The organism is Candidatus Kuenenbacteria bacterium (genome assembly GCA_012797775.1).
Taxonomy (GTDB): Bacteria; Patescibacteriota; Patescibacteriia; order UBA2196; family GWA2-42-15; genus JAAZMX01.
In genome coordinates this window covers 1-44,019 of the sequence record JAAZOM010000009.1, presented here as the reverse complement: position 1 = coordinate 44,019, position 44,019 = coordinate 1, and the positions used below count along the sequence as shown (strand labels likewise).

The 44,019-nt window shown below is 40.2% G+C and carries 43 protein-coding genes and 1 tRNA gene; 6 read left to right on the top strand and 38 right to left on the bottom strand.

The annotated features are described in order from the left end of the window. From secA to ftsW, 5 genes are all read right to left on the bottom strand, one after another. A partial coding sequence (gene secA / locus GYA54_01345; protein NMC51357.1) for a preprotein translocase subunit SecA occupies positions 1-2,822 on the bottom strand: 2,822 nt, incomplete at its 3' end. 97 nt (positions 2,823-2,919) lie between these two features. Further along, on the bottom strand, positions 2,920-3,516 hold the full coding sequence (locus tag GYA54_01340) for an MFS transporter (protein NMC51356.1): 597 nt from the start codon (positions 3,514-3,516) through the stop codon (positions 2,920-2,922). 12 nt (positions 3,517-3,528) lie between these two features. Next, entirely contained in the window at positions 3,529-4,929 is a 1,401-nt protein-coding gene (murC, locus tag GYA54_01335; GenBank protein ID NMC51355.1) for a UDP-N-acetylmuramate--L-alanine ligase, read from the bottom strand. 15 nt (positions 4,930-4,944) lie between these two features. Then, the gene (locus GYA54_01330) at positions 4,945-6,012 is read right to left on the bottom strand and encodes a UDP-N-acetylglucosamine--N-acetylmuramyl-(pentapeptide) pyrophosphoryl-undecaprenol N-acetylglucosamine transferase (GenBank protein NMC51354.1); all 1,068 of its coding nucleotides are present in this window, start codon (positions 6,010-6,012) and stop codon (positions 4,945-4,947) included. Between the two features lie 5 nt (positions 6,013-6,017). Further along, positions 6,018-7,160, bottom strand: coding sequence for a putative lipid II flippase FtsW (gene ftsW, locus GYA54_01325; protein NMC51353.1), 1,143 nt, complete (start codon positions 7,158-7,160; stop codon positions 6,018-6,020). 113 nt (positions 7,161-7,273) lie between these two features. Here ftsW and GYA54_01320 point away from each other — a divergent pair, with 113 nt between their 5' ends. Next, positions 7,274-7,879: a methyltransferase domain-containing protein gene (locus GYA54_01320; protein ID NMC51352.1), complete on the top strand. Its 606-nt coding sequence runs from the start codon at positions 7,274-7,276 to the stop codon at positions 7,877-7,879. A 476-nt stretch (positions 7,880-8,355) separates the two neighbouring features. On the opposite strand, the gene GYA54_01315 is transcribed toward GYA54_01320, so the two are convergent. The 9 genes from GYA54_01315 to GYA54_01275 all read right to left on the bottom strand — a co-directional run bounded on the left by GYA54_01315 (position 8,356) and on the right by GYA54_01275 (position 14,677). Next, complete coding sequence (locus GYA54_01315; protein ID NMC51351.1) at positions 8,356-8,808, bottom strand: hypothetical protein; 453 nt, start codon at positions 8,806-8,808, stop codon at positions 8,356-8,358. A gap of 84 nt (positions 8,809-8,892) precedes the next feature. Further along, entirely contained in the window at positions 8,893-9,294 is a 402-nt protein-coding gene (locus GYA54_01310; protein ID NMC51350.1) for a hypothetical protein, read from the bottom strand. Between the two features lie 67 nt (positions 9,295-9,361). Continuing rightward, positions 9,362-9,730 (bottom strand): hypothetical protein, encoded by a 369-nt coding sequence (locus GYA54_01305; protein NMC51349.1) that lies wholly within the window; start codon positions 9,728-9,730, stop codon positions 9,362-9,364. Between the two features lie 6 nt (positions 9,731-9,736). After that, the gene (locus tag GYA54_01300) at positions 9,737-10,180 is read right to left on the bottom strand and encodes a hypothetical protein (protein ID NMC51348.1); all 444 of its coding nucleotides are present in this window, start codon (positions 10,178-10,180) and stop codon (positions 9,737-9,739) included. Further along, the gene (gene aspS / locus GYA54_01295; protein ID NMC51347.1) at positions 10,177-11,574 is read right to left on the bottom strand and encodes an aspartate--tRNA ligase; all 1,398 of its coding nucleotides are present in this window, start codon (positions 11,572-11,574) and stop codon (positions 10,177-10,179) included. Before aspS ends, GYA54_01300 begins: the two co-directional genes overlap by 4 nt. A 33-nt stretch (positions 11,575-11,607) precedes the next feature. Next, positions 11,608-11,979 carry a desulfoferrodoxin gene (locus tag GYA54_01290; protein NMC51346.1) on the bottom strand — a complete coding sequence of 124 codons (372 nt, stop codon included), beginning with the start codon at positions 11,977-11,979 and terminating at the stop codon, positions 11,608-11,610. A 23-nt stretch (positions 11,980-12,002) separates the two neighbouring features. Beyond that, entirely contained in the window at positions 12,003-12,515 is a 513-nt protein-coding gene (locus tag GYA54_01285; GenBank protein ID NMC51345.1) for a hypothetical protein, read from the bottom strand. A 69-nt stretch (positions 12,516-12,584) separates the two neighbouring features. Beyond that, positions 12,585-13,880: an asparagine--tRNA ligase gene (gene asnS / locus GYA54_01280; protein ID NMC51344.1), complete on the bottom strand. Its 1,296-nt coding sequence runs from the start codon at positions 13,878-13,880 to the stop codon at positions 12,585-12,587. 29 nt (positions 13,881-13,909) lie between these two features. Next, complete coding sequence (locus tag GYA54_01275) at positions 13,910-14,677, bottom strand: SIMPL domain-containing protein (GenBank protein NMC51343.1); 768 nt, start codon at positions 14,675-14,677, stop codon at positions 13,910-13,912. A gap of 404 nt (positions 14,678-15,081) precedes the next feature. Between GYA54_01275 and uvrB the strand changes: the two genes are divergently transcribed. Beyond that, positions 15,082-17,109 carry an excinuclease ABC subunit UvrB gene (gene uvrB, locus GYA54_01270; protein NMC51342.1) on the top strand — a complete coding sequence of 676 codons (2,028 nt, stop codon included), beginning with the start codon at positions 15,082-15,084 and terminating at the stop codon, positions 17,107-17,109. Positions 17,110-17,146: 37 nt separating this feature from the next. Here uvrB and GYA54_01265 read toward each other — a convergent pair whose 3' ends face one another. After that, complete coding sequence (locus GYA54_01265) at positions 17,147-18,550, bottom strand: amidophosphoribosyltransferase (protein ID NMC51341.1); 1,404 nt, start codon at positions 18,548-18,550, stop codon at positions 17,147-17,149. Positions 18,551-18,750: 200 nt separating this feature from the next. Between GYA54_01265 and GYA54_01260 the strand changes: the two genes are divergently transcribed. Together GYA54_01260 and GYA54_01255 are read left to right on the top strand one after the other, a co-directional pair. Further along, entirely contained in the window at positions 18,751-21,507 is a 2,757-nt protein-coding gene (locus GYA54_01260) for an ATP-binding cassette domain-containing protein (GenBank protein NMC51340.1), read from the top strand. A 13-nt stretch (positions 21,508-21,520) separates the two neighbouring features. Further along, positions 21,521-22,852, top strand: coding sequence for a GIY-YIG nuclease family protein (locus tag GYA54_01255; GenBank protein NMC51339.1), 1,332 nt, complete (start codon positions 21,521-21,523; stop codon positions 22,850-22,852). Between the two features lie 13 nt (positions 22,853-22,865). Here the strand turns inward: GYA54_01255 and GYA54_01250 are convergent, their stop codons facing one another. From GYA54_01250 to GYA54_01155, 20 genes are all read right to left on the bottom strand, one after another. Continuing rightward, positions 22,866-23,117 carry a hypothetical protein gene (locus GYA54_01250; protein ID NMC51338.1) on the bottom strand — a complete coding sequence of 84 codons (252 nt, stop codon included), beginning with the start codon at positions 23,115-23,117 and terminating at the stop codon, positions 22,866-22,868. 60 nt (positions 23,118-23,177) lie between these two features. Continuing rightward, entirely contained in the window at positions 23,178-24,896 is a 1,719-nt protein-coding gene (locus tag GYA54_01245) for a DUF2207 domain-containing protein (GenBank protein ID NMC51337.1), read from the bottom strand. Between the two features lie 5 nt (positions 24,897-24,901). Continuing rightward, positions 24,902-25,240 carry a phage holin family protein gene (locus GYA54_01240; GenBank protein NMC51336.1) on the bottom strand — a complete coding sequence of 113 codons (339 nt, stop codon included), beginning with the start codon at positions 25,238-25,240 and terminating at the stop codon, positions 24,902-24,904. Positions 25,241-25,335: 95 nt separating this feature from the next. Beyond that, positions 25,336-25,411 (bottom strand) — tRNA-Thr (locus GYA54_01235). A gap of 19 nt (positions 25,412-25,430) precedes the next feature. After that, the gene (locus GYA54_01230) at positions 25,431-26,321 is read right to left on the bottom strand and encodes a tetratricopeptide repeat protein (GenBank protein NMC51335.1); all 891 of its coding nucleotides are present in this window, start codon (positions 26,319-26,321) and stop codon (positions 25,431-25,433) included. A gap of 1 nt (position 26,322) precedes the next feature. Then, complete coding sequence (gene tpiA, locus GYA54_01225; GenBank protein ID NMC51334.1) at positions 26,323-27,081, bottom strand: triose-phosphate isomerase; 759 nt, start codon at positions 27,079-27,081, stop codon at positions 26,323-26,325. 10 nt (positions 27,082-27,091) lie between these two features. Beyond that, positions 27,092-27,568 (bottom strand): small multi-drug export protein, encoded by a 477-nt coding sequence (locus GYA54_01220; protein ID NMC51333.1) that lies wholly within the window; start codon positions 27,566-27,568, stop codon positions 27,092-27,094. Then, positions 27,568-28,440: a D-alanyl-D-alanine carboxypeptidase gene (locus GYA54_01215; GenBank protein NMC51332.1), complete on the bottom strand. Its 873-nt coding sequence runs from the start codon at positions 28,438-28,440 to the stop codon at positions 27,568-27,570. Before GYA54_01215 ends, GYA54_01220 begins: the two co-directional genes overlap by 1 nt. Before the next feature lies 1 nt (position 28,441). Then, positions 28,442-28,981: an SMC-Scp complex subunit ScpB gene (gene scpB / locus GYA54_01210; GenBank protein NMC51331.1), complete on the bottom strand. Its 540-nt coding sequence runs from the start codon at positions 28,979-28,981 to the stop codon at positions 28,442-28,444. Further along, entirely contained in the window at positions 28,978-29,685 is a 708-nt protein-coding gene (locus GYA54_01205; protein NMC51330.1) for a segregation/condensation protein A, read from the bottom strand. Before GYA54_01205 ends, scpB begins: the two co-directional genes overlap by 4 nt. 8 nt (positions 29,686-29,693) lie before the next feature. Then, positions 29,694-29,978, bottom strand: a complete 285-nt coding sequence (locus GYA54_01200; protein ID NMC51329.1) for a hypothetical protein — start codon at positions 29,976-29,978, stop codon at positions 29,694-29,696. A 5-nt stretch (positions 29,979-29,983) separates the two neighbouring features. Continuing rightward, the gene (locus tag GYA54_01195; GenBank protein NMC51328.1) at positions 29,984-30,586 is read right to left on the bottom strand and encodes a hypothetical protein; all 603 of its coding nucleotides are present in this window, start codon (positions 30,584-30,586) and stop codon (positions 29,984-29,986) included. 39 nt (positions 30,587-30,625) lie between these two features. Continuing rightward, positions 30,626-31,687: a DUF2330 domain-containing protein gene (locus tag GYA54_01190; protein NMC51327.1), complete on the bottom strand. Its 1,062-nt coding sequence runs from the start codon at positions 31,685-31,687 to the stop codon at positions 30,626-30,628. Between the two features lie 22 nt (positions 31,688-31,709). Then, positions 31,710-32,312 (bottom strand): hypothetical protein, encoded by a 603-nt coding sequence (locus tag GYA54_01185; GenBank protein ID NMC51326.1) that lies wholly within the window; start codon positions 32,310-32,312, stop codon positions 31,710-31,712. Between the two features lie 99 nt (positions 32,313-32,411). Then, the gene (locus GYA54_01180) at positions 32,412-32,732 is read right to left on the bottom strand and encodes a hypothetical protein (protein NMC51325.1); all 321 of its coding nucleotides are present in this window, start codon (positions 32,730-32,732) and stop codon (positions 32,412-32,414) included. Between the two features lie 152 nt (positions 32,733-32,884). Continuing rightward, positions 32,885-35,710: a T9SS type A sorting domain-containing protein gene (locus tag GYA54_01175; GenBank protein NMC51324.1), complete on the bottom strand. Its 2,826-nt coding sequence runs from the start codon at positions 35,708-35,710 to the stop codon at positions 32,885-32,887. A gap of 424 nt (positions 35,711-36,134) precedes the next feature. Beyond that, positions 36,135-36,746 (bottom strand): AAA family ATPase, encoded by a 612-nt coding sequence (locus GYA54_01170; protein NMC51323.1) that lies wholly within the window; start codon positions 36,744-36,746, stop codon positions 36,135-36,137. Positions 36,747-36,805: 59 nt separating this feature from the next. After that, entirely contained in the window at positions 36,806-37,219 is a 414-nt protein-coding gene (locus GYA54_01165) for an HIT family protein (protein ID NMC51322.1), read from the bottom strand. Between the two features lie 37 nt (positions 37,220-37,256). Further along, positions 37,257-38,600: a hypothetical protein gene (locus GYA54_01160; protein NMC51321.1), complete on the bottom strand. Its 1,344-nt coding sequence runs from the start codon at positions 38,598-38,600 to the stop codon at positions 37,257-37,259. A gap of 24 nt (positions 38,601-38,624) precedes the next feature. Then, positions 38,625-39,254 (bottom strand): hypothetical protein, encoded by a 630-nt coding sequence (locus tag GYA54_01155; protein NMC51320.1) that lies wholly within the window; start codon positions 39,252-39,254, stop codon positions 38,625-38,627. A 170-nt stretch (positions 39,255-39,424) separates the two neighbouring features. Between GYA54_01155 and GYA54_01150 the strand changes: the two genes are divergently transcribed. Continuing rightward, entirely contained in the window at positions 39,425-40,789 is a 1,365-nt protein-coding gene (locus GYA54_01150; GenBank protein NMC51319.1) for a hypothetical protein, read from the top strand. A gap of 7 nt (positions 40,790-40,796) precedes the next feature. After that, positions 40,797-41,600, top strand: coding sequence for an AmmeMemoRadiSam system protein B (gene amrB, locus GYA54_01145; protein NMC51318.1), 804 nt, complete (start codon positions 40,797-40,799; stop codon positions 41,598-41,600). 42 nt (positions 41,601-41,642) lie between these two features. Here amrB and GYA54_01140 read toward each other — a convergent pair whose 3' ends face one another. From GYA54_01140 to GYA54_01130, 3 genes are all read right to left on the bottom strand, one after another. Next, the gene (locus tag GYA54_01140; protein NMC51317.1) at positions 41,643-42,854 is read right to left on the bottom strand and encodes a hypothetical protein; all 1,212 of its coding nucleotides are present in this window, start codon (positions 42,852-42,854) and stop codon (positions 41,643-41,645) included. A gap of 106 nt (positions 42,855-42,960) precedes the next feature. Beyond that, the gene (locus GYA54_01135) at positions 42,961-43,101 is read right to left on the bottom strand and encodes a hypothetical protein (GenBank protein NMC51316.1); all 141 of its coding nucleotides are present in this window, start codon (positions 43,099-43,101) and stop codon (positions 42,961-42,963) included. A 168-nt stretch (positions 43,102-43,269) separates the two neighbouring features. Then, a partial coding sequence (locus GYA54_01130) for an alanine--tRNA ligase (GenBank protein ID NMC51315.1) occupies positions 43,270-44,019 on the bottom strand: 750 nt, incomplete at its 5' end.

Here is a 44,019-nt window from a genome sequence, read left to right as displayed (position 1 = left end):
TTATATTTTTTCCCACTCCCGCACGGGCATGGATCATTGCGTCCAATTTTTTCTTTTTTCTCCACCGGCGCTGATTGCAAATCACCCCCCGACAGTCCAGCCACTTTCATCGGTTTGGTAATATTTATTGGGTTTTTATCTGCTGATTGCTGATTACTGATTGCTGATTGCTGATTACTCTCTTTCTCTGCCCCCTGAAATTTTAAATTCTGTGTTCTGTTAATTGTGTTTTGGGTTTTTGTCTCCGGAGAGAGTCCGATCTTAAAAATCGAATACGCTACTTGCTTTTGAATATTATTCTGCAAGGCAATAAACATCTGATACGCCTCACGCTTGTATTCCACCAGAGGATCTTTCTGGCCATAACCCTGTAGTCCTATCCCGGTCCGTAAATGATCCATAGCATCAATGTGTTCTACCCAGAGCATATCAATCGCTCGGAGTAGCACCATCTTTTCCACTTGCAACATTGGTGTGGCTTCCATGCCTTCGCCAAATGATAACCTATTTATTCTCTCTTCCAGCTCATCATAGGCCCGACGCGCCAAATCGATCAAATAATTGATCAGGGTGTCCCTCGCCTTTACATCAGCTTTTTTGTCACCGGCTGTTTTCTGGATATCATCCATCTTCAATCTGACATTTATCGGCAAAGGTACAATCGTATCCACCACTTCATAAACCTCCTCAATATTCCACTCCTTTTCATCCTCTGACATAGTATGGAAAGAAACCACCTGTTCGATCTCCGCTTCCACCATTTCAAAAATCATCTCCCGCAATGCCCCAGGACCATCAATTACACCCCCTTCTTCTGCCTTTTGTCCATCAGCTGGTGGATTGCCTTTTTCCTTTAACGTCTCGTAAATCTCCAATATCCTATCGCGTTTCCGATAAATAACCTCACGGTGCTTGTTTATCACATCGTCATAATCTAGCAAGTGTTTGCGAATATCAAAATTGTGTCCCTCTACTTTTTTCTGAGCTGCTTCCAAAGATTTTGACACCATTGAATTTTCTATTGGCACATCATCTGGCAAGCCCAATCTCTCCATTATTGATTGGATTCGATTTGATCCAAAAATTCTCATCAGATCGTCCTCGAGAGACACATAAAACCTTGATTCTCCCGGATCGCCCTGACGACCACTGCGACCACGGAGCTGGTTATCAATACGCCTAGACTCATGCCTTTCTGTACCAATCACATACAATCCGCCCAAATTCTTTATTTCCTCTTTTTCTTCCAATGTCCCTTCTGCCCCGCCGAGCACGATGTCGACGCCACGACCGGCCATGTTGGTCGCCAAAGTTACCGCCCCTCTTTTCCCGGCTTCGGCGATAATTTGGGCTTCTCGCTCATGGTTTTTGGCATTCAAAATATTATGAGCAATCCCCTCTTGCTGCAATAAATAAGACAAAATTTCATTTTTATGAATAGAAATTGTACCCACCAAAATTGGTTGACCCTTCTCGTTTCTTTCTTTAATATCCTCAATCACTGCTCTAAATTTTGCCTCTTCGTTTTTATAAATCAAATCCTGTCTATCGCTCCTCGCTATCGGCTTGTTGGTCGGAATAACAATAACATCCAGATTATAAATCTTGGAAAATTCTTCTGCCTCGGTCGCAGCTGTACCGGTCATACCAGCCAACTTCTCATACATACGAAAATAATTCTGAAAAGTCACCGTCGCCATGGTGACTGACTCCTTCTTTATCTCTACTCCTTCCTTGGCTTCAATTGCCTGGTGCAACCCTTCGGAATAACGCCGGCCGTACATCATCCGGCCAGTAAACTCATCCACAATAATAATCTCCCCTTCTTTCACCACATAGTCACGATCGCGTTTAAATAAAGTATGTGCCCGAAGCGCCTGCTCAATATGATGCACCTCGCCAATACCACTCTCAGTATAAATATTTTCTACTCCCAGCCATTGTTCCATTTTCTTTATTCCCTCATCTGTCAAGCTGGCTGCCCGCATTTTTTCATCAATATTATAATCCTCGCCCTCTTTCAACTGAGGAATAAGCTGGGCAAACCGACGATATTTATCTGTTGCTTCTTCGGCTGGCGCTGAAATAATCAAAGGTGTTCGCGCCTCGTCAATCAAAATAGAATCAACCTCATCAATAATCGCGTAATAAAAACCGCGTTGAACCTTATCTTCTCTTGTCGGCGCCATATTGTCACGCAAGTAATCAAAACCAAATTCATTATTGGTACCATAAGTAATATCACACTCGTAAGCTTCTTTTCTGGAACAAGGTTTCAGGTGCTTCAACTTTGGATCATTCATCTCTGCATTATCAAAATCAAAATCATAGACAAAAGCCTGTTCATGAATAATCGCCCCGACCTTCAAGCCCAGAGCATCATACACTCCTCCGATCCAGCCTGTATCTCTTTTGGATAAATAATCATTAACTGTCACCACATGTACACCCCTGCCAGTCAAAGCATTGAGAGTCGCCGAGGGCGATACAGCATAAGAAGTTTTTCCTTCTCCAGTTTTCATTTCTGCTATCTTGCCGTCGTGTAAAGCATAAGCGCCGATCATCTGCACATCAAAATGGCCTGAACCCATCCGCCTTTTAGCCGCCTCTCTCGTTGCCGCAAAAACATCTGGCAATAAATCATTTAGCGCCTTGCCATTATTCGATTCTTTGCGCCAAGTTTCTGCCAAACCGCGGAGCTCATTATCGCTCATTTCTTCATATTTTTTCTCCAATTGGCGAATTTGTTCTACTAGTGGCGCCAAAATTTTTACGTATTTTGCATTAGGATCGCCAAAAATTTTAGTGATTAAAGACATAATTTATTGTTTAAAGTAATTTTATCTTAACATTTTGGCCCCCAAAAATCAAATAAAAAAGGCCTTATCGGCCCCTTGATAAATTTATGGTATTTTTAACCTATAATACCTTTCTCGGCAATATCATTATAAACAATCCGCACAAAAAAGATAAACCCGCCATAATAATAAAAATTGTTTCAAAACCATACTCTTTTACCAGCTCCCCCCCGAGCACTGCCGCTATCGCCGGCAGCAAATAACCCAAGCCGTCATAAACACTCCACTGCCAAGGCGCCTCAGCTTTTGTGGTGTGCTTGCCATAAACCGCATGAAAGGCTGGCCAATAAAAAGCCAAACCTATGCCAAGTAATGCCTGCGCCGCGTACAAAGCCAAAACCCCATCAGCCATAAAATAAATTAGATAAGCAAACCCGATAATAAACTGTGACCAGGCAATCCCCAGTTCTGTTTCTTTTATTTTATTTTCCCACTTACCAGTTACAAAAGAAAAGAGACCGGCTGCCAGAGAAAGCACTGCCCAAGCATTAGAAGCCACCGTCACGTCGCCACCCAATTCTTCTACAAAAAGTGCATAAATCGGACTAAACATCCCGAAAGCAAACGTAAATAAGCCACTCACAATGAGCATGATCCGAAGTGGGCCATTAAAAATGGTGCCCTTATGTTGCCTTTGATGATAGTAAACTTGATGCATGTCTTTATTTTATCAAATTTTTTTTAAATAAGAAAGAATCTCATCACCTATCTTATATGCCTCTCCTGCTCCCATAGTGAGAAGAATATCATTTCTTTTCAAATTTTTCTTTAAATGAGTAATAATTTTCTGGAACTCCCCCAAATATAAAGCCGGGTTTTCTCGCCTATATTTTTTATTAATCAAATCGACCAAATCACGGCTGGTAATTTTATAAATATTCTTTTCCCTTGCAGCGTAAATATCCGCCAAAATTAAATTGGGTGATAAATTCAGCGCCTCGGCAAAACCTTCCAAAAAATCATGTGTCCTCGAATACAAATGGGGCTGAAAAACAACCCACAAATTCTTGTTTTTGAATCTGTCTATGGCCGCCGACAAAGTCGCTCTTATCTCTGTTGGGTGGTGGCCATAATCATCATAAAATTCTATTTCCCTCGCCTTGCCTCGGAACTCAAATCTACGCCATACTCCAATAAAATTATTTAAAACCTTACTCACAATCTCTGGCTCGATCCCTATTTTTGCCGCTACTGCTATAGCCGCCAAAGCATTATAAACATTAAACTCACCCGGTATTCTTAATTGGAAAACCCTTCCATTATATTTCCTATTTTTTGATAACACCTGAAACCTCGTAATTCCTTTCCCTGTTTTTATCCCCGCCGCCTGAAAATCAGCCTTATTTCTTATTCCAAAAGTAATTACTTTGCCCTCTACCCCACTGGCCAATTCTCTGCAATTCCTATCATCAGAATTAACTATCAAGCTCCCTCCTTCTTTTGTCTGACTGGCAAACCGGCCAAAACTTTTCATCACCCCAGCCAAATTTTTAAAATAGTCCAGATGTTCTGGTTCGATATTTGTTATAACTGCCATATCGGGATGATAATTCAAAAAATTATCTTTGTACTCACAAGCTTCTGATAAAAAATAATCAGATCTGCCAAGCCGAAAGTTTCCCTGCCACTCCTTTAGCTTTGTGCCGACAAAAACTGTCGGATCAAGTTTCGCCTTTTCCATTATTAAAGCAACCATTGAGGCCGTGGTGCTTTTGCCATGCATACCAGAAACAGTAACCGTAAATTTTTCTTTTGATAAAATTCCCAGTAGCTCAAAAATAGTCAGGGTCTTTATGGCCAGCTTTTTGGCCCTTGCCAACTCTGGGTTGCTGCTATCAATTGCCTGTGTATATATTATTAAATCAAAGCCTTTGTCAATATTACTGGCCCTTTGCCCAATAAAAATCTTGGCCCCCAACCTCTCTAAATCAGAAGTGATCGGGTTTTTCTCCCGGTCAGAGCCACAGACGACCTTATCCTGCCCCAAAAAATATCGCGCCGCAGCTGACATCATTATGCCCCCAATGCCAATAAAATATACCTTATTTATTTTTTGTAAATCGATTTGCATAAAAAACATTAGTGGCTAACCAGCTAACTCCTCTATAATATCCGCCAACCTGCCCTCTGCACCCCATTTTATCGCCTGGTGGATATTATAACCCAACTCTTTTAATCTATTTTTATCATTTAATAATTCTTTTATCTTGCGGATTAAATCATCTCCGTCCGCTCCCTCCTGTTCCAATAATTCTATTGCCCCCTTTTTATAAAAATAACTAGCATTATAAACCTGATGAGATCGTGGTATTGGTATTATTATTGCCGGTTTGGATAAATAGCTTATTTCTGTTAATGTCGCCATACCCGCTCGAGAGACAATCAGATCGGCTGATAACAAAAAAGGGACAATGTTTACCAAAAATTCGTAACTGATATAATTTTCACTCTCAAAAAAATCTTTGGGTTTGTTTTTACCAGTCACATGTATCACCTGGCAAAACTCAACCAATTGCTTCAAACCATCATAAACCAAACTATTGACCATCAGAGAGCCCGTGCCACCAGTTGTGATGAGGACCAATGGTCTATCCTTATCCAGCCCTAATTTCTCAAATAAATAATCTCTCTTTGTCTTGTCGCCATTCTTGAGATTCATCCTGACTGGATTTCCAACAATCTCTGTTTTTCTTCTATTAAAATATTTTTCTGATTCCGGAAAACAAACGGTTATCTTTTTGGCGAATAAACTGCACAATTTATTGGCCAAGCCCAACTGCACATCCTGCTGGTGGATAATTGTCGGTATATTGAGTAGCCAGCCAGCCCACACCACCGGCACGGCCACAAATCCCCCAGCCGAAACAATAACTCGCGGCCTTATCTTTAATAATAAAATTATAGACTGGATAAAGCCAATTAAAATCCTAAAAATATCCAAAAAATTTTGCCAACTGAAATAACGCCTCAGCTTACCTGAATAAATTTTCTTGAATTCTATATTATAATGTCTCACCATTTTCTCTTCTGGGCCCTTTCTGGTACCAATCCAAAACAAGTCACTCCCCGGATTTTTGCTTTTCAATACTTCCGCTACAGCAATCAGTGGTGTTACTGAGCCCATAGTGCCTCCGCCGGTAAACAGTATTTTCATAAAAATTATTTCCAATTTTTTATATTCTTTGTCACGATGCCCTCCTGCGTCTGCCTTGATATGTTGACCACAATGCCAACCGCAGCCATGGTGACCATCATGGCTGTTCCTCCATAACTCACCAGAGGCAATGGCAAACCAGTCAAAGGCAGAATCCCAAGCATTGCCCCTACATTAACAAAAAATTGACCCAAAATCCAGACCGCCACACCCACTGCCACTAAATGGCCAAACAAATCATCGGTTTTTGAGGCTACCTTTATTATTCTCAAAAAAAGGGCCAAAAACAAAACAATAAAAATAGTAATAATTATAAAACCAAGCTCTTCGGCCATAATGGCAAAAATTGAATCTCCTGCCACCTCTGGCAAATATTGAAATTTTTGCTTTGACTGACCCAAGCCCAAACCCAAAAGCCCGCCAGAGCCAACAGCCAAGAGAGCTTGCTTTATATGGTATCCGACGCCCTGCGGATCGGCACTGGGGTCCAAAAATGCTGTCAATCTAGCCAGCCTATATGGAGCAATCTTTATTAAAGCAAAAAAACCAGCTACTGCACCTATTAATATCAAAAAAAGATGGGATATTTGAGCACCAGCCGCATAATAAACAACAATACTAGTAAAAATAATAATCGAAACTGTACCAATGTCTGGTTGCAAAATAACCAGCGTAGCTATCAAACCCAAATAAATCAAAAATTGCAAAAACCCATAAGCAAAATCTTTTACCTTTTCCCTTCTTCTTTCCAGCCAAGCGGATAAATACAACAAAAAAGTCAACTTTACTATTTCTGCCGGCTGAAGCGAAAAACCAAAAATATTAATCCATGATTTAGCGTTCGTGCCGGAAGTGGAGCCAATACCCGGTATAAAAACCAACCCCAAAAGCCCGATAGAAAACAAAAACAATAATGGTGCGATCCTCTTCCAAAAACGATAATCAATCCTGCTCATCACATAGAAAAAAAACGCACCCGGCAAAAAACCAAAAAGAAGCTGGTGCTTAACATACCAATAGCTATCCTGACCTTTGGTATAATAACCCAAAACAGAAGAAGCTGAGGACAACATTATCAACCCAAAAACAACTATTATCCAAAATAGTGTAATCAAAACATAATCTGGCTTGTGTGCCAACTTTTGCATACTTCAATTTTACCGCAAAAAGCCATCTCTGGCAAAACGTTATTGCTTCCCACAAAACAATAACACTTTCCCATTGTTTATATGTTTAAATGTTTATATGCTAAAATGCTAATATGAAAAAGACAAAACTCCTCAACCCAAAATCTGGCTATGACCTCTATGCCCCTTTCTATGACAAAAAGTTGGCTTATTTAGATTCTTTTGAACAATTTCACCTTTTGCCCAATCTGAAAGACATTAAAGGTAAAACGATTTTAGATGTCGGCGCTGGCACTGGCCGGCTAACCTTGAGACTGGCAGAAAAGGGCGCTGATGTTACCGCTATAGATATCTCGCCGGAGATTCTAAAAATATTAAAAAAGAAAAATAATAAAATTAAGACCATGGTCGCCGACGCAGAAAGTCTGCCTTTTCCGGACAACTCTTTTGATATTATTGTCGCCGCCTTTTTAATTGTTCATCTCAAAGACCCAAAATATTTTTTTACTGAGAGCTATCGCGTCCTCAAACCCGGCGGCATCTTGGCCATCACCAATATCAATCAAAAACGCCCACCCGAGCTGGAAACCGGAAAAGGTAAAATAATTATTGAATCTTACTACCATCGGCCAGAGCAAGTGCTAGAAGATTTGAAAAATAATCTTTTTACCATAACCAAAAACATCCTCATCAAAGACAAGGATGTTTGGATTAACCAAATTATTATTGCAGAAAAATAATTATGAACTTGCCTAGCCACTTATCGGCAAATATCCTCACTTCTATGCCCCTAAAACACTACCTCCATTTGGATTGGCCAACAATTTTTATTTTTATTTCCCTCTCCGTTCTCTTAGACCTAGATCATATTTTATTTTTTATATTCAAAGAAAAAAGCTTCGACCCCACCGTTTGGTTAAAAGTCGGCCGGCAAATGCGACAGACCATGACGCCGGGTCTTTATATCTTCCACTCCCCAGAATTTAATATTATCTTATTTATTTTAAGTTTCTTTAATAAAACAATTTTGGTCTTTTTATTGGCCTGTCTTATACACATAATGCTCGATTCGCTCGAGCATTATCGCTACCATAAAAATTTTTCCTGGTTCAAAAAATGGAGTATATTTTACAATATAAAATCTCTAATATAAAAACATCCTTGTCAAAGACAAGGATGTTTGGATTAATCAGATTATTGTTGCTGGGAAATAAAATTATTCAGTTCTTGTATTTTTTTCTTTTTGTTCATCAATATATTCTTTACGGGCACTCTCGCTCCATGAATTAATTAAACCTTCATCATTTGGATTAATATAACTTGCAAAATTAAATAATCTGCCTAACTTTGATTGAGGATGTGCTTTGTTCCACGCTTCTGCGTGATCTCGATATGCTTTTTCACCACTTGCTTCAGCCATTATTATTTCTGCTACCCCTGGTTTACGCATTATTTCTTCAGCCGCGCGATTCAACTCTTCCATCATTTCAATACTTTCTTGATTTGGTTGGCCATCAAGAGTTTCAGTATTGTCAATTTTTTCCAAAAGCTCAATTTGCTTTCTTCTAATTTCACTTAGCTGGCGCGCCAAATTATCAGGACTATTATTTTCTTCTGCCTCAATTACTCCAGTAGCTTTTTCTAATGTTGGGTTTTCATGTCTATTCATAATTTTTAAATTAATTATTAAGTATTTAATTTAAAGCCATAATAATTATATCAAATATAATCGATATTGTCAAAAACATCCTAGTCAAAAAACGTTGGGCGGCAGCTTCTCAATCGGCGGCTGGCCAATTAGGGCATCATTCTCCGCTCTTCTCAATTTTTCAGTTAAATCTGCGACGATAGACTCTATCTCTCTAATTTCATCATCCAATATTCCATCATGCTCGTTTAATTCGCGTGCCCGTTCCAACCATGCCTGCAATTGAGTCAAGCGATTATTAATTACTTCTGGGTCCTTTGGATAGTCAACGGAAAAACCGCCACTTCTACCCCCCTCAATAAATATCGTCCCCGCTGGATACCATTCCTTTTCACGCCTAAAATCATGATAGGCCTTACGAAGATCACGAGCAGTTGTAAATCTTTTGGGGTCATATTTCCCCAATTCAGCTTGCCCCATATCTGACTCCAGTGAATCTATTGCCATATCTTTTCTCTTTTTAATCCTGATGTCTGTAAATCAGGATTTTAATTATTAATAAATTCTAAAAACATTATTCATTGTTCATAATTCTCAATTCTGCCCTCACGTCATCCGGTATTGGTATCTCTGCTCCCGGCTTGGTTATTCCCGGGTACTTCCACGCCGAAATTATTACAATTTGCTTTCCATCTTCTTGGCCCTTGATTTTTGCTAATTGAGTTTTGTGTTTTTCTTGAAACATCATCCAAATCTCGTAAGGATGTTTTACTGACCCGGCTCTTTGCATCGCCGCGGTGGTGTTTTCCGCCACACCCTCCTCCACCCTTTTTGGATTACGCAAAACTCGAAGCACCCGATTCTCACTCAAGCCATAATAGCGCATCTTTTCTTTAACGTGCTCTGTCCAATAAATTTTATTTTTTACCAAAGTAATTTGCATAATCCCCTAGTGAAACCCACGCGCGTAATCGCCAAACTTCTTGCCATAATTATGATTCCAAATATCCACATTTATAAAACTATTATCATCCAATTTTATCTGCAAATACTGATGAGGTGATATATACCACACCAAAGAATATTTTAATTTAATATCATCATCACCAAACCAACCACTTTTCACCAACAAAATCCTGAATAAATAATTCATATTGTGGCAATGTAAAAATCCCGTCTTTTGCCAAAGCTTCTCCACATCTGTCTCAAAGGCCTCCCCAAAACGCCAATAGGTCCTAAATCTATAACCTCGATATCTCTGAATCATTGTTTCATACGCCCGCCGCAAACATTCTTCCTTACCAATTACACCCCTCAATTCCTCAATAACACTTTCCATTTCTTCCGGCAACTTTTCCGGCATTGGTCTTTTATTAAAAAAATTTGGTATCATTTCTTTATTTGTATGCCCAATTCACTTAACTGTTTTCCACTTACCTCGCTTGGGCCGTCCATCAGAGGATCACGATTGTCGGCCGTCTTCGGGAAAGCAATTACTTCACGAATATTTGGTTCGCCCGCCAAAAGCATTACCAATCGATCAAAACCCCAGGCAATCCCACCGTGGGGCGGCGTACCGTATTTGAAAGATTGGAGCATGTGCCCAAACTGCGATTCGATTTCCTTGTTGTTATAGCCCATAATTTCAAAAGTTTTTTTCAAAACCTCTGGCCTATGCGCCCGAATACTACCCCCACCGATTTCATAACCATTCATTACCACGTCATATTGCGTTGTTAATATCTCGCCAACATTTTCGCCGCTCATCATATCATCCAAATATTCTGGCTTGGGCATAGAAAACGGATTATGCGTAAATGTCCACCCCCCGTCGTCAGTCTTCTCAAAAAACGGAAAATCAATGATCCAGCACAGGGCTAACAAATTTGGATCATTTTTATCTTGACGCAAATCTGGCCTGTCTGTGCCATATTTTTCCATCGCTTCTTTATAGCTCAATCTCGGAAAAGGAATTTCCTGAATTTTCTTTTCTGGCGCCGCTTTCTTTATTACTTCGATCAGCGCGGCCTCATTTATTGCCATCACGTCTTCTCTTTCTACAAAAGACATCTCCATATCCAGCTGGGTAAATTCTGGCTGACGATCGCCACGCGAATCTTCATCTCGAAAACATCTGGCCAGCTGAAAATATTTTTCTAACCCCGATACCATCAATAACTGCTTATACTGTTGGGGGCTCTGGGGTAAAGCAAAAAACTTACCGGGATAATGACGCGAGGGTATCAAGAAATCCCTTGCCCCTTCTGGTGTAGATTTTGAAACATAGGGAGTTTCTATCTCCAAAAAATCTTGGCCATAAAAAAATTCTCTTATTGCTTTAGCTATTTTGTGCCTCAAATCAATATTCTTTTTCATCCTCTCGTGCCGCAGATCCAGATAGCGATATTTGAGACGCAATTCTTCATTGGCCTGCCGCTCTTCATTATCAATTTCAAAAGGCGGCGTCTCTGCTGCCGATAAAATTAAAATTTTCTTGGCCAAAATTTCTACCATGCCAGTTGGTGAATTTTGATTAATCTGTTTCTCCCCGCGGGCCTGCACCACACCTTCGATTTCCAAAACAAACTCCGGCCGGACTTCATTCAGGGCATTTTGCGACGCCTCATCTAATTCTGCCGGCACGCACACCACCTGCACTACTCCCCACCTATCGCGCACATCCAAAAACACAATCTTGCCCATATTGCGGCGATTATTCACCCAACCATTGAGTTTTATTTTTTCATTGATTTTATTTACTGTGTCTTTAGAAATGTTTCTATTCATATAATTATCAATCTATTAATTTAAAATTTCCCGTTATGCCCTCCACAGTCCATGCAAATTACAATACTCTCGCGCTGACACATTTTCTGCCTCAACCATAAACACTACTTCTGGCGCTTGACCCGGATTCAAATATTCTCGATATGCTTTTTCGCCAACAATTAATTCAATCCACTGAATATAATGCCCTTCTTCCATCGGATGAGCGACCGAGCCCACTTTTACCTTATACCCGCCATCAATTTTTTCAATCACTGGCACGTGTTTTTCCATGCCCTGATCGGCAGTTTTCTCTGCTAAAAGCTCCATCGGCTGTCCGCAACACACCAAAGGTCCACCACCCACATGAATTAATTCTACTATATTACCACAGACATTACATTTATAAACGCTATTTTTTTGCATAAAATTTATTAATTTCTACCAAATTATTTATAATAAGACTTTATTTGAAACAAAACATAACAACCAACGACCAGACTAAATAACCCACCGAAGATGCTGCCGTAAAAAATGTTTCCTACAAATGAAAGAACTATCTCATAAAAAGTCAAATTCCAACCGCTTTTTGCTCTTTTGAACAAACCCGGCAAAGCCATAACGCCCAAAACCAAAGTAACCAAAGTTATAATATTATAAATCCCCCAACCGGCATGATAAAAATAAGAACCAGCATAAAATGTAAAAATGGAACCGAGACCAATCACTGCCAAGGCCAAAGGAATAATCGTTAACAAAAAAATCGCATTCAGCCAAGGCATTATTTTGACGATCCCCTCTCTGATCTTGACTGGAATCTGGAAAGGCGCCTTGGTCACAAGATAATATTCTAGGGTTTCCATCAAGCCCTTGGGCGGAGCTTGGGTCGGGCCACTGGCATTATCACCGACCGGCGGCATAGGAGCTGGCGGCACTTGGTTGTTTGGATTTTGGTTATCCATATTTTTTCAATTAATTTCTAAATTAAAAAATTGGCCATAATTCATTATTTATTATTCGCAACTCGCCGTCTACGGAGTAATCCGATTTATCATCCTCGGGAAAGGAATCGTCTCTCTAATGTGCTGCAGTCCGCAAACCCAAGCCACAATGCGCTCCAGACCAAAACCAAACCCACTATGTGGCACACTGCCAAATTTTCTAAGATCCACATACCATTGAAAAGCTTCCATAGGCAAATTGTGTTCTTTGATTCTTTTAATTAATTCTTCATAATCATCTTCCCTCTGACTGCCACCAATAATTTCCCCATAACCTTCTGGCGCGAGTAAATCTGCATTTAAACAATATTTTGGATTTTGTGGATCGCGTTTCATATAAAAGGCTTTGACTTCCGCCGGATATTTTTCCACGAAAATCGGCTTATCATATTGCTTGGTCAAAATGGTTTCATCATCAGCCCCGAGATCATCCATCTCGCCAATGTCACTCCCCAATTCACGTAATTTTTTTACTGCCTCCGCATGGGTAATGCGATAAAATGGCGATTTCACATTTTCCAGTGGCGTCAAATCTCTTTCCAAAATTTTTAATTCCAGCTTGTTCTCCATCAAAATTTTTTGAACCATAAAACTAATTAACTCTTCCTGAATTTTTAAATTTTCTTCATGTTCCACAAAGGCCGCTTCGGCATCCATCATCCAGAATTCTGTCAAATGCCTTCTAGTTTTGGATTTTTCCGCCCGAAACACTGGCCCAAAATCAAAAACTCGCCCCAAAGATCCAATGGCCGCTTCCAAATATAATTGACCTGACTGGGATAAATAAGCCTTACCCAAATCAAAATAATCCACGCCAAAAAGCGTGGTCGTGCCTTCGCAGGCTGAGGGTGTTAAAATCGGCGAATCAAATTTTATAAAATTATGCTCATTCATCCATTCGTAGCAGCCGCGAATCAGGGTATCTCTCACTCTTTGAATCGCCCATTGATGAGAAGACCGCAGCCACAAATGCCGGTTGTCCAACAAAAATTCCGGCCCATGTTCTTTTTTGGCAATCGGGTATTCTTCCACTGGAATTTGATAAATCTTGAAGTCCTTCACTTGCAATTCAAACTCTCCAACATGTTTTGGATGTTCTGTTACTATGCCGATCAATTCAATAGACGTTTCTAAAACAATTTTCTGCGCTTCATTCCATTTCTCCTCGCTCACATCCGCCTTATTCAAAATTCCCTGTACAAAGCCGGTGCCATCGCGCAACTGCAAAAACATTATTGACCCCGAAGAGCGAAAATTATAAATCCAGCCACGCAATGTGACTTCCTGGTCTTTATGCTGTGCCAACTCTTTAATAAAAATATTCATAATTCATTCTTCATAATCCTTAATTCTGGCTATTTCACCTCCCACACCACCGTCGCTTCCACCACCACCTCATTTTGTCCGGTCTGTATCTCCGGTGCTGGTATAGACATAGCACCACCACCGCCCAAACCATAGGCCATGTCTTTAGAATAATTAACATATGGCTGATTATAAACCTGACTCTCATAAACATTGATAATCTTACCGAGTTTAATACCCGTTGCCCCGACGATACTCTCTGCTTTTTCTTTGGCTTTCTTTATAGCTTCCTCCCTTGCCTGATTACGCAACTCAAACTCGTCATCAATAGTAAAAGAGACATTACCCACCTGATTGGCGCCCTTCTCTGCGGTCTTGGCGATAGCATCACCGATCTTATCCAAATCACGAATCTTTATCTCTACATTTTGATAAACTTCATAACCCCGCAGTGTTTGTCCTGACTTTTCTGTCCAATCATAAACCGGATTCAAACTATAATTGGTAGTCTTGATATCCTTCTCTTCAATCGCCAAATCCTTTAAAACCTTTATAATCTCATTCATCTTGGTCGTATTTTCCTTTACTGCCAAAGCTGCCGTCTGTTTAGCTTCGGTTTTGAGCCCCACAGTCAGGTTGGCAATATCTGGTTTGGCAAAAACGCGACCGGTAGCCGAAACTGAAAATTGGTTATTAAAATCATTGCGGCGCAGAGCCAGAACCACCGAAACTATCACGATAGCTGTCACGCATAGTACCACCAAAACTTTGTACCACCACATTGTTTTGTGGCTATGATCTTGATTTGATATTTCCATATATACCTTTTTTATCCAGCACATTAAAAAACGGCTGAATTTTAATTAATTAGTTCGCTTATTTATATCTTAAGTATATGTTTTTTGGGGATTTTAGTCAAAAACCTCTCCCCAGCCCAACTATCAATTACACTTTTGAGTCAACGTTAAATATTTGAATAAGGCCGCATTATAAAAAGGCAGATTAAATTCAAGCAAAGACAAGCGACCGTCCGCTCAACTGTTTGAATCCCGCCTTGGGTTCGGCGGGATGAGTTTTGGGCGGACAGCTTGGCGCAGCGCCGAATTTACTGCCTTTTTATTAAGCGGCAATTTTTCTTTCCGTCCACTTTCTTTTTTAAAAAAGAAAGTGGACATTATTACTCTTGAAAAAATAAACTCTTAAGGTTATACTTATAGGGCTTATGAAATTTAAACTTCAATCAAAATTTGAACCTTCGGGCGACCAGCCGCAAGCGATTAAAAAATTAGTCGCCGGTCTTGAGCGTGGCCTCAAAAAACAAACACTTTTGGGCGTCACTGGCTCGGGCAAGACTTTTACCGTAGCCAATGTGATTGAAAAAGTCCAATTGCCCACTTTGGTTATCTCTCACAATAAAACTCTGGCTGCCCAGCTTTGCCAAGAATTTCGCGAATTCTTTCCAAATAACGCTGTTGAATATTTTGTCAGTTATTATGATTATTATCAGCCTGAAGCTTATTTGCCCCACACCGATACCTATATTGAAAAAGAAGCTCAGATCAATGAAGAAATAGACCGCCTGCGCCATGCCTGCACTCAAGCCCTTTTAACCCGCCAAGATGTTATTATCGTGGCTTCCGTCTCGGCCATTTATGGTCTGGGTTCGCCCGAAGAATACGAAAGCATTGTTTTACACCTCGAACAAAGTCAAAACCTAGACCGTGAAAAATTGGTAAAACAATTAATCACTATGCAATTTGAACGCACCAACTCTGACTTGCGCCGCGGCCAATTTCGCCTGCGTGGCCAGACCCTAGAAGTCATGCCAGTCAATGAAGAAATTATTTATCGTTTTGTTATTAATAATAAAATTGAAATAATCGAAGCCATAGATTCTATTAGTAGAAAAATAAAAAATGAATTAAAAGATGTCTGGATTTTTCCAGCCAAACATTATGTGGCCAACCCAGAAGCGCGCGAAAGCGCCTTTAAGTCGATCAACGCCGAACTCAAAGAACGTCTCCAATATTTTATTAAAAAAAATAAAATTTTGGAATACGAGAGACTAAAACGCCGCACTCGTTATGACCTGGAAATGATAAAAAACATCGGCTATTGCAATGGTATTGAAAATTATTCCCGCCATTTTGAAAATCGCCAAGAAGGCGAACCGCCTTTTACTTTACTGGATTACTTCCAAAATTGCTCCAAAAAATTCCTGACTGTTATCGATGAGTCGCACGTCACCCTGCCACAAATCCGCGGTATGTATAATGGCGACAAATCCCGCAAAGATGTCCTAATAGAACATGGTTTTAGATTGCCATCAGCTCGTGACAATCGTCCACTCAAAGCCTATGAATTTGCCCAAAAAATCAATCAAATAATTTATATGTCTGCCACTCCAGCTGAAGATGAAATCCGCGAAAGCGAGCAAATTGTCGAACAAATTGTTCGCCCCACTGGTCTCGTAGATCCAGAAGTTATTATTCGGCCGATTGTCTCTTCAACTAAAAATAAATCTCAAATCGAAGACCTCCTCATCCGCATTGATGACCGCATCAAAAAACACGAGCGTGCCCTAGTCACCACCCTGACCAAGCGCATGGCCGAGGATCTGACTGAATATCTGGAAAGAAAAAAAATAAAAGTAAAATATTTACATAGTGATGTAGAAACTCTGGAAAGAATCCAAACCATCACCGAACTGCGCCAAGGAAAGATAGATGTGATCGTCGGGGTCAATCTACTGCGCGAAGGTTTAGATATCCCCGAAGTTTCTCTCGTGGCCATCCTTGATGCTGACAAAGAAGGATTTCTGCGCAACGAAACCTCCTTAATTCAAACAATTGGTCGGGCAGCTAGAAACATTAATGGCCAGGTTATTCTTTACGCTGACAACATCACCAACTCTATCAAAGAAGCCCTTAAAGAAACTGATCGCCGCAGAAAAATCCAGTTAAAATATAATAAAAAATATAGCATTACTCCAAAAACCATTGAAAAAAATATTAAAAATATTTTAGAAGAATTTGGAATTACTGCCAAAGGCAACTCTCACACTGCTAAAAAAATAAAATCTCATTCCAAAACCGAGGCCATTCTTTCCTTAGATCTCAAGGGCGACAAACGCCCCATCGCTGAAATTATTAAAGACAAAGAGCAACAGATGAAGATGGCTGCCAAAAGTTTGGAATTCGAGCTGGCGGCCATCTTACGCGATGAAATTAGGGAATTAAAAAAACAATAATAAAACCGGTAGTTCTCCACGCTACCGGCTTTTGTTTTTAATTTAAAGGTATTTTGTAATTGCCGTCAAAACAGGCAAAACAAAAATTCTTTGGGTCTGCACCGAAGTCAATTAAAACTTGTTTCAGCCCGTCCAAAGAAAGATAATATAGTTCATCAGCGTCAATCTCTTCCCTTATTTGATCCACTGATTTACTAGCTGCTATTAATTCTCCCTTGGTGGGCATATCAATCCCGTAATAACAGGGAAATTTTATCTTGGGACTCACAATCCCCACGATAATCCTCAAGATTTTTCTCCCAGCCTTGCGGATCATCTTTATTAATTCCTTCATCGTTGTGCTCCGGACCAAACTATCATCCACAACCATGATGAGAGAATAAAGACGGACAACAGCCTTTACTATTGTATATTTTATTCTGGCAGCCAAACTCCTATTCTTTTGGCCAGGCGTAATAAAAGTTCTTGGTATTTTTGCATCACGTAGAATTAAACGATCCTGTTTTATTCCGCTAGCATGCGCGTAACCAATTGCTCCTTCCACACCAGAATCAGGCACGCCATCAATCACTTCGGGGTGAACCCGGCACTCTTCAAAAAGCATCCTACCAATGGCCTTGCGGAACAAAGCCACTTGTACCCCAAAAATTTTGCTGTCCGGCCGACCAAAGTAAATTAATTCAAAAACACATTGCTGGCAACGTTGATTGCAATGTTTTTTTGAAAAAACTCGATGCAAAATCAAATTGCATTCCATGTCAACTTCAAGTATTGTTCCCGGCTCCAGCTCTTTTATCCGCTTTGCCCCTATTTTCTCCAAAGCACAATTTTCTGAAGCATAAACAAGGGTGTCTTGCCCTATCCAGCCATAATGTATTGGCCTATTACTAAAAGGATCACGAAACAAAAAAAGTTTATCCCTTATTAATAGACTCGCCGAATAAGTGGCATTAATATGCCGCATAAAATATTTTATGCCATCAAGCAAACGATGCAAGCGCCTGTTGGACGCCTCGAATATATATTTCAAAATATACTCCGTATCGCTACCACTTTCGAAGATACTTCCGTTTTTTTCCATCAGCTGCTTTTTAGCCGCCAAATTGGGGGTATTGCCATTAATCGCCAAAGCAACTTTTCCGCTACTAATGTGTAGCCAAAAAGGATGAGCATTTAATAAACTGCTCCCCCCTTCTGTTGAATAACGATTATGACCAATAATCGCTTTTGGGCTATCTATCTCGATCTTTCTTAAAAGAAATCTTGTAAAAAACCCACTAACCTCGCCCATCCCTTTTTCTGCCCACATCCTAACCCCATTAGTATAAGCCACCCCTGTGCTCTCGTGGCCCCTTGACTGCAATATACCCAGCATTTTTACCACCAAACTTATGAGGTTCTTTTTGGGCTTCCTGGCAACCGCGCCTGCGATAGTACACATATATGACCTCCTTCTTCCTATTTTTTAATTGATTGTATTTTTGTTATTTTTTTATCCTCTAGAAAACCTTATTTTACCACCCTCAAAAATCCCGTCAAATTGACATCTTCTCCTTTTGATTTTATAATTAACTCCAATTAAACCTTTCATCTACCCCCTGTATATCCAATCCAGGGTGGTATTTGCGTATTATCAAACTTATGCAAGAAAAAATAATAATCAAGGGCGCCCGCGAACATAATCTCAAAAATATTTCTCTGGAGCTCCCGCGCAACAAAATGATTGTTTTCACTGGTCTCTCTGGCTCTGGCAAATCCAGTCTGGCTTTTGATACCATTTTTGCTGAAGGTCAGCGCCGCTATATTGAATCACTCTCTGCCTATGCCCGTCAATTTTTGGGCGGTATGCAAAAACCAGATGTCGATGAAATCGACGGCCTCTCGCCAGCCATTTCTATTGACCAAAAAGCACATAGCGCCAATCCCCGCTCCACTGTCGCCACTATCACCGAAATCTATGATTATCTGCGCGTCCTTTATGCCCGCATTGGCGAACCACATTGCCCGCTTTGCCACACCAAGCTTTCCAAAATGACTGCCGATGAAATGGCTGTCCAAATCCACAAGCACCTTAAAAGTCTCCCCCTTACTAAGGGGGAGCACTCCGTGAAGCGGAGGGAGGGGGTATCATCAAAAACCCAAATGGATAATGAAATTCTTATTCTCTCCCCTGTTGTCCGCGGCCGCAAAGGCGAATATTATCAGATGCTTTATGATTTTTACAATTCTGGCTTTCTGGAAGTCCGAGTTGACGGCAAAATAAAATCTCTGCGTAACCGGATTATTTTACAAAAAAATTTCAAACACACCATTGAGGTCATCGTGGATCGTATTCCACTTATCAATACCCAAAACACAATTAACAAAACTCAGAAAGATAAAAATAATCCTAATTACACATTACCCGTTACACATTACTCGTTACAAAAAGATGAATTTCACCGTCGTCTAAACGAAGCCATTGAAACTGCCATAGATTTATCCAATGGTCTATGCACTGTAATTTATCCAGATACTAATGAACAAATATTTAGTACTGAATTTTCTTGTCCCAAGGATGGCTATTCATTCCCCGAAATTGAACCGCGCCTTTTTTCTTTCAACTCTCCTTATGGTTATTGCGAATATTGCACCGGGCTCGGCACTGACGGACTTTTTTCCGAAACTCCTTGTCCCAAATGCCACGGCAAAAGATTGAATAATAATGCCCTCGCTGTCAAAATCAACAATAAAAATATTTGGGATTTTACCAATGAAACCATCGGCGAAGCCTATAAATTATTGGATAAAATTGAAGAAAAAATATCTGATCGTGAAAAAGAAATCGCTGGCGTGGTTTTAAATGAAATTCGCAATCGCCTGCAATTTATGCTGGATGTCGGCTTGCACTATATTAGTTTGAATAGAAAAGCCGGCACGCTTTCTGGCGGTGAAGCCCAGAGAATCCGGCTAGCCTCGCAAGTTGGCACTCGGCTGGTTGGCGCGCTTTATGTTTTGGATGAACCAACCATTGGTTTACATCAACGCGATAATGAAAAACTCGTCAATACCCTCCGAAACCTGGCTGATATTGGCAACACCATTATAGTTGTTGAGCACGATGAAGATACTATTCTCATGAGTGATTGGATTGTGGATATTGGCCCCGGTGCTGGCGTCAACGGTGGCGAAATTATTTTTTCCGGCCCCACGGTTGATATTTTAAAATCAATAAATAAAAAATCCAATCGCGAGTTACAATCTACGAGTTACGAGTTACCAGATGTCAAAATTATTGGTGACCCCAAAAAATCTCTTACCGGCCAATACCTCCGCCGCGAACTGACTATCCCCTTGTCAGCCAAACGCCGCAAAGTCGACCCTGCTACGCCCAAAATAAAAATCACTGGCGCCAGTGAAAATAATTTAAAAAATATCAATGTGGAAATTCCGCTCCGTCGCTTTGTTTGTCTCACTGGTGTTTCTGGCTCTGGTAAATCCACCCTCATGGATTCAATTATTTACCGCACTATCAGCAATCATCTCAATCATACCAAATATCATGTCGGTAAACATAAATCAGTTTCCGGCACCGAGTATATTGATAAAATTATTGAAATCGACCAAAGCCCCATCGGCCGCACTCCTCGCTCTAATCCTGCAACTTATACCAAGGCTTTTGATGAAATCAGAAATCTTTTTGCCATGACGCCGGAAGCTCGGATGAAAGGCTATGGTCCAGGCCGTTTTAGCTTTAATGTGCCAAGTATCCCGCCACGGGAAGGTTCAAACCGCTCTATCGGCGGTCGGTGTGAAAAATGTGAAGGTCGGGGGACCCTTCAAATTGAAATGCATTTTTTGCCCAGTGTGGAAATCATTTGCGACGCCTGCCGTGGCCAAAGGTTTAATAAGGAAACTTTGGCGATTCATTATAAAAATAAAAATATCTCTGATATTCTCAATATGACTATTGCCGAAGCAGAAAAATTTTTCAAAGATATTCCTTTTATTTATGATAAGCTAAAAGTCTTGAACGAAGTCGGCCTAGACTATCTGACGCTTGGCCAATCAGCCACCACGCTTTCCGGCGGTGAAGCCCAAAGAATAAAACTTTCTCGCGAGCTGGCCAAAAGAAATACTACTAAAACTTTATATTTGCTAGACGAACCTACCACCGGCTTGCATTATGATGACGTTAGAAAATTAATCGCTGTTTTGCAGCGCCTAGTTGATCAGGGCAATACTGTACTTGTAATTGAACACAACCTTGACGTCATCAAATGCGCTGATTGGATTGTTGATCTCGGTCCCGAAGGCGGCGACCTTGGCGGCGAACTAGTCTTTGCCGGCACCCCCGAACAAGTCGCCCAATATAAATTTTCCTACACCGGCGAGTATTTACGAAAAATTTTAAAATAATAAATAATATATAATGTTAATTCTTCAATCCCAACTCAAATCTCTCCCCGCCTCTCCCGGTATCTACCTCTTTTATAATTTCAATAATGAGCTGATTTATGTTGGTAAGGCCACTTCTTTAAAAAACAGGGTGAGAAGCTACTTCGCCGGCAAACAAAAAAATTCTCGACCCATAGAATCCATGATTGAAGAAGTAAAAAAAATTAAAACCCTTAAAACAGATTCGGTTTTAGAAGCTATCATTTTAGAAGGTCAATATATCAAAAAATATCGGCCCAAATATAATATTGATTGGAAAGACGACAAAAGTTGGAATTATTTATATTTAACTAATGAAAAATTTCCCAAACTAAAAACCATTAGACAACATGAAATTGTATCAAATTTATCCCGAGCGAGAAACGCCAGTGACGAGTCGAGGGATCCCGTTTTGAAAAACACTAGCCACAGGATCTTTCACTCCGCTCAAGATAAACTTATAAAAAAGAAAAAACTCTTTGGGCCATTCCCAAGTTTAAACACCCGTGAAACTCTCAAGCTTTTACACAAACTATTCTATATTTCCCGATGCGCACCCAACCAACCCAAACCCTGTTTTGATTACCAGCTCGGCCAATGCCTTGGAGTTTGCACTGGCGAAATGACTCCGCAAGTATATAAACAAAAAGTTATTAAACCCCTAATCGAATTTTTAAAAGGCAACAAAAAAAGATTACTCTCTAATCTTAAAAAACAAATGCTTTTATCTTCTAAGCAGCAAAATTTTGAAGAAGCCGCTCGCCTCCGCAACCAGATTAAATCCCTTCAACATATCCAAGATGTGACACTATTAAACAAAGATTTATTCAATAATTTCCACCAACCTACCGCCCCACCAACCTACCGCCCTAGCCGAATTGAAGCTTATGACATTTCTAATCTCGGCTCCACTGGCAAGGTCGGTAGCATGGTTGTCTTTAATAATAATGGCCCAGTTAAATCGGAATACCGCAAATTTAAAATTAAAACCGTGTCCGGCCAAAGCGATGTTGATTGTCTCAAAGAAATTATTGAGCGAAGATTAAAAAACAGCTGGCCCATACCAGACTTAATCATTGTCGATGGTGGCGTGCCTCAAAGAAATGCTGTTTTAAAAATCTTAAATCTTAAATCTATATTCTTAACTCTTGGCGTTATTGGTATTGCCAAAGGCCCAACCCGCAAAAAAAACGAATTTATTTTTGATAAAGACAATCAAAAAATCGCTGACTTTATTCAAGCCAACGAAAATTTGCTTATCCGCGCCCGCGACGAAGCCCACCGCTTTGCTATTTCTTATCAAAAAAATTTGAGGAAAATTAATTAAAATTAAAATACCTTTATGGCTCGGCTGGCATATGCGTTTTTATATAAATAACTCCCGCCTCTATTATTTCGTCATTAATAAAGCCTCTATCAACCAAATCTTCTATAAACCCCCTCAACTCTGCAGCATTTTCCTCTAAAAAACCAGCAATTTCTTGATGTTCTAACACTCCTCGCCGTTCAGCGGCTTGCAATATACAAACCTGTAAATTTCTAAATCTGGCTCTTTCCATTTCCTCTTGTGTGATCTCTACTTTTTCTAACATATGTAAATTCAAAAAATTATTTTTTCAAAATACATCATAGATAATACTTTATAAATTTTCCTACCAACTACCCCCTCCGCCGCCGCCAAAGCCGCCACCAGAAAATCCACCACCGCCCAAACCAGACCTACCACCCGCCGCCGCTGACCCAACAGCGGTTTTACTAAAAGAATTATTAAATGACCCCATCGAATCAGCCAAGGCCAAAGCTGTATAATTTCCGGCCCATGTCCCCACATACCAATCTGGCTGCGGCAAGTCTATCCCCTCAAACACTTTTGCCCACTCCTTCTCTACTCCAAAAATAATCGCCCAAGGCAAATACTCGGCAAATTTTTCCGGATGAGCTGAGGGTGAAAAATGAAAACTCACTCTATCTTTTTCAGTTACTGATAAAAACAATTTAAATCCTTCGAGCTTTTCTTTCATCAAAACCCCCTCTTTGGTTCTTTTGGGCATCATACCAGAAAAAACAAGAAACAACACCCCAGAAATCACCAGTGACCCAATCGCTATTCCACCGCCAAAATCCAAAACTATTCCTCCCAAAAAATATAACAACCCCAAAAATAACCAACCGATAGCAACAAAAGTTGCTCTTTGTTTCTCCGGATCCTTTGTAAACCAAGCTTTACTCCGCACGGCCTCATAAATTTCCTTCTTTACCTCTTTGGCTTTTTTCGCAAAAGTCACATCGCTACGCAATTTTGAAATAATCACTTCATTTTGCAAAAAAGAATCATACACACTATATTCAAAATTACGCTCGCCATCCCACTCTTTAATCTTGGTAATTTTCCAATCTTTGCCAGTTTTAATCCCCAAGAAATCTTTTTTTATCTCCTCAATTCTCAAATATCCCTTCCTTGCCAGATCAATAATTGTTGCTGTCAAATCTTTGGTCTGGTATTTCTCATCATAAACCACTCCGGCTTCTCCCGGCAAAATTCCGACTGGCGGCTCATATTCAGCGATGATTGTCCCCCTGCCTGCAGGATCTTTACCATATTTTTTCCAATACCAAAATAAAAAAATCAAAACTAAAATCGGCATTAACACAACCCCATTATCTTTGAGCCTCTTGATAACCTTATCCAAAAATCCTGGTTCTTTGGTAAATCCCTTTGGCCAACCGACCACAACTGTCAGCCCTTCACGTGAGTACAATGACCCGCTCTTAAACCCGACACCATTACCACCAAAAGCAAAATGACAATTACTACTATCTTGGACACCCAATCCACCAGCGTAACAAACCGCTGTTATTTCCTGGGAACTAGTATTCAAAAAATTCAATTTTACTACCACTTCAGTATTAATAATATTCATCGGCCAATCATTGCCTGTCGCATTCCAATACAGCTCATCGTGGTCCGCAAAATAATTTATCGCGCCCTTGACTCTATATCTTATGGTATAAATCTTTTGCCCAGTCACATAAATGTCCACGTCACCAATTTTTATTTTTAACTTTCCACCACTCTTACTGGTTTCAAAATTTATCGCTCCGCCCGTCTCATCGGTCACTGATATGCTATCTATCTCTAGTTTATAATTTCCACCACGCGCCTGATATTTATAAGGGATATCGCGATAAATACCATGTCTTTGTTCTGTGCCAAAATTATAATCAATTCTTTCCTCCACCAATATAGTACTGTCGGCGTTGACGACAATATTCACTTTATAATTATCAATCTGCTCTGCCCAAACGATTTTTGGCAAAACAAACAAAATTCCCAGCGCTAAAAACAAAATTACTAATTTTATTTGCTTCATAAAATTTATTCTTTAACTACTGAATTTAGAATAGCGTTGATAATCGTCAAAATAATACTAAATAGCATCGCCCGCCACAAACCGACAATCTCAAACCCGGGTACCAATTTACCCACCAAAAGTACCATCAGCGCATTTATCACCAAAGTGAAAAGACCAAGAGTCAAAATATTAATAGGCAAAGTCAAAATAATAAATATTGGCTTTATTATGGCATTAACCAATCCCAAAACCACGGCCGCAAAAAACGCCGACCAGAATCCTTCCAGCCTCACCCCCGGTATCACATAAGCGGCAATTGTCACCGCCACGGTATTTATCAACCAATTTATAATAATTTTCATATTTTTATAATCTTAGTTTATAATTTAATCATACCAAAAAACTACAAATTATAAAATCGCCCCGATCTACATCGGGGCGATTTAAAAATATTTACTGGAGCCGTCTCGCGGATTTGAACCGCGGACCTACTCCTTACCATGGAGTTGCTCTACCAACTGAGCTAAGACGGCGGATAATGTATTTTATTGACTAAAGAATATCGATCTTATCTTTATAACTCTGAATTTTTAATAAATCTGCGCTCACACCAAGTAACGTGTTAAAAGCTTTAAGCGCCAATGGTTTATTTTTGTTTATTATAGCCGTCTCAATCAAATAGTCAAGCGCCGACTCGTTCTTGGGTTCCAGCTCCACCGCTCTCTCAAAATACTCTTCAGCAATATCCGGGTAGCCTGTCTTCTTATAACTCAAACCCAACTTCAAAAAAACCCACAACTCCTCATGACCATTCTTTAAAATATATTGGGTTAATTTTTTCAAGTCTTCCCAGCTCTTAACACTCTCCAGAACATCACCAAGTTCTTTTTGCGCCGGTAAAAAACTTGGGTCTATTCTCATTATGTGTCGATAGGTTTCCTCGGCCGACTGCCATTCTTTTCTAGCTGTATAAATATCACCCAAAGCCATAAAAACACCCACATTCTTTGGATCATCCTTTAAAATATCAATATATTTTTCCTCAGCCTCGTCCCATTTCCTCTTTTTCATCAAAACTTCGGCTTCAGCCAATTTGTCTTTTGCCAAAATACCAGTTTTTATCTCCCTTTTTATCACCCCGGTTTCTTTTTCTTTTTTAAACAATTTTACTTTCTTAAAATTAACAAAAAAAACAAAGATTCGCTTCATTTTAGAAACAGCGCTTTTAAAAAAATTCAACACTGACCCAAAAATCTTTCTCACGAAAGAAGAAAGTTTTTTCTGTAATTTAATCTCCAAAAGCCTTTTCTTGACTTCTGTTTGTCTTTCTTGGGGTATTTCTTCTACGGCAATCAATTTTAATTTACGCACTTTGTTGCCAACTAAATAAAAAATAACCGCCAAACAAAAAATAATTATGAAAACTAAAATAAAATAAACCATATTATTTTACCTCGTTCACAATAGCCAAAAATTTTTCCGCTGTCAAACTGTTATTACCCACTATCACCCCCGTAGAAATATTACCCATAATAAAATCTCGCACATTTTCTTCATCAACACTGCCGCCATAAATAACCTCAAATTTGTCGACGACATCCGCGCCCAGCTCCACCGCCGTATGCACAATAATCTGAACGATGTGCTGAAAAACGCCATGTTCTACCGCCTGCCCACTGCCTATCACCCACACCGGCTCATAGGCAATAATAACTTTTTGATCCTTTTCAAATTTTATATCCTCTAAGGCTTTTGTCACTTGATTTATTATCACCACCTCGGTTTTCTTCTCTTGATATTCTTCAAATGTCTCGCCCACACAGACTATTGGGGTTAGACCATTTTTGAGAGCCGCCCCCACTTTTCTGTTGACATCGTCATCGGTTTCACCCAATTTTCTCATTTCTGAATGTCCAACTATGGTATATTCGCAACCCAACTCCCTGGCAACGGCGGGCGATACCTGCCCCGTATAAGATCCAAAGTCATGATAAAAAATATTTTGTGCCCCCAGTTTTATGTCTGTTCCCCTAAAAACCCTGCCCACCTCTGCCAGATCTGTGGCTGCCGGGCAAACAACCAGCTCCAGCCCCTCTTCGCCTTTATATCTCTTTTTTATCTCTTTTGCTACCTCCATACTCGCCTCATGGCCAAGTTTCATCTTCCAATTGGCTATTAAATATATCTTTTTATGTGCTTCCATATTATTAAATTTAGCTGACAAATAAAATTTTAAAAAACTCCGACCCGCCAACAACCACCGCCCCAACTATTGCTCCGGCCAGGCACACGCCCATAAAAATAAAAAAAATGCTCTCCCAATATCTAAAACCAAACAACCAAGCAACCAGGGCCCCACTCCAGGCCCCCGTCATTGGGAAAGGTATTGCCACGAATATCATAAGGGCTAACTTGCCCCATTTCTCATAATCACCCTTAAAATTTTTTCTAGTCCTTTCAAACAGCCAACCAAAAAAACGCTTGGCCCAAACAAATTTCTTCATTAAATATTCTGCCAAATAACGATAAAATAAAAGCAAAAAAAACACCGGCACCATATTGCCCAAAACAGAAATTATATAAGCACCAAACAAACTCATTTTAAAACCTAGGAGCGCCAATGGCAAAGCCGCCCTTAGCTCTCCGAGAGGGGTCATAGCTGTCAAAAAAACTGTTAATTCTTGAGGCATTATTGTTTTTTCCACTCCCAATTGTCAAAAACCCATTGGGATAAAAATTTATTTTGTTGGAATCTTTCTTCTTCAGAACCAGCTCCCAAAATTACCACTATAATGTTCTTGCCACTCTCTTTGTTGTGGACCAAATTAGCCAAACAATATCCGGCTTCTTCTGTATACCCAGTTTTGCCACCCCAAATATCTAAATAGCTTTTGAGCAGCTTGTTGGTATTTTTTATTGTATATTTCGACCCTTCCACTGAAAAAAATGTATAGCTTGTCGTAGTCAAGGCTTCTTTTATATCATCCTCCTTGATGGCGCTTTGGATCAACTTCGCCACATCCATCGCCGTCGCCCTGTCATGTTCGTCAATCCCGGTTGGCTCCACGAAATTGGCATTCATCATGCCAATTTCTTTGGCCTTACTATTCATTCTCTTTATAAAATCATCATAGCTCAAATCAGTCACTCTGGCCAGTTCATAGGCTGCACTATTAACCGAGGCGACCAATGCCACATTAAACAAATCTCTTAGTTTCAGTTTTTCACCCGGAGACACCACCACCTTCCCACCACTTTCTTTATCATCTTTTGTTATTACTACCTCCCTGTCCCACTCCAAATTATTTTCCAAAAAAACCAAAGCTGTCATTAGTTTGGTTATACTCGCTATTGGCCTCGGCTCGAAACCATTCTTTTGATATAAAACCTTGCCCGACTCTGCGTCCATCACAAGCGCGCTCCCGGCTTCAATCACCGGACCAAAGCTACCATTATCTATCCTCCTCGGGTATGTCTCCTTTTGGTCGACAATATTAGCTATTTCTGTCAGCGGCACTACCAACTGACTGGCTATCAATATACTTACTAAAAAATTAAACATACTAATTAATATTACCTCGCATTACCTCCTCTATTGTTTCTGATTTTGATAATTCCTCATAGTCTGGCAACTCACCCTGTTCCATTATACCAAGGTGTCTCATAAAATCTACCGTTATTCTATATTTATTATTGTCTATTATTTTATCCTCCTCTACCTCTACCAACCCTTTTATCATCAAATTCCTCAAGATTAAAGTACAATTAACCCCGCGTATCTGCTCCAGCTCCATCTTTGTGATCGGCCCTCGATAAGCTATCACCGTCAACGCTTCCAACTGCGGTCTGGTGAGCTCCCCCTCTATGTCTTCCTTGACCAAACCCTCTATCAGCTTTCTATTTTCTGGGTTGCTAACCATCTGCACCTCTTTGCCGGTAACCAAAACATTAATGCCACTTTCTTTGTGATTATATTTATTTTTCAAATTTTCCAATACCACCTCGATCTCCTCGACCGACCGTTCGCATATTTTGGCCAAATCCTTTATTCCAATTGGCTTATTTAAAACAAATAAAATTGACTCTACTTTTGAACTAATCATAAAACAATATTATTTATATTTTTTATTTTTATCTCTCCAAAAACCTCGGCCTGCTCTATCTCGAGATTTTTTTGCTTATTGAGCTCCAATATCCCCAAAAAACTCACAATAATTTCTGTCTTGTCTTTGGCTTTTTCTATCAGCTCGTGCCAATGTATAAAATCTCTCTGTTTTAATAATTGCCTGATTTCTTCTATTTTTTCTTTTATTGAGATCACTCGCTCCAAAGATTTTTTTGGTAAGCGCGCCAAAGCACTGAGCTCACCCACTATTGTCTTCATTGTCTGATGTAATTTGTTTTTGTTAAGTTGTTTTGGCGGCACAAATTTTGCCCCAGCCGGCCTGATATATTCTGGTCGCCCAAAGGCAAACCTTTTTTGGGCCACCAATTTTTCTATTTCCTTGCTTGCCTCCAAATACTTCTTATACATCTTGAGCTGCCTCTCCAGATCGTACAAAGAACCGTCTTCGTCTTGAAATATTTCTGGCAATAAAGCCCTTGATTTTATCAACAAAAGTTTGGCGGCAATCAACAAAAAATCAGCCAACAAATCCGGCTGCTTTTCCGGCAAAGATTCAATGTACCCAATATACTGATCCGCTACTTGAGCCAAAGAAACTGTCGTAATATCCAATTCCTCACTCTCTATTAAGTGTAGCAACAAATCAAGCGGGCCCTCAAAGTTGTCCACCTTTATTTGCATAAATAAAACTATTTTTGTTCCTCGCTATAATCAATCTCCAGCCTAATCCCACCTATCCGACCTGCTAAAACATTATAAATTAAACCAAAAATCAAACCCACCAAAAATCCCACCACATAAACCAACAACGGCAAGATAATAAAAAAAAGCTGCTGAAAGTCAAACCTGCCATATCTATACAAGGCCATGGTCAACAAACCAACGACCATGGGAATCAACGCTGGCAAAAAGAAAAATACCCCAGAATATCTAGCTAGCGTCCAAATATCTATCTTTTTTATCTCGTAATGCATAAATATTAATTTTCGTTATTAATATTACTCTTCTTCTGTAAAAAAACAGCTAATGATGTCAAAACTACAGCTATAAATACTAAAATAATATAAACCGCTGAATTTTTATATTGATCAATCACATAACCTGCCGTTTCACCAATCAGGTGCAGCAAAAACCAAATAGCCCCCACCATATAACCCCAGACTACGACTTTCAAATAAGAACCGCGGTTCCTTATATTCACCCAATAATAAACCAAAAAAAACAAAAGGAAAATTGGCAAAACAAAAGCGGCGTGAATCAAAATTTTATATAACTTATACTGGCCAGACTGGCTACCATAATAATAAACCCTCGCACCAGAGAGAGAAGATTTTTCCATTACCAAACCAGCGCTCATGCCCCCACCCATATAACCCGATGTATAGTCATAATTGTTATAAACCACATTATCTTTCACTAATGGGTTGGCGGCTCTATTTAGATCGAACATTATCCTTTCCCCCAAAAGAATAATAACAACCGCCAAAATCATCGTTAAAACTACTGCCAGAAAAGAAACCCTGTGCTTTTTGGGCGTGCTCTCGGGCGTTGACGTCTGCCCTTGAGGTAAAACATTAGGCATATATTTTATAATTAATTATTTTATAATTTTCATTTTTTATTATTCCTTCCTTCTACCCTGAATAAATAACAAAATCAACAAAACCAAAAAAATAAAACCACCCACAGAAGCAACAATAATAAAACCAGCATATTTATTAATTTGCTCCTCTGGGGCATTTACTGTTTTGTTATCGTCTGCCTGACGAAAATACAAATCGCTGGTCATCTCCGCTCTGCCCATTGAACGATATAATTTTGTTAAAAAATACTTATTATTTTCTGTTTTTAGCCATGGGCTACCTTGGTCATTATAAGCCAATTTTTCTATTGTCTCTTTTTTTATATACCCGGCATAATCAATATTAAAACCTGGCAATGTCTGTTTATTGTCGGCGATTACATAGAGCAACACCCCGACATTCCTATTATAATAATACCCATAGGGATTATTCTGACCGTCAATCGCATAATCAACTATTGAAGAAATTCTCATTGGGTAAACAATCTTATCGGTTTTAAATTGAAATTTTAGAGGCGTAGCATGTCCGGTTCTCAATTGCCCCTTTAGAGCCTCTGACCAATATTCATCATTAATTTTCACGGCTGTAAAATACCAACCATTTTTTATATAATCTTCTAAAATATACCTACCGGACTCAGGGTAATTATAACCATTATCATTCAACCACCGGCTCAAAGATGTCGCCTCGTTTGCCTCGAGAACAGTCACATCATAATAATCTATCTTTTTTGTTTCTATCACCCTGACGTCCTCTTCTATCGCCTGCGTCACCCCATAACCAACATCCATCGTGTTCCGCTGGACACCTTTATAAACGTTCGTCAGCTCCGCCAAAGACGTGAACAATTCGTCTGAACCCTTACTAACCTTTGGTTGACTCGGGGTTGGAATTATCCAGGCAAAACTCTTGGCATCTCCCTGAAACGACGTTGAAACTACCAATGTCTCTTGGCCACCCTCATAAAATATTACTGCCTTTTGATCAGTCTCCCAAGCATGATAATTTGGCTCTGGTATGATCATGCCATCGGCCCTCACTCCTACCAACGGCAAAAAAAAGGCTAGAAGTAAAAACAAAACACTTGTCTTCTTTATCATATTTTTGCAATAAATTTCTATTTTATTTCTTCTTGTTTTTTTTGATATTTTTCTTCGCCTTCTTTGGCACAGCAAACACCCCTGACATTGCTTTTTCCATTTTTACAAAACTACCGACTGGCATCTTCACGCTCTCCGTAAAGCTCCCCGCCGCAAAAATCGCTTTTTCCTTTTTAGCAAAACCTTTATCAACAAACACCGGCAATTTATAAAACGAGCCAAAAGCCGACATTGCTCCAGCCGGAACTTTAAATTTGTCCTTCATGTCTTTTTCTTTGGGCAAATCAACTTTGGCCACCTTATTATAAATATCCACCACCGGCTTTTTGCCCTTCTCGGGCTTCTTCATTCTTAGCTCTTTATTCAATTTCACTGCCCAGTCGCTCACCACTTTAGCCAGCTTTTTCAAATCAATATTTTTATCGGCTCCCACCACCGCCAAGGCATAAGGTTTTTTCCCATCTTCAAAGGGCTTATTAAACTTTATGAGCAAACTTTTGGCGATCTCCCCCAGCTTCACATGCATTGTCGCCGCCACATCATAAGCCGTATAAACCACCCTGTGCTCCATCAATTCATACTTAATCTTGTTGTCATCCAAGTATTTGATCAACTTTTTGTTCATAGCAATAAATAATTTAATTTGTAATTTATTTTGGATTTTGCCCGCCTCGGCTCGCCATCGGCGAGACGAGAATTTTAGATTTTGAATTTACCTACCACCCTACTTCCCTACTTTCCTACCCGCCTTCAGTGGTATTCTCATCTGCTCCCCTAATAGCTTTTTCGCCACCCTCCTGCCCACGCTAGTTATTTTGATTTCTTTGATAAATTGCTTCTCACTCGTGATCTCTCCAAACCCCACCACCAAATCTCTTTTTATCAACCGCTCTATACTTTGAGTAATAATTTTCACCATTAATTCTTTTTTGGGCGGCATTTTCGCTCGACTATAAAAATTAGCCAAACTGCCCCGAAAAATCCTGCCATTTTTGGCATTTAAACATTCTAAAAGTATGTATTTCTGCAAACCAGATAATTGCATAATTTCACCCTTTCTCCCCCTTTTTCGCTATTTTATTATATCATAATAGCCTCCAAAGAACAAAAATCACCAAAATAAAAGCCCTCGAAGTTTTTCACCTCGAGGGCTGGACTGGCCAAGTCCTATTTTATGGCCTTTGTTTTTCCTTTGTTTTATTTGAGTAGCATCATCCGTTTCACGTCGGAGAACTCGCCGGCGACGATGCGGGCAAAATATACGCCGCTTGGCATGCCCGCGGCATCCCATCTGACGTTATGCCATCCCGCCGCCTGATTTCCATCCACCAGCCGCGCCACTTGCTGACCGGAGATATCGAATATCGCCAGCGTCACGTGTACATCCTGCGACAACTGATAACGCAACGAAGTGACTGGATTAAACGGATTGGGATAGTTTTGTTCCAGTTGAAATTCGGCTGGGGCCGCTGCGATTTCCAACTCGTCTTCTCCAGTGGTCCTGGCATAAGAAGGCACCTGTCCAAAAACCACACCAAATTCCACGAGCTGGCGCCAGTTGCCGCTGGTATATTGCGGCGTATTAAGCACCAGCTTCACATAGCGCACGTTCATAGGGGCAACATTAAAATTGCGCAATGCGCCACCCCACTCACGTGTTTGCCTCAGCAGCCGAGTGTAATTAACACCATCCAAGCTGCCGTAAATATCAAACTTGGCAGCTTGTCTCTCGTTACTGAGACCGGGTCCAGCCGTTTGCATATAAATGCCGGTAATACCCCGGGGTTTACCATCGGCAAAACTGAAGGTGGCCCAAGCCGGTCCAGCGGGATTATTGGCCGGCCCCTTGGCAGTAACCGTTCCATCCCAGCCGTCATGATCCAAATCAACGGCATTGTTCCAATCCTCACCAGGAAAAGCTGGCGTACCTTGTTCAAAAACAAGACGTTCTGGTGCCCCCGCAAAAGTGATTGGATTGGCAGCAAATTGTGCCGCGCCGACCAACTCAAACACCCAATCGGTATACCATTCCGGGAAATTGGGGATGATATTGACATGACCCTCGGCATCCATGCCAGGGGTCTTCAAATCAAACCGAATAGAGCGGGTATATTTGGGCTGGCCATTAATGGCAAAAACCTGACCCTGCGGTGCAAACAACTCAAATACCACAGGCCGTGTAGGAAGGGTTTTGTTATCCCAGCAAAGTAAGCTGTTTTCCAACAGATTGCCCTTGCCACCCCAACGATAATACCAGTAGTCGAAAGAATGGCATTGCCCAGTGACATAATCGCCATTCCCTTTACCCACATATTTGGCCGTGACCGATCCGTCCGAGTTGAAGGTAAGCAGATGATCGCCGTCCCCCCCGAGAATCACCGGAATGTAGACGTTCATAGTCACTCCGGCCACGGGCTGGCCATCCTTCTGCACAATGATCATCACATTGAAATCGTCCGGATCGCACTCGGTAAACTCTTTCGAGTTATACACATAATGCTTGCTGTTCAACGGCGTGATCTGGCCAAGGCCGCCGGTGTTTACCCAACCGAAAGGCGGGTTTTCCTCAACCACATTAATGCTCGAAGCAAGAATGTATTTGAGCTTATTACGAAGATTGCCTTGAGTATCACGCCAGGCGAGCACGCCACCAATTTTTGCATAAACCAGTTTGTCGATATCGCTCGTGGCCACTACCCGAAAATTTTCCAATACATCGGGCGGCACACCCTCCTGTCCGTTGTAAAGCCAGACTTTAAAAAGCTCCAGCTCTTTTTCAGGCGGACATTCTTTGATCAGAAAAGAGTGCGTGGCCTCGCCGCTCTGACCGTCGCTGGTGCGAAAATAGTTTTTGAAGCTATAATCGCCCGGCTCGCTGTAGGTGACGGTGGAATCAACATTGAAAACTTTGGGCAGTTGATCAGTATAACAAACCTGGCCCAAAAATTTCTCCGGCTGGCCGTCCCAGCGATGATACACCAGGATACAGCCGTTTTGCATGACTGGCGCGGGCAGATTATATTCCTCTTCAAAACGAACAGACTGTCCCTCACCGTAATATGCCACGTCCACCTTTTTCAGTTTGGTCATACCGGGCTGATAAGTAAAATTGTAAGCAAAATTACCAGTCCATGTCTGACCGCAGGCAAGGGTCATGCCAGCAAAAGATTTCTGGCCCAAAAGCTGCCAGATGCCTTTTACTTTGGCGAACAGACTGTCTTTGACGACACTGAATGCCATGGGCGGGTACTGGCCGTCGCATTCATACGTCACGACAACCAGCCCACTGACGCTGTAATTCAACACGCTTTGTCCAGCCGTGGTATCGATCGACACCTTGCCTTTGGCTTGATAAGTACCAGGACAACCGCCATCCTGATTGCCGGTTTTAAAACCAGTCCAGGCAAGCGTTTTTTGTCCAAGGAAAATATCATCCTTGATGCCCACTTTGAACTCACCAGTCGGGGGTGGGCAATCAATAAGCAGTGGGATCGCGCGATCTTTGACAGCCGAAGTTTGTTGGCCGTCGTGGATCACTTGTATGTGGACATTAAGGTCTGGGTAATAGCCGGGCTCGAGATGAACCGAGGCCTCCCAACCCGTAGCCACCTGGCCACTTTGGCTCAAACCGACCCAGGCAAAATCTGGCACGACACCGTCATCACCATAATTGCCGTCAACCAGTTTGGTACTGTTGCCCAGTTTTATGAAAGCATCGTCGGGCAAGACCAGGGCCTGCACGTCCGGCACAACCAGCACCAAGGCATACAGGGTTTTGGTCTGGCAGTCGTAACGCAGGTAGAGTTTGGACTCCACTGGTTTATCGGGCTTGGCTGCCCGATACATGTCGGCAAAAAAATCGTTGGTCAGGTTCCATTCACTGGCATTGCCGTCAACATTGGCCACTCCATAGGTTGGCTCATTGCCTGCGAAAACATTGGCCAAAAAGACGGCCAACATAAACATCAAAAACATCGCTTTCTTCATTTTCAATACCTCCACATAAACTTTCTTCTTACACATGTGAATTAAGGCCCTTCCCAAGGGCCGACTGGTTAAAGGGGACGATTTTCTTTTCCTTTTACCTCCTTCTATTTTGTTATGTAATTTTTAAAGGGGTATTCTTCTACTCCAGACCCCCACAACTGCAGAAAATTTCGTTTAACCAAAAATCTCCGGCGATTGCAGGGGCTGGAATATTTTTTTGTTTTTGGAATTTTTTACTTGCATTTTTGGGTCCTATTATTATAACTCCATTTGCCCAAAAATACCAGCAAAAAATCCCATTATAAGAGTCTATACCTTAACATATTTAAATATATCTGTCAATGCTAATTAATAAATTATCTCTATTTTGGCCAAAAATAAAAACGGGGGCGCAACCCGCTATTTATAATATTATTAAAAAATAGGCCAGTCTTTATTAAAAACCAGCCTATTTTATGATTTAAACACTGAGTCTTTTATCAATTATTCTTTTTGCCTCCATAAATCTTTGCTCCGGGTTACCCACTAATCGATGATACTTTATATTTAGCTCCCGCATTATTTTTATTATAATCCTGTCAATCTCCCTCTGGAATGCCGGGTCAAGTGACCGGAAGCCGTCATCAGCAATGGGGAACTCACCACTTGGCAGATAAAATACCAAATCATAATTAATGTGTTCTTTCAATAAATCCACTGCTCGGAGAAAAGCCTTGTTTTTGCGAAATAGATATCTGGCGTATGCCAATATATCAATCAAGCATTTATCAGATACCCAAGGCTCTGGGGTTAAAAGTTCCATTTCCAGTTGTTTGGCAATAATCCACCACTCAGTCGCAAGCGATGTATTTTCGTTTATATCGAATCCCCTCACCACCGCTTGCATTGGAGATTCTGGCAAATATCTCCATTTTATCCTACCAGACAAAAACATTGATAGGGTCGTCTTGCCAGTTCCATGAGCACCAGTTACACAAACCTTCATCTTGCTATCCTCCTTTAAATAATTATAAATACCTCTTGTTAATGTTGTTTTTCCTGTTCCATGAGAACCTATAACTACTATCTTCATAAATTTAGTTTTTATCATTTTATAGCGAAAGAATATTATTGTCAACTCAATTATCTCTTTTAATTTATTTCACTTTTAATTTTTTCCGCCAAAATCTGGCTCTCACCTGGACCATAAATCTTATCGCTGCCCCACAATTTATAACCATCATTCAGATATCTAGGTATCACATGAATATGGGCATGAAATACAGATTGTCCAGCAGCCAAACCATTATTTATACCGATATTTATACCCTCAGCGTTCGTGATAATTTTTATTGCCTTAGCCACCTTTTTCACGACTGCCATCATTTTTCCGGCTAATTCCTCTGGTGTCTCCAACAAATTTTCATAATGTTCTTTGGGCACCGCCAAAGCATGGCCCTTATTTATCGGACTAATATCTAAAAAAACCAAAACCAAGTCATCTTCATATATTTTATCAGATGGTATCTCACCTTTGATAATTTTACAAAAAATACATTCTGGCATAATTTTAAATGCTTAAATATTTATATGTTTAAATGTCCTAATACTGAAATATTGTATCAGGTTTTCTTATATCCTTCAACTCACCTTTTATTACTTTTTCGATGTTAAATGTCCCATATTTCGGCGCCTCGAAAAATCCCTGCATTGCCGCCTCTGCCAACCAACCAGAATTCAACCAATCAAACAACCACTCGTTAGCATAATTTATATTTTCCTGATCCATGGCCGCCCCAATGCCAACCAACCACTTGCGATTAAAAACTTCCTGACTACCCAGCGGCTCTGTAATAATTATCGGCAAACCCAAAGCTACATAAAAAGACAACTCCGATGGCTTGGTCCACAAGATATCTGTTGTCCGTAGAATTTCATTAAACCTCATCAAATAGTCCTCTTTTGTCTCTTCATATAAAATAAAAACATTTTTATTCAAAATTTCTACCAAACCAAATTCATTTATTTTCTCCATAAAATATTCATAAATATCCTTGTGCGTCCCAGCTATCAAATTTATACGTACTTCTCCCCGGCCCAAATTGTGTTTCATGCTCTTCAATAATTTTGCGCCCATTTCTCTTTGGGCTCCGGCACCACCTACCGCAAAAGTGATAGTCAGCGGGTGCATCGACTTTTCCGGCACCCTAAATTCACCAAGACATTCTTCTATCGTCTTTTTATATTTATTTATATAAAAATTTTTTGGGTCGAGATTTCTGAGTCTATTGGCTAGATCTTGCTTTAAAATATCCAATTTTTCCTCGCCGGTATTTTCTTTTGGCAGAGGAAAACCGGTAAAATAAATATTTTCTGTTTTCACACCATACAATTGCAGGCGCTCATATACTCTTCTGGTTGGAGCAAAATACTTTATTTTGCTAGTGGCCGGATTTGGTGCCGCCCAAGCCCGAGATACATCCGCATCGCACACTACCAAATAAATATCATTGCGATAATTAAATTCTTCCGCCATATAAGCTACTGTAAAAAAGGTGGTCAAAAGTGGCAATTCTTCCCGGTCCAGCTTGTCTATCAAATCCTTGCCCCACTGCTTGCTCCGGATTATTGCCATATTTGTTTTGAGTTGCCAGCTCGGACGGCACTCTTTCTTTCTCGGATAAAAATCATTGATCTTCTGCATTTGGTCCATCCCCCAAAACAAGGCGTCACCGATTATAGGAATATGTTTGGCCCTGGAGATAAATTCATATGGCTTACGACCCTGATTCCAAACCTCTAGATCTTTTTCCGGTATACCCGTATAATTATTGGCCAAAATCATCTCTTCGTGCCGATCCAAAAACCTCAAAGGAAAAGCCGCCCTTTGGTGTCCATAGCCCATATCCACTGTCACCAAACATACTTTTTTTATTACGCTTTTCATATTTTTATATTTAAAAATTTAAAATTACAAATTATCTTTAAGGTTTCTAACCTGCACATCTGAATCAAGAATAAATTCTTTTGGTGCCCTGTCCGGTATAGCATTGATCTTCAAGTGAACATGTATCAACTTCAAGACCATTGGATCAGCTGGCGTGACTAAAGGATTATTTTCTGAATCGTTTGGGTAGTCACCATTGTAATATGTAAAAACTGGCTCATCTTCACCATTCCTTACATAACGCGACAAAATAGTTGAAACCTCATTTTGTGGTAAATATTGCAGAGGTGTACCCGAGCCCTCAGTCACAGCTTTGATAAAATCAGAGCCATTTAGATAATATCTGACTCTCTCTACTGAAATATCTCGGTCATAATCGCTAAAAAATATCAACTCAAACTCATCAGCTTTTTCTATCGGATAAGCCCCAGTATCAGCCGGCATTGCTTCGCGTATTTCTTTGACCATTGTCTCCACCCCTCTCTGCGCCTCACTGATAGAAGTCGCCTGCTCAAAAGCAAAACTCTGAAAAAAATAGCTCTGCTTTACGAAAACCCAAACCAAAACATTGATCAATAAAAAAATCCCTAGAGATACCAAAATCTCCATCAGCGTCAGTCCAGACTGATTTGGCAATATCTTTTCTCTGGTCATTAATATTATTATAACATAAATATTATAAATAACGATAATATAAAAAGTTAAAAATCGCCGTTATTTAATTCTTTATTTAATAAATGCGTAGTTTCTGCTAGTTGTCGTTTATCGTTGCCAAAAACCATTAATTAATGTTATAATAACCCTACCAATTCAAAAAAATTTTTATGGTAAAAATAAAAAAATTAACCCCTATTTTTAGTTTACTTTATTTTTTAGTTAGCTCATTTTATCCCGTCTTTTGTGCTTCTGCACAATTCAATCCCCAATTCATTATTTCCGATCAAGAGCTGACAAACTATGAAAGCATGCGCATGGACCAAATCCAAGAATTTCTAGAGGTTAAAAATAGTCCACTGGCTAAATATATCGACCCAAATATCAAAGTAACCGCCGCTCAAATCATCTATGACACCGCCCGTCTCCACAAAATAAGCCCTCGCTATATCCTGACTCTCTTACAAAAAGAACAAAGCCTTGTCACTGATCAAAATCCCTCTACAGACCAATATGATTGGGCCACTGGCTATGGCATCTGCGATAGCTGCAGCAAAGGTGATCCTGGCGTCCAAAAATACAAAGGGTTTTTCAGCCAAGTTGACTGGGGCGCTGGTGGTACCCGTTTTTATTATGACAACCCGGACAAATTTAAATTTCAGGTTGGAGAAACATACACCATAGACAACACCAAGGTCACCATCAAAAATGATGCTACTCGCGCCCTCTACACCTATACTCCCCACTTACACGGCAACGAACTTTTATCAGAACTCTGGGAAAAATGGTTTGCCGTCAGCTATATGGACGGTGCTCTGCTGCAAAACAGCGAAGACGGCGGCATCTGGCTCATAAAAGACGGCGAGAAACACCCCTTCCATTCAAAATCTGCTTTTTTGAGCCGCTATTCTTCTTTTAAAAAAGTCATCCCGGTCAAACCAAATGAATTGGACAAATATCCAGTCGGCAGCCCCATCGAACACCCAAATTATTCTCTACTACAAATCCCCACCGGCGGTATCTATCTTTTAGATGATGATACCCTTCGTCCTATAGATTCCAGGGAAACATTTAAACTCCTAGGCTTCAATCCGGAAGAAATAATCCAAGTTGGCAACAAAGATATTTTCCCCTATAAATTTGGCGACCCTGTCACCAAAAAAGATCTCCACCCCACCGGCACCCTAATGCAGGACAAAAAAACCGGCGGGGTCTATCTGGTCCAATCAGGAGAAAAACACCCTGTCCCTACCAAAGATATTCTAAATGTCTATTATAAAAATAAAAAATTAACCCCAGTCAGCACAAGTGAACTGGAGCAGTACAACACCGCCAAGCCATTAAAACTCCGCGATGGCGAATTGGTTGGCATCAAAGGCGCACCGGCTGTATATTTTATTTCCACTGGCGAAAGAAGGCCCTTTGATTCTATGGAGACTTTCAAATCAATGGGGTTCAAAACTGAAAATATAATTTACGTCGATCAAAAAACTCTTGAGCTCCACCCCATAGGAGCAACTATCACCCAAAAATAAATCACCTATGATAAAATTTGCAGCTCTTTGCCCTCACCCGCCGCTCGCTATACCGGCCATTGGGCAAAACAATATAACCAAATTAGAAACGACTATAAATTCCCTCCAAAAAATCAACGATGAACTCATTTCTATAAAACCAGATACGCTTGTTATTATCTCACCCCACAATCAAAGCCCCTCTACTGAATTTTCCGTAAACGCATCTCCAAAATATTTTGGCTCATTAGAAAACTTTGGCGACCTAGCCACCAAATTAGAACTAGCGGCTGATACTGAGTTGGCTGAAATTATTGGCGCCGGCTCCACAAAAAACACCGAAAATTTTGATATCAAATTAATTAATGAAGAAAAAATAGATTACGGTGCCACCATCCCTCTTTTTTATCTCACCCAAGATATTATTGGCTTAAAAATTCTAGCCATCCATCCTACAATCTCCTACGACCCACAAAAAAATTACAACTTTGGCAAACACCTACAAAAAATATTCAAAAACTCAGATAAAAAAATAGCCATCGTGGCTTCTGGCGATCTTTCACATAAAATATCTGGCGACTCGCCTGCTGGTACCTCACCCCGGGCCAAAGAATTTGACCATACCCTGATAAAATCACTAAAAAGAAAAAAAATAAACGAAATTCTATCCATTGATGAATCACTTTCCAAAGAAGCTGAAGAGTGCGGCCTAAAACCAATTGCTATTTTACTTGGGGCACTCCACCATACTGCCTATACACCACAAATTCTATCCTATGAGCACCCTTTTGGCATCGGCTATCTGACCGCAGAGATGATCCTGAAAAATTAAACTTATTTTTAAAAACCCCGGCCAGCGCCGGGGTTAATTATTTTATAAACTCAAATTTATTATAATTCTATTACCGTTACTCGGCACCTTGTTTGTAATACTATAATTAAATTTAAATCTGACATCCTTGATATTGCCATGACTAAGTAAAAATCTCCTCGCCTCTGTCTCGCTCATCCCCTTCAATTGGTCTTTTAGTTTTTCTATTTCTACTGGCATAGATATCTGATTTTCTGCATGGACAGACAATTCAGCGGTTTTTTTGTCTATATCAAATTCTTTTGGCTCAATTCTCAAAACATCCTGCGAACTGGCAATCACCTTTTTGCCATCTGTCTCTTTTTCTTCTAGTTTTTTACTCACCATATCGTTTATTTGGGTTTCGTCCCACGTCAGTGCCTCTGCCAACCCCCTAGCTTTCATGGTAAATTCCGCCACCTCTTCTTCTAGCTCTACCGCCTTTTCTACTGATAAAATCTGATATTTGATCAGCTTATCATCAATCTTTTGCCCCTCATCAATCTTGGCCAATAGTTGCTCTTTTAGCTTTGGGTACAGCTCATCTGTCAATGACTTTTCTGCATTTTTTATATCATCTTCTGACACCACCTTTATTTTCTTATTCGAGCCACCAACAAAATTTTCCTTTATCTCACCGTATATTTTACTCTGTTTATTAAAAGGCAAATCGATCAGTATTATTCTCCCCGGCCCGATATTGCCATCCTCTCCGCCCTCTTTGGCCACCACTTTGGCGCTGATTGTCCCATAAACTATTGTCCCCTCTGGCGACACCTCAGCTTTTGGTATTTCTATATTATTCTGCAAATAAAAAATCCTTCCCCCGTCAGCCGACAAACTACTATTTGTTGTCAGCGTCTGCGCCAAGCCCGTTTGGTTATAAAAAACAACCGTCCCCTCTGCTTTCTCCCCGATATTTTTTTCTCCCGTAGTTGGGAAGGTTTTCTCTAAAGCATCTTCGGCGCCAATCGTTACTGCTGGCAATTTATTATTAGTCAAATCCGGTGCACCAATATTACCATCTACCTTCACCTCAAAATCATTAACAATTTTTTCTGTCTTGGGCACAATAGTGATCTCTACCTCAGGAAAAACATAAACGAATAACGCTACCAAAAACAAGAAAAAAAACAAAAAAGCAAAAGTCCTCGCCAATTTATTTCTTTTCTTTGGACGAGGATTAAAATAATTTTCTCCCAACTCTCTCTTGTGATAATCGTATTTGGAAACCATAAAAATTTTACTCTGTTTTGCTATTATTTTACAACACAAAACATCTATTGTCAAAAACAAAAGCCCGGCTCTAAATTTATACAAAGCCGGGCTTTGGTCTATGTTTTTATTCGGGGCCGAATAGGGCCTCTAGGGGCACAATAATAAAAACCACGAATAGGGCTAGACCAACCAGCCCCAAAATAATAAATGGAATCCAAATAATAGTCACAAAAAATGTGAGGATTATTCTCAATGTCTCCTTCATTGATCCCTCCTTGGAATTTTTATTTTGATCAGCACTATCTTTTATTAATGGGCTCCTGAACTTTAAAATACTTTAAATATTTTGTCAATAATAACCAAAAAACAGGCTCTTTAACCTGTTTTGTATTTCCACTCACTTTATCCCGAGCGAAGCCAAGGGATCCTGCGTCTAGCCCAATACAGCTTTAATACGCCTAACCCCAGCACTACTCGCCTCTTCTTTTATAATTCGGAAGTGCCCCAATTCTCTGGTGCTTTTCACATGTGGCCCACCACAAATTTCTTTACTAAACTGACCCACGCTATAAACCTTCACTTTCTCACCATATTTATCAGCAAATACGCCAATCGCTCCCTTGTTTTTGGCTTCTTCAGCCGTCATCTCTGCGCATTCCACAGGAATATTTTTTTGAATTATTTCATTGACCAAATCTTCTACTTGTTTAATTTGTTCTACGGTCATTTTTTCACCATGAGAAAAATCAAACCGCAAGCGTTCTTCGGTAATATTCGAACCTTTTTGAAAAACATGGTCACCCAAAACTTTTCGCAAAGCCGCATTCAATAAATGCGTAGCCGTATGATATTGGGTGACTTTTTCCGAATGGTCTGCCAATCCACCCTTAAATTTACCAGCGGCAGCCGTCCGCGATAATTCTTGATGTTTTTTGAATTCTTCTTCAAACCCCGCCTCATCAACTTCCAATCCTTTTTCTTTGGCCAACTCTCTGGTCAATTCCAAAGGAAAACCATATGACTGAAATAAATTAAAAACTACCATTCCCTCAATTTCTTTATCCCCCAACTTCTTTATTTCTTTTTCAAATTCTTTAAGTCCTTCTTGTAGTGTTCTGGTAAATTTTTCTTCTTCCGCTGTTAAATTAACCAAAATAAATTTCTTATTTCTAATCAATTCTGG

Coding starts and splice junctions, on each gene's coding strand:
- GYA54_01340 (NMC51356.1), bottom strand. CDS start 3,516: ATGCATCAAGTTTACTATCATCAAAGGCAACATAAGGGCACCATTTTT.
- murC (NMC51355.1), bottom strand. CDS start 4,929: ATGCAAATCGATTTACAAAAAATAAATAAGGTATATTTTATTGGCATT.
- GYA54_01330 (NMC51354.1), bottom strand. CDS start 6,012: ATGAAAATACTGTTTACCGGCGGAGGCACTATGGGCTCAGTAACACCA.
- ftsW (NMC51353.1), bottom strand. CDS start 7,160: ATGCAAAAGTTGGCACACAAGCCAGATTATGTTTTGATTACACTATTT.
- GYA54_01320 (NMC51352.1), top strand. CDS start 7,274: ATGAAAAAGACAAAACTCCTCAACCCAAAATCTGGCTATGACCTCTAT.
- GYA54_01315 (NMC51351.1), bottom strand. CDS start 8,808: ATGAATAGACATGAAAACCCAACATTAGAAAAAGCTACTGGAGTAATT.
- GYA54_01310 (NMC51350.1), bottom strand. CDS start 9,294: ATGGCAATAGATTCACTGGAGTCAGATATGGGGCAAGCTGAATTGGGG.
- GYA54_01305 (NMC51349.1), bottom strand. CDS start 9,730: ATGCAAATTACTTTGGTAAAAAATAAAATTTATTGGACAGAGCACGTT.
- GYA54_01300 (NMC51348.1), bottom strand. CDS start 10,180: ATGATACCAAATTTTTTTAATAAAAGACCAATGCCGGAAAAGTTGCCG.
- aspS (NMC51347.1), bottom strand. CDS start 11,574: ATGAATAGAAACATTTCTAAAGACACAGTAAATAAAATCAATGAAAAA.
- GYA54_01290 (NMC51346.1), bottom strand. CDS start 11,979: ATGCAAAAAAATAGCGTTTATAAATGTAATGTCTGTGGTAATATAGTA.
- GYA54_01285 (NMC51345.1), bottom strand. CDS start 12,515: ATGGATAACCAAAATCCAAACAACCAAGTGCCGCCAGCTCCTATGCCG.
- asnS (NMC51344.1), bottom strand. CDS start 13,880: ATGAATATTTTTATTAAAGAGTTGGCACAGCATAAAGACCAGGAAGTC.
- GYA54_01275 (NMC51343.1), bottom strand. CDS start 14,677: ATGGAAATATCAAATCAAGATCATAGCCACAAAACAATGTGGTGGTAC.
- uvrB (NMC51342.1), top strand. CDS start 15,082: ATGAAATTTAAACTTCAATCAAAATTTGAACCTTCGGGCGACCAGCCG.
- GYA54_01265 (NMC51341.1), bottom strand. CDS start 18,550: ATGTGTACTATCGCAGGCGCGGTTGCCAGGAAGCCCAAAAAGAACCTC.
- GYA54_01260 (NMC51340.1), top strand. CDS start 18,751: ATGCAAGAAAAAATAATAATCAAGGGCGCCCGCGAACATAATCTCAAA.
- GYA54_01255 (NMC51339.1), top strand. CDS start 21,521: ATGTTAATTCTTCAATCCCAACTCAAATCTCTCCCCGCCTCTCCCGGT.
- GYA54_01250 (NMC51338.1), bottom strand. CDS start 23,117: ATGTTAGAAAAAGTAGAGATCACACAAGAGGAAATGGAAAGAGCCAGA.
- GYA54_01245 (NMC51337.1), bottom strand. CDS start 24,896: ATGAAGCAAATAAAATTAGTAATTTTGTTTTTAGCGCTGGGAATTTTG.
- GYA54_01240 (NMC51336.1), bottom strand. CDS start 25,240: ATGAAAATTATTATAAATTGGTTGATAAATACCGTGGCGGTGACAATT.
- GYA54_01230 (NMC51335.1), bottom strand. CDS start 26,321: ATGGTTTATTTTATTTTAGTTTTCATAATTATTTTTTGTTTGGCGGTT.
- tpiA (NMC51334.1), bottom strand. CDS start 27,081: ATGGAAGCACATAAAAAGATATATTTAATAGCCAATTGGAAGATGAAA.
- GYA54_01220 (NMC51333.1), bottom strand. CDS start 27,568: ATGCCTCAAGAATTAACAGTTTTTTTGACAGCTATGACCCCTCTCGGA.
- GYA54_01215 (NMC51332.1), bottom strand. CDS start 28,440: ATGTTTAATTTTTTAGTAAGTATATTGATAGCCAGTCAGTTGGTAGTG.
- scpB (NMC51331.1), bottom strand. CDS start 28,981: ATGATTAGTTCAAAAGTAGAGTCAATTTTATTTGTTTTAAATAAGCCA.
- GYA54_01205 (NMC51330.1), bottom strand. CDS start 29,685: ATGCAAATAAAGGTGGACAACTTTGAGGGCCCGCTTGATTTGTTGCTA.
- GYA54_01200 (NMC51329.1), bottom strand. CDS start 29,978: ATGCATTACGAGATAAAAAAGATAGATATTTGGACGCTAGCTAGATAT.
- GYA54_01195 (NMC51328.1), bottom strand. CDS start 30,586: ATGCCTAATGTTTTACCTCAAGGGCAGACGTCAACGCCCGAGAGCACG.
- GYA54_01190 (NMC51327.1), bottom strand. CDS start 31,687: ATGATAAAGAAGACAAGTGTTTTGTTTTTACTTCTAGCCTTTTTTTTG.
- GYA54_01185 (NMC51326.1), bottom strand. CDS start 32,312: ATGAACAAAAAGTTGATCAAATACTTGGATGACAACAAGATTAAGTAT.
- GYA54_01180 (NMC51325.1), bottom strand. CDS start 32,732: ATGCAATTATCTGGTTTGCAGAAATACATACTTTTAGAATGTTTAAAT.
- GYA54_01175 (NMC51324.1), bottom strand. CDS start 35,710: ATGTGTAAGAAGAAAGTTTATGTGGAGGTATTGAAAATGAAGAAAGCG.
- GYA54_01170 (NMC51323.1), bottom strand. CDS start 36,746: ATGAAGATAGTAGTTATAGGTTCTCATGGAACAGGAAAAACAACATTA.
- GYA54_01165 (NMC51322.1), bottom strand. CDS start 37,219: ATGCCAGAATGTATTTTTTGTAAAATTATCAAAGGTGAGATACCATCT.
- GYA54_01160 (NMC51321.1), bottom strand. CDS start 38,600: ATGAAAAGCGTAATAAAAAAAGTATGTTTGGTGACAGTGGATATGGGC.
- GYA54_01155 (NMC51320.1), bottom strand. CDS start 39,254: ATGACCAGAGAAAAGATATTGCCAAATCAGTCTGGACTGACGCTGATG.
- GYA54_01150 (NMC51319.1), top strand. CDS start 39,425: ATGGTAAAAATAAAAAAATTAACCCCTATTTTTAGTTTACTTTATTTT.
- amrB (NMC51318.1), top strand. CDS start 40,797: ATGATAAAATTTGCAGCTCTTTGCCCTCACCCGCCGCTCGCTATACCG.
- GYA54_01140 (NMC51317.1), bottom strand. CDS start 42,854: ATGGTTTCCAAATACGATTATCACAAGAGAGAGTTGGGAGAAAATTAT.
- GYA54_01135 (NMC51316.1), bottom strand. CDS start 43,101: ATGAAGGAGACATTGAGAATAATCCTCACATTTTTTGTGACTATTATT.